A 43450-nucleotide genomic window follows, 5' to 3' on the forward strand; every position below is an offset into this window, starting at 1 on the left:
AAGACCGTCCCCGAGTCGAAGATCGTCGAGACCCTCATCGAGGAGGCGATGAAGATCGCCGCGCAGACGGAGCACGACTCCCTCGCGGACACGGGGAAACCGGCAGTCACGGTGAGCTGAAAACACGGCACGGACCGAGAGGGGGCCGAGGGTGAGCATGCTGGAGAACATCCGGGGACCACGCGACCTGAAGGCGCTGTCCGAGGCGGAACTGGGCGAACTGTCCGAAGAGATACGCGAGTTCCTGGTGACCGCGGTCACCAGGACCGGCGGCCACCTCGGGCCCAATCTGGGGGTGGTCGAACTCACCATCGCCCTGCACCGGGTCTTCGAGTCGCCCGTCGACCGCATCCTCTGGGACACCGGCCACCAGAGCTATGTGCACAAACTGCTGACAGGCCGTCAGGACTTCTCCAAGCTGCGCGGCAAGGGGGGCCTGTCCGGCTACCCCTCGCGCGAGGAGTCCGAGCACGACGTGATCGAGAACAGCCATGCCTCCACCGCCCTCGGCTGGGCGGACGGGCTCGCCAAGGCACGGCAGGTGCAGGGGGAGAAGGGCCATGTCGTCGCCGTCATCGGCGACGGCGCCCTCACCGGCGGCATGGCCTGGGAAGCGCTGAACAACATCGCGGCGGCCAAGAACCGGCCGCTGATCATCGTCGTCAACGACAACGAGCGCTCCTATTCCCCCACCATCGGCGGCCTCGCGAACCACCTGGCCACCCTGCGCACCACCGACAGCTACGAGAAGGTGCTCGCCTGGGGCAAGGACGTGCTGCTGCGTACCCCGGTCGTCGGCAACACCCTCTACGAGTCCCTGCACGGCGCGAAGAAGGGCTTCAAGGACGCCTTCGCCCCGCAGGGCATGTTCGAGGACCTGGGACTGAAGTACGTCGGCCCGATCGACGGCCACGACATCAAGGCCGTCGAGTCGGCGCTCAGGCGCGCCAAGCGCTTCCACGGGCCCGTGCTCGTGCACTGCCTCACCGTGAAGGGGCGCGGCTACGAACCGGCCCTCGCCCACGAGGAGGACCACTTCCACACCGTCGGCGTGATGGACCCGCGCACCTGCGAGCCGCTCACCCCGGCCGCCGGCCCGTCCTGGACGTCGGTCTTCGGCGAGGAGATGCTGCGCATCGGCGAGGAACGGGACGACGTGGTCGCCATCACGGCCGCCATGCTGCACCCGGTCGGCCTAGGCAAGTTCGCCGCACGCTTCCCGGACCGGGTGTGGGACGTGGGCATCGCCGAGCAGCACGCCGCCGTCTCCGCCGCCGGCCTGGCGACCGGCGGCCTCCACCCGGTCGTCGCGGTCTACGCCACCTTCCTCAACCGTGCCTTCGACCAGCTGCTGATGGACGTCTCCCTGCACCGGTGCGGTGTCACCTTCGTGCTGGACCGTGCCGGTGTCACCGGCGCCGACGGTCCCTCCCACAACGGCATGTGGGACATGTCGATCCTCCAGGTCGTCCCCGGCCTGAGGATCGCCGCGCCGCGCGACGCCGACCAACTGCGTGCCCAGTTGCGCGAGGCGGTCGCCGTGGACGACGCGCCGACGCTGGTCCGCTTCCCGAAGGAGTCCGTGGGACCGCGGATCCCGGCCGTGGACCGCGTGGGCGGCCTGGACGTGCTGCACCGCGACGAACACCCCGAGGTGCTGCTCGTCGCCGTCGGCGTGATGGCGCCGGTCTGCCTCCGGGCAGCCGAGCTGCTCCGGGCCAGGGGCATCCGGAGCACCGTCGTCGACCCCCGCTGGGTCAAGCCCGTCGATCCGGCGCTGCCCCGCCTCGCCGCCGGACACCGCCTGGTCGCCGTCGTCGAGGACAACAGCCGCGCGGCCGGGGTCGGCGGCGCGGTGGCGCTGGCACTGGGCGACGCCGACGTGGACGTGCCGGTGCGGCGGTTCGGCATCCCCGACCAGTTCCTCGCGCACGCCAAGCGGGGCGAGGTGCTGGCCGACATCGGGCTGACCCCCGTCGAGGTGGCGGGCCGGATCAGCGCGAGCCTGGCCGTGCGGGACACCGGCCCGGCCGACGAGGAACAGTTGCCCGAGGAGAGACAGCAATGACCACCGCGGAATCCGCGTCGTCGCAGGCCGCCCCCTTCGACCTGGGTGCGCTGCTGGCCGCGCGCGGCGCCGAGCGTTACGAGCTGCACAGCAGGTATCTGAACCATCAGCTGCCGCGGATGCTGCACACCATCGGCTTCGACAAGGTGTACGAGCGGGCCGAGGGCGCGCACTTCTGGGATGCGGGGGGCAACGACTACCTGGACATGCTGGCGGGGTTCGGGGTGATGGGGCTCGGCCGGCACCATCCCGTGGTAAGGCAGGCGCTGCACGACGTGCTGGACCTGCAGTTGGCGGACCTGACGCGCTTCGACTGCCCTCCCCTGCCGGGGCTGCTGGCGGAGCGGCTGCTGGTGCACAGTCCGCATCTGGATCGGGTCTTCTTCGGTAACAGCGGGACCGAGGCGGTGGAGGGGGCGCTGAAGTTCGCCCGGTGCGCCACCGGCCGGTCGCGGGTGCTGTACTGCGAGCATGCGTTCCACGGGCTGACGGTGGGGTCGTTGTCGGTCAACGGCGAGGCGTCGTTCCGGGACGGGTTCGGGCCGCTGCTGCCGGACGGGGCGGTGGCGCTGGGCGACCTCGACGCCCTGGAGCGAGAGCTGCGGCGGGGAGACGTGGCGGCGCTGATCGTGGAGCCCGTCCAGGGCAAGGGCGTGCACGAGGCGCCGCCGGGCTATCTCCGGGGGGCGCAGGAGCTCCTGCGGAAGTACGGGGCGCTGCTGATCGCCGACGAGGTGCAGACGGGTCTGGGCCGCACGGGTGACTTCTACGCCTACCAGCACGATGAGGGCGTGGAGCCGGATCTGGTGTGCGTGGCGAAGGCGCTGTCCGGCGGTTACGTGCCGGTCGGGGCGACGCTGGGACGGGACTGGATCTTCAAGAAGGTCTTCTCGTCGATGGACCGGGTGCTGGTGCACTCGGCGAGCTTCGGGTCGAACGCCCAGGCCATGGCGGCCGGGCTGGCGGTGCTCTGGGTGATGGAGAACGAGGGCATCGTCGCGCGTGCGCGCGCGACGGGCGAGCTGCTGAAGTCGCGGCTGGCGCAGCTGGTGGGGGAGTACGAGCTGCTGGCGGACGTGCGGGGGCGGGGCTTGATGATCGGCGTGGAGTTCGGGCGGCCGAGGTCGTTGCGGCTGCGGAGCCGGTGGGCGATGCTGCAGGCGGCGCGCAAGGGGCTGTTCGCGCAGATGGTCGTGGTGCCCCTGCTCCAGCGGCACCGGATCCTCACGCAGGTCTCGGGTGACCACCTGGAGGTGATCAAGCTGATCCCGCCGTTGGTGATCGACGAGGGGGACGTGGACCGCTTCGTGGGCGCGTTCAGGGCCGTGATGGACGACGCACACAACGGTGGCGGCCTCGTCTGGGACTTCGGCAAGACCCTCGCCAAACAGGCGGTCTCGGGACGTTGACCGGGCCCCTTTGCCTCTGAGGCAAGAAATTTGCCGCAGGGGCAAGCCTCGGGCTGAATGGAGGCATGAGTTCCCCCGAAGCCCTGAGCGTGGTGGCGCCGCAGCTGCGGGCCCTGCGGCGCCGGGCCGGTCTCACCCTGGAGGCCGCGGCCCGCGCCGCAGGCCTGTCGCCCGCCCACCTCTCCCGGCTGGAGACGGGACAGCGCCAGCCCTCGCTGCCGATGCTGCTCGCGCTGGCCCGCATCTACGGCACGACCGTGTCGGAGTTGCTCGGCGAGACGGTCGCCGACCGCGACGCCGTCGTGCGCCACGCCGGCATGGAGCCGACGGCGGCCGGCGGCTGGACCTACTGGCAGGCCGGCGCCCCCGGCCGCGGCATGCAGGCCCTGCGCGTCCACGTCCCCCACGGCTCCCAGGGCGACATCGTGCGGGTGCACCCCGGTGAGGAGTGGCTGTACGTCCTCACCGGGCGGCTCGTGCTGCGCCTGGGCGACACCACGCACCGGCTCGCACCCGGCGACAGCGCGCACTTCGACTCGCTGACCCCGCACCGCCTCGCCGCGCAGGACGCGGACGGGGTGGAGCTGCTGTTCGTCCACACACTGTTGCAGAGCCCGACGGCCGCACTGTGCCTCGGCCCCACCCCTGGAGAGACGCCATGAGCGAGCGCGAGGAGAGGTTCCCCCGCAGCCTGTGGATCCGGCTGATCATCTACATCGCGGTGGGACACGTCCTGGCCGCGTTCATCTGGCTGCTGTTCGAGGTGGGCGCCGGGCAGTAGCGCCCCCGCCGGTCATGCTCAGTCCAGTAGGCGGTCCCGCAGCCGTTCTCGGGTCTCGGCGGTGACTCCCAGCCCCAGGGAGAGGTAGGTCTCCACGCCGCCCCACGTCTCCTCGATGGTCTCGACCGCAGCCGTCAGGTACTCGGCGCGCGCGTCGAACAGCGGGCTGAGCAACTCCATGACCTCGGGGGAGTAGGCGTCGCCGGATCCGTTGCTGCGGTGCACCTTGTAGCGGCGGTGCTTGGCGTTGGACTCCAGGTAGTCGGCGAGGATCGCGTCCGGTTCCACGCCGACCGCGAGGAGCGTGACGGCTATGGACAGCCCCGCACGGTCCTTGCCCGCCGCACAGTGCATCAGGGCGGGGACGCTGTCCTCGGCCAGCGCGTGCAGGACCCGGGAGTGCTCGGCGGTGCGCTCCCGGATGATCATCCGGTAGGAGGTGACCATCCGGCCGGCGGCCTTGCCGTCGCCGAGGATGGCGCGGAGCTGGCCGATGTCGCCGTCGCGCACCATCTTCCAGAACTCGGCGCCGTCCGCCGGGTCGCTCAGCGGCAGGTTCACGTTCCGCACGCCGGGCAGGTCGACGTCCGGGCCCTCCAGCTTCTGGTCGGCCGCATTGCGGAAATCGAAGATCGTGTGCAGGCCCAGCGAGGACAGGAACGAGGCGTCCTCCTGCGTGGCGTGCGCGAGGTGACCGCTGCGGAACAGCACTCCGTGGCGGATGCGCCGCCCGTCCGCGGTGGGCAGCCCGCCCACGTCGCGGAAGTTGCGCACTCCGGCCAGCTCCGGTTCGGTCGACGGCACCTGCTGCGTCACGAAGGGCTCCTCCCACTCGGCCCGCCGGCGCGGCTCGGCGGGGATGCCTCTCGACCATACGACACGGATACCTGGGGCAACGGGTTGCCCACAGGGGCACGCAGGGGGCGTGCGGGGTGGTGCGGCGGGTTTTCCACAGGCGTTGCCGAGCCGGTGCGTGCCTGGCGATGATGGCGGTGCGTGATCGTACGGTTCGTGTGCGTAGGGGGCGTGATGCTTCAGGGGGCTGCGGCGGGACGCCCGTGGCCGCCACCGGAACCCACGGGCGCGCCCGTGCCGTCCGTCTCGCTGCCGACGGCGAGCCGTGCGAAGTTCACCGAAGGGACGGTTTGCCGCGCCGTGGACCTCCGATCGGCGTGAGATGTGACCCGGGCGCGAGACTTCTCCGCCATCGTCCCATCTGGCTCTTCTGTCCGAATTGCTGACTTCGTTCCAACTCGGCCCGGAATAAGGGGGCATGGCGGGCGGCTGCGTGAGGAGCGTCATAATCGTGACCGTCCGTCGCGCGGCATGTTCACGTAATTCGTGCCTCTTTCCTGGTGAATTGGTCAAGGTGCGCGGCGCGGAATTCACGCAGGGTGACCGGTAATTCTGTCCGCCGATCATGCGAAATGGGTACCCGTGGAACCCCGCGCTTGTCCCTGTGCGTCTTGCTCGCTTACGTTCCACACCGATCCGGGCGGAACGCCGAATCCTGCCGCCGCCCGGGGCCCGCACACACTCACCCGTGCCCGGCAGGAGCGGGGGACCCACAGGTTCGACCGCCTGTTCCGGTCTCCGGAACGGCTAGGGGTCAAGTCGCGCCGAGCGCGCGGCCGGACATCTCCAGTCCGCACCCGACAGCTCACCTCGCAGGCGCCGGAGAGGAATTCGCCATGCCCGCGAAGGGTAAGCACCGCCGTCCCAAGGCTCTGCGTTTCACCCGTTCCATCGCCGTCGCCAGCACCGGCGGCGCCGCACTCGCCCTCCCGCTGCTGGGAGCCACCGGCGCCCACGCCGCCACGCCGCAGTCGGCTCCGGAAAAGGCCGTCTCCCAGGTCGTCCAGAAGAAGGCGACCGTGAAGAGCACCGCTGTGCGGCACTACACGGTCAAGGCCGGCGACTACCTGTCGAAGATCGCCCACGACCAGCACGTCAACGGCGGCTGGAAGAAGCTCTACGCGGACAACCGCGCGGCCATCGGCAGTGATCCGTCCCTGATCCACCCCGGTCTGAAGCTCGTGCTCGGCAAGAAGGCGGCGACGGGCAAGAGTTCCGCGCCGTCCGCCGCGAAGCCGTCCACGAAGACCTCGGCGGCCAAGTCCTCCGCGGCCAAGCCCGCCGCAAAGACCGTCACCGCCGCCAAGCCCGCCGTGGCCACCGGCTACAGCCTCCCGGTCGCCGGCGCCTCCGTGGGTACCGGCTACCACGTGGCCGGCAGCATGTGGTCCAGCGGCTACCACACCGGCGTCGACTTCGTCGTCCCCACCGGCACCTCCCTCAAGGCCGTCGCGTCGGGCACCGTCGTCTCCGCGGGCTGGGGCGGCGCCTACGGCAACCAGGTCGTCATCAAGCTGCACGACGGCTACTACGCCCAGTACGCCCACCTGTCGCAGCTGTCGGTCTCGGCCGGCCAGACCGTCGGCGCGGGCCAGCAGATCGGGCTGTCCGGCGCCACCGGCAACGTGACCGGCCCGCACCTGCACTTCGAGATCCGCACCACGCCGAACTACGGTTCCGACGTGGACCCCGTGGCCTACCTGCGCTCGCACGGCCTGGCCGTCGGCTGACGCAACCCACACCCACGCACCGCCGCAGGCCGGACCTCATCCCCGGGTCCGGCCTGCCGGCATGCCCGGGGCGACGATCTATTCCCCGTCCGGCCCAGCTTGCAGAGTGGCTTATCTCACCGTCCGTCAACCCCTGCCTACGGTCGCGTAGGTCACATTGGAGGGTGAATCATGGACGGCTGTGGCAGACGATTCGAAGAGTGACAGCAGGGCAGTGATCGGGTCGTACGTGGCGGTGGGGGACAGCTTCACCGAGGGCGTCGGCGACCCCGGCCCCGACGGGCAGTTCGTCGGCTGGGCCGACCGGTTCGCCGTACTTCTCGCGGACCGGCAGCCGGAGGGCGACTTCACCTACACGAACCTCGCCGTGCGCGGGAAGCTACTCGACCAGATCGCGGCCGACCAGCTTCCCCGGGCCGCGGAACTCGCGCCGGACCTGGTGTCGTTCTGCGCGGGCGGCAACGACATCATCCGCCCCGGCACGGACCCCGACGAGGTCGCCGAGCGCTTCGAGCGGGCCATCGCGCTGCTCACCGAGGCGGCCGGCACGGTCATGGTGACGACCGGGTTCGACACCCGCGGCGTCCCGCTCCTGAAGCACCTGCGCGGGAAGATCGCCACCTACAACGGACATGTGCGGGCCATCGCCGACCGTTACGGCTGCCCGGTGCTCGACCTGTGGTCGCTGAAGTCCGTGCAGGACCGCCGGGCCTGGGACGACGACCGGCTGCACCTCTCGCCCGAGGGGCACACGCGGGTGGCGCTGCGCGCCGGGCAGGCACTCGGCCTCCCGGTGCCGGCCGACCCGGAGCAGTCGTGGCCGCCGCTGCCGCCGCGCGGCACCCTGGACGTGCGGCGTGATGACGTCCATTGGGCGCGCGAGTACCTGGTGCCCTGGATCGGGCGCCGGCTGCGCGGGGAGTCCTCCGGCGACCACGTCACCGCCAAGGGGACCCTGTCCCCGGACGACATCAGGACGCGGATCGCCTCCGTGGCCTGACGACGGTGCGGGGCGTGCGGGACGGCCGGGCGCCGGAGCCGTGGTCCCCGGGCGCGCCGCCGCCGGGCCGGTGTCGCGCGGTTCCCCGGCACGGGGGAATCCCCTCCGTCGATCCTTTCCGGCGGGCCCGACACCGTCCGCCGGGCCCGGCGCCCAAGTGGCCGGACCACCCGACCGCGCCCACCGCGCCCGCCCTTCCGGCGCCCACCGCGGCCAGCCCGGCACCCGCACCCGCGGTCGGAGCTCCGCCGTACCGGCCACGCCGGTGACGGATGCCCCGCGGTGCCCTCCACGCATCCTCCGGCCGGCGTCCTGGGGTGACCGTCCCACGTCAGCGCGGCGGTGCCGGGGTCCCCGGCTCCAAGCCCAGTTCGCGTGCCAGGGCCTCGTCCACCCAACTCTGCGCGCGGGACCGGGACACGGCGCCCGGATAGGCGGTCATCTGCACGGCGAGGCCGACGAGCAGGGCGGTCAGGCGCAGTGCCGTCTGCGCCGGGTCGGGGCAGGTGAACTCGCCCGCCGCGACACCCTCGGCGACCACCTCGGCGATCGAGGCCTTCCACCGCCGGTCGAGGTCGCGTGTGACCTCCCGAAGGGCGGGCTCGCGCAGCGAGACGGACCAGCCCTCGATCCACAGCCGCCAGCCCTTGGCCTGTCCGGTCGGCGCGTACCAGCGCACAGCGGAACGCAGCCTGCGCAGCGCGGTGGTCCGGCGCCCGAGCAGACGGCGCAGCCGGGCCAGATCGTCCTGGGCGGCGTGGGCGAACGCCGCGGCGACGAGCCTCTCCTTCGTGGAGAAGTGGTAGAGCACGAGGGCGTTGCTCACCCCGAGCGCCGCGGCCACATCGGCGATCCTCACCGCCGCCACGCCCCGTGCCTCGATCTGCTCGACGGTGGCCCGGAGCAGTTCCTCCCGCCGCTCGGCCACACTCAACCGCACTCTCGCCACGGCCCTCAGCCTAGTGCCGCGGCGGGCGCCGCGACGGGGCGAACATTGCCTGCTGCGGTACCAGTGGGCCGGGGAGTCCCGGTTCGTGCCCCGGCGCCGAAGCGGCGGCCTGGGGGACCACGCGGGCTCCGGCGGCATCCGCGCCACGGTCACGAGGGCCGCGCAGGGTGCGTCGCGCATCGGTGACGGGGAGCAGCGGCGCGCCGTGCCCGGCCGGCCGACGGGTGGACACGGGGCGGTGCCCGCTGCCGCTACCGGTTCCGCCGTGTGGCTCCGGTGTACGCATGGGGGTGCGTCCGTGGACGGTCGGGGAGGTCAGGGCACGTGGACGGTGGTCGAGTAGAAGTTCTTGATGCCCTTGGGCGCCGCGAGCTTGACGATGGGGGACCCCGGCTGCGGCGCGGGTGGTGTCAGCTGGTTCTGGGGGAGCTTGGGCGGCGTGGTCTCCTGGAAGTTGACCTGGTCGAAGTTGACCAGGCCGGTCTTCTCCATCGACGCGATGTGGTCGAGGACCACCTCGTTGGCCTGGTCGGCGAGCTGGCGTACCAGTGTGTTCTGGGTCGTGGCACGGATCTTGGCGATGGCCGGGAAGATCTGGCCGTGGGTCACGCGCATGATGTTGGCGGCGGTGGAGTCGAACTCCATGCCGGACTTGGACTCCACGGTGGCCACGAACTGCTGCTGCTGCGCGGTGGCCTCGTTGGGCAGGGTGATGTTCAGTACCGGAGCGATCTTTCGGCAGCTTTCGTCGAGCAGAGCGTGTCCGACGACCAGATGCTCCCCCGCCTCCCGCATGGGCTTGGTCGCGCCCTGCTTGATCGCGTCCTCCCCGAGCCGGTACTCCCAGAGTCCGGCGGAGCGCACCTTGACCACGAAGTCTCGGTCGGCCTCGGTCAGCGGGCCGTACTCGGTGTTGGCGATGATGCGGCTCTGGTTGTTACTGGCGTTCTGCACGCCGAGCATGGACGGGTACGCGAGGGCGCTGAGAGTCAGAACCAGCGCGCCGCCGACGACGACGGTGCCGATCGTTTGGCGGGAGATGGGCATGGCGCCTCCTGACGTGAGCAGCCCGGTCATCAGAACGTACGGAGGGGATGCGCAGATCAATCAGTGCGCGCAGCGAAAAGTCCGCCCCCTGCTGTGGCCTTCGTCACACGCGGTCGGGATCGTCGGAGGCGGCGGGGTTCTGCCCCGGTTCGTCCTGCCCGGGCGCACTACTTCCGCCGCTGGCCCTTGGGCCGCCGCGGGTACGGGAACAGCCGGGGACGGCGTTTGGCGGCGACGTCCTCGACCCAGCCGAAGAGCAGCAGCGACAGCACCATCAGCGGGACGGCGACCATCAGCGGGAACCACTGGCTGGTGAGCAGCCAGTGCAGATGCGTGTAGAAGAACGTGTTGTCCCAGAGCGGCTCGATCAGCGGCTCGGTCAGCACCAGGGCCACGGAGTGCCACAGATAGACGGTGACCGCGCGGGAGTTGAGCAGGCTCACGAGTCCGTTGAACCGTTCCAGCCGCGGCGGCCACTTCTCCCAGGACGGGCTCAGGTGCAGGAGCAGGAGCACGCTGCCGAAGGACCAGATCGCCTGCGCGAGCGGCACCGTCTCGATGTCGGGGCCGATACGGGGCTGGTCGACCGGGGCCTGCTGGAGCCACCAGTAGCCGACGGCGAGCAGCAGCGGCGCGATCGACGGTGCGACATAGGCGGGTATGCGGCGGAACACGCCCTCGTGGTAGGCCATGCCGAGGATCCAGCAGGCACCGAAGGTGGTGAAGTCGGTGGCCGTCTCCATGATCCGGCCGGACTGGTCGACCAGGCCGGAGTTGAGCACGGCCGACAGAGCCAGCGGCAGCACCATGGTGACCCAGGGCGTCCGGCGTACGGCCTTGAGCATGAGCGGCGACAGCACCATGAACCACAGGTAGGCGCGCAGGTACCACAGCGGCACCACGATCTGCTCCGCCCACGTGGCCGGCAGGTGCCCGCCGAAACCCCCCAGATGGTCGGCGAACGGAGGGGTGCTCACCGGCAGGATCCAGAACGCGAGGTGGCCCCACCACCAGTTCGGATGCCCGTCGTAGTCCGGGCCCCAGCCGTCGAGGATCATCGCGGGTACGACGATGGCGCCGAACATCCACATGGGGGGAAGCAGACGGCGCAGGCGCGACCGGATGACGCCGAGAGCCGGCCGGCTCAGGGACCGGGCCATGAGCGACCCGGCGAGCGCGAACATCACGCCCATGGACGGGAAGACCAGCGGCAGCCAGGTCCACGAGAAGTTGTGGTAGATCACGACCCGGACCAGCGCCATCGCCCGCAGCAGGTCGAGGTAGCGGTCGCGGCCCGGCTTCCGGGTCACGGGTTCGGCCGGGGCGGGATCCGGCTCGGCCGGTAGCACGAGTCCGGAGGGCGTGATCAGGGTGCCGGGCAACGCCCTCAGGGCCATGGTGTCGGAGTCGACCGTGAATCCGGCCCGGACTGGTTCCGTGGTGCTCATGACGGCATCTCCCCCATGGTGACGTCGAGGCCGACCTCGCCGGTGCGGCGCAGCTTCTGCCAGCGCAGCCGGCCACCGGTCAGGGCGGTGATCCAGGACTGCAGCAGGACCATGTACATCAGGACCCGGTAGACCACCTGCTGCACGGGCAGCGTGATCAGGTGCCAGTACTTCTCGCCGTCCAGGTGGAACGACCACGCGGCGAACACGGCCTGGAGGGCCATCACGCCGAACCAGGCGGCCAGTGTCGTGTACGGGTCGACGAAGATCACCCCGTAGAGCATGGCGACGTCGATCGCCGGCGCGAGCAGCGGCGTGAGCACCATGAACACCGCGACGAACGGCAGCCCCACCCGGCCGAAGTGCCCTGCCGCGCCCCGCTCCAGCACCGCGTGCCGGTGCTTCCACATCGCCTGCATGGTGCCGTAGCTCCAGCGGTAGCGCTGGGACCACAGCTGGCGCAGGCTGCCGGGCGCCTCGGTCCAGGCGCGGGCCTTCTCGGCGTAGACGATCTTCCAGCCGCCGCGGTGCAGGGCCATCGTCACGTCGGTGTCCTCGGCGAGCGTGTCGTCGCTCATCCCGCCCACCTGCTCCAGCGCGGAGCGGCGGAAGCCGCCGACGGCGCCGGGGATGGTCGGCATGCACCCGAGCACGTCGTACATCCGGCGGTCGAGGTTGAAGCCCATGACGTACTCGATGTGCTGCCAGGCGCCGATCAGCGTGTCGCGGTTGCCGACCTTGGCGTTGCCCGCCACGGCTCCGATCCGCGGATCGGCGAACGGCTGCACCAGTTCGCCCACGGTCGAGGGCTCGAAGACGGTGTCGCCGTCCATCATGACGACCAGGTCGTAGGAGGCCGCGGCCACACCGGTGTTGAGGGCGGCCGGCTTGCCGCTGTTGGGCTGCCGGATGAGCCGGACCATGGGCAGGTCCAGCTCCTCGACGATGGCGGCGGTATCGTCGGTCGACCCGTCGTCGACGACGATCACCTCGATCGGATGCTCGCTCCTGGCCAGGGAGAGCAGGGTGTTGGTGATGCACTCCTGCTCGTTGTAGGCGGGCACGACCACGGTGACCGGTTCGGTCACCGGATCACCCCAGGTGAAGCCCCGCTTCCGGGTGCGCCGGACATGCATGACCGACAGCACCAGCATCAGGGCGAAGCGCAGGAACACCAGGGTCCCGACCACCGCGAGCAGGACGACCAGCCACGGCATCAGGCGCACTGCGAAGGACGTGCACCACAGGAACGCCTTGCCGGCCCACAGGTCGTATCCGTCGACCCGGGTGTTGGCGGGGCCGGTGCCGAGCGCTTCGCCGATGGTCTTGAAGGTGTAGCCCTCGGCCTTGAGCTTCCTGATGATGAGGGGGAGCGCGGCCAGGGTCTGCGACCGGTTGCCGCCCGCGTCGTGCATCAGCACCATCTCGCCCTGGCCGGGCAGGTCCGGCATGGCCGCCTTGACGATGGCGTCGACACCGGGCCGCTTCCAGTCGTCGGTGTCCTTGTCGATGAAGCTGACCAGGTACCCGTCGGCGCCGACTTCCTTGGTCACCGGCCAGCTCCAGTCGTCGAGGGCGTCGACGGTGGAGGAGTAGGGCGGGCGGAACAGGGTGGTGTGGATGCCCGCCACGCCCGCCAGGGCGAGCTGGGTCTCGCCGAGCTCCCAGGTGAGCCGGGTGCTGGTCTGCAGTGCGAGGTCGGGGTGGGTGAAGGTGTGCAGCCCGATCTCGTGTCCGCCGGCCACGATCCGGCGGATCAACTCGGGGTTGCGGGTCGCCATCGAGCCGGTCACGAAGAAGTCGGCCCGCACGTCCTCGTCGGCCAGCACCGTGAGGATCTTGGGCGTCCACTGCGCGGAGGGGCCGTCGTCGAAACTCAGGACCACCGTCTTCTCGGGGATCGTGTAGCTGACCGGATGGTCGTTCCTGTCACCGCGCGCGTCGACGACCGGCCCGCCCTGCAGCACACCGGGCGGCACCGTGCCCTTGTCCACCGAGACCGCGGTGCGTTCGTCGTGGAAGACCTCGTTGTTCGCCATGCCGCGGAGCACCATCAGCGCCATCAGCGTCATCAGCACGGTGAGCGGCAGGAAGAAGCGCAAGGGGGGCGCTGCGAGTCGGCGTGAGCGCAGAGGGGAACGCCGGGAGCGTTGGTGGCGGGACATGCACTTCCAGGTGGTGGTCTTCGCGGGGCGGGGGAGTGTCGGTCGTGGCCGGTGCCGGTCGGGGTCAGGGGAGCGCTGCCGCCGGGTCGGCGGCCCCGGAGTCGGCACCCGCAGTGGTGCCGGAGGTGCCGCCACCGGTGTCCGTGGTGCCGGCGCCGCCGTCCGTACCGCCGGTGCCGGTGCTGCCGGTGCTGCCGGTCGTGCCCGCCGTGCCGGTGCTTCCGGTCCCGGTCCCGGCGCCTTCGGTCCCCGCGGTGCTGCCGGCGCCACCGGTTCCGGTGTCCCCGCCGGTGCCGGTGGAGGTTCCGGACCCCGTGGCCGTTCCGGTTCCGGTACCCGCGTCACCGTTCGGCGTGCCCGTGCCCGTGCCCGTGCCCGTGCCCGTGCCCGAGGGGGCCCCGGTGCCACTGCCGGTGGTGGTGCCGCCCGTGCCGGAGGCGGCGTCGGTGCCGGAGGTGACGTCGGTGGCGGAGGTGACGTCGGTGGCGGAGGGGCTCGGGGCGGCTGACGCCTCGGCCGTGTGCCCGGCCGTGCGCGAGGAGTTCGGGGGTGCCGGCAGCGGCGCGTTCACGAACTGACTGGGCGGCGTGGTGTCGGCCGTGCCCGGGACGGCGAACGGCGGGGCCTGCGACTGGGTGCCCACCAGGCCGGAGATCATGGCCAGAAAGCATCCGACGCACACCACGCCGAACACCCAGCCGGCTCCACGCAGAAACCGGCCGCGCCGCCCCGTCCGGTCCACGAAGACGGGAGACGGGTCGGGCTGCGGGGATGGGCTGGTCACCGAGGACCTCGGCTTTCAATGATCGCGTCGCCGCGGACTCCAGAGCGCGTTGAAAGTACTGGAGCTAACTATGTACAAGGGCCCGGATGTTCGAATTGTCATGCTCTGACGGGCGGCCTGTGATCATATCGAGACAAGATATGGAAAACATGGGGAGGCCTCGTAGAATCCGGGCCCCCGACCCCGTCCACCTGCCGATCGGATGCCCCACGCATGGCCAGACGTCCTCGCCCCGGCTACCTCCTGGCCGCAGTGGCCCTCGCCATCGCCGGCCTCGTCGCCGCCTATGTGCTCGGCGGCCAGGGCGCTGCCGGGGACACCCGGGAGACGGGCAGGGCGTCCGCCTCCCCCGCGACCGCCCCCTTCGACGTGTCGTCGATGCTCCGCCCGTCGGGCAGGATGCTGGGCGTCGTCGACAACAAGACGCCCTGGCAGTACGGCATCGTGAAGACGTTCACGGAACAGGCGGGGCGCGCCCCCGACATACGTGAGTACTACACCTCCTGGGGAGAGGACTTCGACCCGGAGGGCAACGCCTTCCTCTGGAAGCACGGCCAGCTTCCGATGCTCGCCCTCGTGCCCGTCGACACCTCGCTGGCCCGGGTCGCCGAGGGCGCCGAGGACGCCTACATCCGCAGGCTGGCCCGCCAGGTCGCCGCCTACCGGGGGCCGCTGGCCCTCTCCTTCGCCGGCGAGATGAACAGCCCGTGGAACGGCTGGGGCCCCGGCCACCAGGAGCCCTCCGACTTCGTCGGGGCCTGGCGGCACCTCCACGACGTCTTCCACCGACTCGGCGTCACCAACGTGATCTGGGTGTGGAACCCCCACGTCGTCGACACGGCCAGCAAGGGCGAACTGCACACCTACTTCCCCGGGAACGACTACGTCGACTGGGTCGGCGTCGTCGGCTACTACGGCCCCGTGGACGGTGTCGCCTTCTCCACGCTGTTCACCCCGACCCTGAAGGAGATCGCCCGCTTCTGCGACAAGCCGGTACTGATCACCGAGACCGGGGTCGCGCAGGGCAGCAGCAAGCAGGCGCAGATCCGGGACCTGTTCAAGGGCGCCCACGACGCGGGCGTCATCGGCCTGGTCTGGTACGACCAGCGCAAGACCTGGCCGGGGAGTTCCCAACCGACGGACTGGCGCATCGACACCTCACTCGGCGCCCAGGCCGCCTTCCGCGTGGAATCCGCGCGGGCGGGCTTCGGCCACCCGTTCACAGGCGACTGAATCCGCGGGCCGGCGCCGTCCGGCCGCAGGGACGGCCGGGCGGCGGGCCCGGCCGGCACGAATCGACGATGGGGCGTCAGCGGTGTCTTCCGCTCAGGCGCGGACGACCGAGCGGAGTTGGAAGGACGAGATGACGGAACAACGGTCGGCAGGGCAGGGCTCCCAGGATCCGGAACCCGGCTGGGCATTCCGCCCGCGTACGCCGGTCACGGCGGAACCGGTCCGCCGGGTACAGCCCGACCGGCCGCGCTCCGACCGGCCGGGAGCGTTTCCCGGCCGTGAGCAGGCCGCGGCACCGGTCCCCACGCCCGCGGCCGCCCCGCACACCGGGGCGCCCGCTCCGTTCGCCGAGCCGGCCCCCCCGGCCCCTCCGACCGGAAGCATGCCGGCCTCCCCGGCCTCCGGCTCCGGGACCGTGTCCTCGCCTGCCGCCGTGACCGGGGCCGCGGACGCCCCGCCTGCGCAGCGGCGCGGCCGGGGCCGGGGTGCGATGAAGGTCGTCCTGGCCCTCGCCGTCCTCGCGGCAGCGAGCGGCACCGCGGTGGCACTGCGGGACGCGGACACCGTCCCCGTGGCGACGCAGCAGGCCACGCAGGCCTGGCGGGTGCCCGCGCCCGCTTCGGACGACGAACTGGTCGGCAGCTGGAACACCGGCACGCTGCTGGTCCGGGCCTCCACCCGCGGCGGCGTCAGCGCCTACCGCCTGTCCGACGGCAAGCAGATGTGGCGGACCACCCCCACGGTCCAGGGCACCGTGCCGTGCGCCATGTCCCCGCGCCCCGCCGACCAGGGCATCGGCACGGTCGCCTTCGGCGAGGACGGCCACTCCTGCACCTCGCTGGCCGGCGTCGACACCGCCACCGGCAGGATCCTGTGGAGCGTGCCCCTGGTCGACGGCAAGCACCCCACCGCGACGGCCACGCAGACCTTCGTCCAGGGCGACGTCGCCACCGTCGTCAGCGAGAACTTCCTGGGCGGCCTGAACATCCGCACCGGCCACCGGGTCTGGGGCTACCGGGCCCGCGGCGCCTACTGCAACGCCCTCGACTGGGGCGCGGAGGGCGTCGTCCTGGTCAACGACTACTGCGCCGACCAGCAGAAGAAGTACACCTTCAGCGCGTACGACGGCGAGACCGGGAAGGTGCTGTGGACCCGGACCGGCAGCACCCGGACCGTGGTGAAGCAGATCCTGACCGGCTCACCGCTGATCGCCTCGCTGCACACCCCCACGGAGGACAGCGTCCGCGTCTTCACCTCCTCCGGGGGCACCCGCAAGCTCGCCGTCGGCAACACCGCCGTGCTGTCCGGCAACGAGTCGGACGCCGACCGCTCCGCACGCCTCGTCGGCGACGTCCTGGTCACCCCGGCCGAGGACTCCGCCGGTGACGGGATCGGCGGATACGACGTCACCACCGGTGTCAAGCTGTGGAGCCGCCCCGGTGCCGCGCTCGCCCGGTCCGCCGGGAAGGACGGCACGGTGTACGCCGTCTCCACCTCCGGACCGGCCCAGCTCCTCCGGATCGACCCGCGCACCGGCGCCGTCACCCCGGTCACCCGCCTGCCGGACGGCACCGGGCACCACAGGTTCACCGCGGGGACGGTGTACGTGACCCCGGACGGCGGTGTGCTGGAACTCGACGCCCAGGGGACCGCCGACGCCGTGCGCTTCTACCGCTAGTGCCGTGACGCCCCGCACGGGTTCGTCACCCGGGGGCGCCCCGGCGACGCAGCCCCGGCGGCACGGAGGGCGCGCCGCCGGGGCCGGCCGGGGCACCCCCGGGTCCGTCACCAGGCGTCCCGGTTGCCGGACGGACGGGGCAGCGGGCGATCCATGCCGTCCGAGCCACCGGCCCCGTCGCCCCCCGCCGTCCAGCGCCGCCACCCGGGATCGAAGTGCTGGCACCGTGGCACCGCGACGGTCACGGGCAGGACGGGGAAGTAGTCGTCGAGCCGGATGCCGCGCAGTATGCGGGCGGTACGGCTGTGCAGGCAGGCCAGCCAGAGGCGTCTGCTCTGCACGTGCAGGATCTGGTCGGCCTCGACGAGCGGACGGGCACCACTGTGGTCCATGAAGTCGACACCGCACAGATCGGCGACGACATAGCGGTGTTCGGCCCGGCGCAGGGCGGTGCCGAACGCCTGGCGCAGGAGGGGCGCGGTGAGCACGTCCGCGTCACCGTGCAGGGACACCAGGACGTGGTCGGGATGGACGGTGCATACGGTGTGGAGGTGCACGAGTGCTCCTGGCCGAGGCAAAGCCTTGGTCCTGCGTCCGCCGGGGTCTGGAGCGGCACCTGACATGAAGCCCGTCACCTGGGTGAAGGCCCGTTCACCAGCCACGTTAGCTCCGTATCGGCCGTCGGCGCGGGGGAACGGGGCACTTGGCCGGTCTGTTCGATTCTCAGTCCTCCGGGTGATGCGGGGCCGAAACCCCGGCGGCGCCGGTTCGTGTGAACCGGCGCCGCTGTCAGCTCTCTTCGGCCGCGGGGTCTGCTACGGGACGTCTCGGGACGACGGACTCGGGAGTGGTGACCACCTGGAGTGCCACGTCGACCAGCTTGCGGTTGCCGTTGCGAGCCACCGTGCGCAGGGCGTGGAACGCGTCGTCCAGCGAGACCTGGAGCCGGTGCGCCAGGAATCCCTTCGCCTGCTCGATGATGACGCGGCTGTCCAGGGCGTGCTGGAGCTGCTGGGCCAGCACCTCGCGCTGCCGCGACGCCCTCTCCTGCAGGATGCCGATCGTGGCTATGTCGGCCAGTGCCTGACCGAGCATCGCGTTGCGTTCGTCGAGGATGCCGGGCTCGATGCGGAAGAGATTCAGCGCGCCTATGACCTGTCCGTTGTGCCTCATCGGCAGGGCGCACACACTGTGGAACCCCTCCTGCCGGGCCGCCTTGGCGAACCGGGACCAGGGCAGGTCCGTGACGGGCGCCTTCGGGTCGGCGTCGTTGTAGTCGATCCGGCGCCGTTCCGTGTAGCAGGCCACGCACGGACCTTGGTAGCCCTGCAGTTGCATGAGTTCCAGCAGCCGGGCCTTCTCGCTGGAGGCGGCGATCAGATGCAGGCGGCCCTGGGGGTTGGTCAGCAGGATGCCCGCTGCCTCGACGTCCAGCAGGGAGACACAGTGCCCCGCGAGACGGTTGAGGAACTCGATCACGTCGAATTCCTCGACGAGAGTGTCAGCCAGATCGACAAATGCCGTGATCAGTGCTTCTTCGCGTGCCATGGCGGACGCTCCTCACCTGTCCTCGTCGTGTTCGGCGGAGGGCGGGGAACCGTGGTTGCCTTCCTCTGCGGCCGTGAACGCCTCGGTTCCGTCCAGGACCCCGCCCGCGACGTGGGACAGGGGCCTGCCCTCGCTGAAGGCGCGGCCGCGCAGCCGCGCGAACGCCTCCTCGACGCCGACACCGAGCTGTGCCGCGACCATCCCCGTGGCCTGATAGATCTTCAGGCTGTCCTCGCCCACACCGATCTCCTGGGGGCCGGACGTGCCGGCTTCCTCCGACAGGGCCAGCAACTGGTCCACGGCGATGCCGGAGAGCAGGAGCGCGTCCCGCGTCTCGTCCTGGCCGAGACCACCCGGCTGCCCGCGGTAGAGCGAGAGGGTGCCCAGGCGGACGGCGCCCACCTGGAGGGGGAACGCGAAGACGGCGCGTACCCCGGCGATCCGCGCCAGCGAGGCGAATCCCGGCCAGCGGTCCGCCGCCTCGGGCTCGTCCAGATCGGGAGTGAGCACCGGTCCGCGGGTCTCCCACGCGTCCACGCAGGGACCCTCGCCCACCGTGATCTGCAGGTCCTCCATCGACGCCGCGGTCCGGTCGGTGGTGTGCAGGGCTCCCCGGCTCTCGCCGCGTCCGATGAGAACGGCGGAGCAGTCCACCTTGCACACCTCCACGGCGATCTCGCACACCGCGTCGGTCCCGGGGCCGTGTGAGGCGGCCAGGTCGTTCACCATCTGACGCAGGTGTGCCGCGCGCATGGTCAGCTCTTCCTGTTCCACACCGGCGGTATCGGCCAGGGTGCCGCCCAACTTTCCGCTGACGCCCGAAGTGCCGAACTCTGTCACGTCGACGAAGGGTGTTTCGTTCGGGCTGATACGAGGGTTCATGGTTCGACCTCCTCCCCCTACCGTGGCCGCGACGGGACCCGTGACGATTGGGCCGGAAGGACCTGGACGACTGAGCCGTGCGGCACTTGTCAGGGGCACCGAACGGATCGAACGCATGACGGACCGTCTGTTCGATCGGTGGGCGGCGTGGTTGCCGCGCCGCGCCTGGCTGTGCTGGATCACGCGGAGCGTGCGGTGCCACGTGGGGTCGCGCACGGGCGTGTGGAGTCGTGCAGAGGCGCATGGGGTCGGGCGGTGTCGTGCGGGGACGCTGTCATTCCCGGGGTCTGGAGGTCTGACAGCGTGTGGTCGTGAGCGGTGTGAGCGAGGAGTGCCTTGAGCGGGACGTGAACCGTGTCCGGCTCCGGGCGCAGGGGGAGTGTTCGCCCGCGGCAGCACTCACCGCGTCACAGCGAGGTCCGGATGATCGCGTCGAGTTCGTCGTCGAGGTGCTCCTGGAAGCACGGGTGCAGATCCTCGCGGCCGACCGGCACCACCATGCCGGTACGGTCGAGGAACGCCAGCAGGGGCGGCACGGAGGTGCGGAACAGCGCCTCTTCCTCGCAGACGCGGACGTGGATCAGCACGGCGTCCGGGTGCCGGCTCTGTGCCGGGAGAACGCGGACGTCCCCCTCGCCGGCCGGCCGCAGCAGTCCCTCCAGCAGCAGTTCGCGGGCCACGTACCAGGTGACGGGCGTGTCCCCGGGCAGGGCGAAGGTGAGTCGGACCGCCAGCGGATCACATCCGTGGTACAGCATCCGCACCGGAATGGGGTATTCGAGATCGTCTCCGGCCAGGAAGTCCATGAGGATCTCGGCGTCGACCAGGTGTTCCATGGGGTTCTCTCTCGTCGCGTGCCTTCGGAACACCGCCGGCCACGCGCCGGCCGCGGGCTCGTCGCACTGCCGAGGGGTCCCGGACGTCCGGGCAGTGGGAGGGATGCCATGGGTGAGCCTTCGCTTTCGGACCGGCGGTGGCGACGAGGCGGGACGGGGCCGGGGCGGGGGTGCCGTGCAGGGGGCAGCACGCGGCTCTGCCCGCCCGGTCCGTCCGGCGCTCGTCGCGTTCGTCGGACTCAACGAGGCGGGGCCCGCACTGTCACACATCCCTGTCGGACGGACCGGCCCCGGACAGGACCCCCGTCGGACCGCCCGCCCGCCCGGGGCGCGGGCGCGGGCGACCACGCGGCCCGGGGTGTTGTCCACTGCACGGGTCCGGCAGCGTGGACACCGTCCCGGGAGGGCGGACGCACCGGCGGGGAGCGGTTCCCGACGTGGTGTTGTCAGCCGTCAGCCGTCAGCCGTCAGCCGTCGTCGGTTGCCGGTTGGCGGTTGGCGGCCGCCCGTCGGCGCAATCGGGGGACGGTGGGCGGCCCGCAGCGAGCCGTGCGAGCAGGCCGGTGCCGATCAGCCTCCGTCGCCGGTGTGCGGTTCGGTGGCGGGCCGGCGGGCGTCGAGGTTGCGTGCGGCCTGTTCGAGCATGCGCCCGTTCATCCGGATGGACAGGGCCCGGGGGGTGAGCCGGGTCGCGGCGCGCAGCCTCCGGTCCGGGATGACGGTGGTGCGTCGTCGGCGCAGGGCCTCGAAGGCCTGACGGACGGCGGTCTCCACGGGCAGGGGGCGCAGGGGCAGGCGCCCGCGGTCCAGGCCGAGGGCGTCGATGATCGGTGTGTCCACGTTGCCCGGCAGCATGACGGTGACGGCGACCCCGGCCGGGGCGAGTTCGTGGTGCAGTGCCTCGCCGAGGTGCAGTACGTAGGCCTTGGAGGCGCTTTCGTGCGCCATGTGCGGCAGGCCGTGGAGGGCTCCGAGGGCGGAGACGAGCAGCATGGCACCCCTGCCGCGGGCGGCGAACCGGTGTCCGAACGCGTGGGCGAGTTCCAGGTGCGTGGTGGTGTTGAGGGTGAGGCGGGCTCGGAGGTCGTCGAGTTCCTGGTCGAGGAACCGGCCGGGGCGGCCCGCGCCGGCGTTGGACACGAGCAGGCCGACGTCGAGATCACCGACGGTCTGCAGCAGGGTGGCGGCGCCGTCGGTCCGGCTCAGGTCGACGGTGACCACCCGGTGCCGGACGCCGTGCTCCCGGGTGAGACGGCGGCCCAGTTCCTCCAGGCGTCCGGTGGACCGGGCGGCGAGGACGAGGTGCACCCCCTCGGCGGCGAGATGCTCGGCGACGGCCCTGCCGATCCCGGACGATGCTCCGGTGACGACGGCCCAGGGACCGTACTCGGAAACGGTGTTCATCGTGGAACTTCCTTCCGCAGGTGGGACGGGGTGTGCCGGCACCGGGGGCCGGCGGATCGGGTGCGCGGGGCGAGGGCGCGGTGCAGTCGGGGGGAGGGCTCCGCGGTTGCCGCCGGGTGCCGGCGTGGCGTGGCCCGTCCCGGCACGTCGGCGCCCTCCTCGCGAGTTAGTTGGATGACTAACTTAAACCGAGGTGAGGGCGGCTGCGCAAGAGGTATCGTTCGGTTTGATGACCGACTCACAGCGGACCAGGGCCGGAGGCAAGCGGGAGCGGCTTGTCGGGGCGGCGTCCGAGCTTCTGCACCAGAACGGCGTGGCGCGCACCTCGCTGGCGAAGGTGGCCGCCGCGGCGGACGTCCCGCTGGGCAACGTCTACTACTACTTCAAGACCAAGGACGAACTCGTCCGGGCGGTGATCGCCGCCCACGCCGAGGCGATCCGGACCGAACTGGCCTCACTGGAGCGTCAGTACCCGTTCCCCCTGGACCGGCTGAAGGCGTTCGCCCGGTCCCTGGCGCGTTCCGGGGCGGACGTGTCCCGCCACGGCTGCCCCCACGGCACGCTCTGCTCGGAACTCGGCAAGCACGAGGACGGCCTCGACACGGCCGCCGCAGCACTGATGGGCGAGTACGTGGACTGGGCGGGGGAGCAGTTCCGACTCCTGGGCAAGCAGGAGGAGGCGCGCGATCTGGCGCTCACCCTCGTCTCCGTCTTCCAGGGCGCGTCCTTGCTCACCCACACCTTCCGCGACCCCGACGTCATGCGGGGGCAGGCGGAGCAGTTGGAGCGGTGGCTGGTCACGGTCGCGCAGCCGCTGTGACGAGGCGTCGCCGCGCCGCCGTGCGCCGGGTCCCGGGGCCGGCGCACGGCGCCACCCGGAGGCTCGTGCGCGGCGTGGCGTCGCACGTCGTTCGCCCGCTGTGACGCCGGGGGGAGGGGAGGATTCCCGCTGCCCCGTCTCGTGGAACGACGGGACGCCGGATGCGGTCGGTGCGTGCCCTCACCGTGCGTGACCCTGGTGTCCGCGGCGCCCGCCGGGTGCCGCCGGCGGTCGCCGATGATCTTCACGCCGGTACGGTGCCGGTGCCACCCGGCGCGAGAACCATGTCGACCAGGTGGTCGAGGGCGGCGGCGGAGCCGGGGCCCTGGAGCTGCGCTTCGGGGGCCGAGTCGGGTGCCGTCCTGCGGAGTTCGAGCCAGCCCAGGTAGGCGGCGTACGCGGCGAGGGCCCGATGGCGGGCGTCCCGTGGTCCGAAGCCGAGGCCGGCGCACACCTCTTCGAGGAAGGAGAGCCGGGCCCGGGTGACGCGCGCGACGACCTCGGCGACTGCGGGATGGCCGGTCTGCGCGGCGAGGGCCGGCTCCAGTCCGGCGATCTTCTCGTCCCCCAGCGCCTCGGCGAACAGGGTCCGGGCGCGCGCCAGGGGGTCGGCCTCCTCCCGCACGGTCGCGATGACCTCCGCCGTACCGTGCCGCTCCCAGGTTTCGAGGGCGGCCACGAGGAGGGCCTCCCGGTTTTCGAAGTGCCAGTAGAAGCTGCCACGGGTGACGCCGAGTTCCCTGGCGAGTACGTCCACCGCCACTGCGGCGACCCCGCCGCGGGCGAGCGCCCGCAGTGCCGCCATCGTCCAGTCGTCCTTGCTGACCTTGCCCTTCGCCATGCCCCATACAGTACTGTACGGAATATCCATACAGTGGTGCATGGAACTGCCCCGGTGCCGGTGGCAGACCTGTGGAGTGAGGAAGGGCGGCAGCATGAAGGCCATGGAGTGGCTGCTCGGTTCGGCGGGCGGCGCGGGCGGCAGTACGGGAAACCACTCGGGAAGCGGCACGGGGGCCGGCGCGGGCGGCGGCGCCCGCGCCGCGGCCGGAGTCGCAGCCGTCGGCCTGGCGGCGGCGGGCGCCCTGCACGCGGTGTGGACCGTCTCCCCCTGGCCGCTGGCCACCCGCGCCGAGTTCGCGGCCGTCGTGGTCGGCGTCGATGAGAGCGGGCTGCCGTCGACCCCCGCGACACTGGCGGTCGCCGGACTGCTCGGCGCGGGCGCGTGGCTCGTGGTCACGGCCGCCCGGCCGGCACACCGACTCGCCCCCTCGCGGCTGGTGCGGACGGGTCTGTGGACGCTCTCCGGCGTGCTGGCCGCCCGTGGACTGGGCGGCCTGCTGGTGTCCGGCCTCGACCTGCGGGACGTTCCCGCCGGGTTCCGGCACTGGGACCTCGCGCTGTACTCGCCGCTGTGCATCGTGCTGGGTGGCCTGACCGGCTACCTGGCGGTCCGCACCCGCCCCGGGCGACGTCCTGACCTGCGGAGCGGCAGGGCCGGGTGAGACGCCGAGGTCCCGCGTCCCGGTCGGGGCCGTCTGCCGGACGCTGGTGAGGCCGACGACCGCAGCGCGGCAACGCAGTGGCCCGCGCTGCCCGTACGAGGTCACCGGCTTCCTGTCACGCGAAAGGAAGCCGGGACCGGGTGTACGTCACGAACAGGCCCGGTCCGGGGCGGCTGCCGTGACGAGCTGGCGGAGCGCGCCGTGGTAGACCTCGTGGTCGACCACCGCGGGCAGGATCGCCGCCAGGTGCCCGGTCAGCGCCGGGAACTCCTCCGGGTCCAGCGCGGCCAGCGCCCTGCGGGTGGCGGCTTGGGCGGACTTCGGGTCGCGGTGGTCGACGAAGCTCGCGCTGCCCAGGGTCAGCAGGTACAGCCGCCGATAGGTGACGATCGCGTCCTCGGGGGGCATGCCGGCGGCGATCGAGTCGGCGAGCTGCGGTTCCACCAGGCGCTTGAGCAGGTGAGGGCCGAGCCACGGGCGTCCGCCGCGCAGGGCGACCAGGCCCGGATGGGCGGTCAGCAGCTCGTACAGCGCGGTGAACCGCCGCTCGGTGGCCGTGGCCCAGTCGGTGCCGGGCGGGATCTCGGGGAGGCGAGCGGCGAGGTGGTCGGTGACCAGGTCGAGCAGCCCGGCCAGGTCGGTGCACCGGCGTTGGAGCGAGGCCACCGAGATGTCCAGCGCGGCGGCCAGGGTTCGGAAGGTGAGCGCGGTGTGCCCGTCCTGATCCACGATCGACAGGGCTTGCTCGGCGATCCGTTCGGGAGTCACGAGGTCCAGGGAAGTGGATTGCCTTGGCATGCGAGTCAGCGTACGGTACGGCGTATCGCCACGCCAGGCTACTCTCCTCACGGAGGCGGCATGCCACGCACCACGGCGCTCGACCCGACGTTCAGCGCGGCGGACGGCGCGGCCTTCACCAAGCGGCACCCTCGCGGCCGTCCGCGTCGCCGGCCTCCCCGTCCCGGACAGCACCGCGAGGCGTACGGCTGCCGTTCCGAGGCGGTCGAGCGGTGCCGGCGGGTGAGCCCGCCCCCGCAGCTGGGCGACGGGCTGCTGTCCAGCCCCGCGGACCTCCATGCGATCGAACCGAACCCGGGCGGCCGGAGGACCGTGTCCGCCCTCTTCCCGGGCCCGACCCCCACCGGCCGGCTCATCGCCCGGTCGTGACCAACCATCAGCAGGAGCGACGAAGTGGACCAGCTCACCTACGGCGACATCAAGACCGCCACCGACCGGATCGCCGGACGCGTCCGCCCCGTCACCCTGACCCCGGTCGACTCCGGCGCCATCCGCACCGTCCGCCGCGACCCCCTGGACGACCGGCCCGCCGGGACCTGCGAGGTGTGGCTGGCGCTGGAGTTCATGCAACACACCGGCAGCTTCAAGGCCCGCGGCGCGCAGAACTTCCTCCAAGCCCACCGCGCCGCCGGCACCCTGCCCGACGCCGGGGTGACCATCGCCTCCGGGGGCAACGCCGGTCTCGCGTGCGCGTGGGCCGCCCAGCAGCAGGGTGTGCGCGCCACGGTCTTCCTGCCCACCACCGCCCCGGAGGTGAAGGTGGCCCGGCTGCGCGGCCACGGCGCCGAGGTACGGCTGGTCGGCTCCGAGTACGCCGAGGCCCTGGCCGCCTGCGAGGAGTTCGTCGCGACCACCGGCGCGCTCGCCTCACACGCCTACGACCACCCGCTGATCGCCGCCGGGGCCGGCACGCTGCTGGAGGAGATCCACGCTCGGATCCCCGGCCTGGACACGGTGGTGGTCGCGGTCGGCGGCGGCGGCCTCTTCGCCGGCGTCGCCACCGCTGCCCAGCACCACGGCATCCGCACCGTGGCCGTGGAACCCGAGAACTGCCGCGCTCTGAACGCCGCGATCGAGGCCGGCCACCCGGTCGACGTCACCGTGGACTCGATCGCCGCCGACTCCCTCGGCGCCCGCCGCACCTCCGCCATGGCGCTGCACGCCGCACGGCAGGACCGAGTCCACTCCGTCCTCGTGCCGGACGGCGAGATCGTCCGAGCCCGCCAGGCGCTGTGGGACCACCGCCGCGTCGCCGTCGAGCACGGCGCAGCCACCGCCCTGGCCGCGCTCGCCTCCCCCGACCGGCACGTCACCGACCAGGACCCGCCCACCCGCCCCACCGCACCGAGTCGCGGCTACCGGCCCGGCAGCGGCGAGAGGATCTGCGTGGTGCTGTGTGGCGCCAACACCGACGTCAGCACGCTCGTCCGGCCCGAGAACTGACCGCACCGCCCGGAGGGGGCGGTCGGGCGCCCATCCGCCCGGCTGCCCCCTCCGGCGTTCAGCGGGTGCCGTCGGGCCGAACCCAGCCGTACCTGCCTGACAACCCGCCCGTATCTGTCGGACACGGGCTGCTGGGGCACCTTCCCGCACCTGCCCCACACTCGATGTCCGCCCGGGACGACGCGCGAAGGAGGCGAGGCGGTCCGCCCGCTGCGGTCAGGCGGGGGTGCGCCGCCCGAAGTCGCCGAACAGCTGGAGCAGGTGCGGATCGACCGCACGAGGGTGAACGTGATCGTGGCCGATGACGCGTACCGGCAGCCGATCGGGCGGCCGTATCCGGCCGGGGATCGCCACGGCCAGCCGCAGTGTGGCGGGCCTGGTGGTGACGCCGGAGGCGCCGTCCGCGGCCTCGGCCGGGCTGCGCCGGGCGCACAGGGTGACGGTGTTCGTCCAGTGCGGCGGGACCACGGTGCCCGCCCGCCTCCCACCGGAACGGCAGCCCGGTCTGCCGGTGGTGCTGCGTCTTCTTCCCTATGGGGCGCGCCCAGCCGACGGCAGTCTGCTGCAAAACACGGCTGGGAGGCTCACAGTGACAACAGGCCCGGCCCCTGACGGGGCACCGAACGACGTGGACGTGCGCACCGCATCCTTCGCGCAGCGCCGGCTGTGGTTCCTGGACCAGCTGGCCGGTTCCTCCACCGGATCGATGCTCCCGCTGGCGCTGCGGCTACGTGGCCGCCTGGACACCGCCCGCCTGGAACGGTCGCTGTCCGCGATCGTGGCCCGGCACGAGGTCCTGCGCACCCGGTTCACGGCCGTCGACGGCGAGCCGGTACCGGTCGTGGACCCACCGGCACCGGTGATGCTCGAACACACCGACGTGACCGGCCCCGCCGACCTGTTCGAGCGCTGCCTGGGCCGCCCCGTGGACCTGTCCGCGCAGCATCCGATCCGGGCGACACTGGCCCGGGTGGCGCCCGACGAGCACGTCCTCCTCGTCGAGGTGCACCACATCGCGGTGGACGGCTGGTCGTGGGGAGTCCTGCTGGACGAACTCGCCGCGGGCTACCGCGGCGAACCGGTCGCCCCACCCGCCGTGCAGTACGCCGACCTCGCCCGCGCGCAGAGCGAACGCCTCTCGGGCGAGCGCCTGGAGCGCCTGCTCGCCCACTGGCGGGACCGGCTCGACGGGCTCGGCCCGCTCGACCTGCCCACCGACCGGCCGCGTCCCCGCCTCTGGGACGGATCGGGCGACGTCCTCCGCTTCGATCTGCCCGCCGACCTGGTCGCCGCCGTCGACACCCTGGCCCGTTCCCGGCGCGCCACCCGCTACATGGTGCTGCTCACCGCCTACCAGGCGCTCCTCGCCCACTGGTCCGGCCGTACCGACGTCGCCGTGTGCAGCACGCTCGCCGACCGCGTCCAGCGCGGATCCGACGCGCTGATCGGCCCGCTCGTCAACACCGTCGTGCTGCGCACGGACCTGTCCGGCGGGCCCGGCTTCGCCACGCTGCTGGACCGGGTCCGTGGCCGGGTCCCGGCCGACCTCGCGCACGCGGAGGCCCCCTTCGACCTCGTCGTCGGGGCGCTCGGCGGCTCCCGCGACCTGTCCCGGCATCCCCTCGCCCAGGCGTCGTTCACCCTGCTCAACACCCCGATCCGGCCGATCCGGATGACCGGCCTGGACGTGACCCTCGTCGAGCCGCCGCTCACCGAGACCCCGCTGGACGTCTTCCTGGACCTGACCCTGCGCACCGACGGCAGCATCGCCGCAGTCCTGCAGTACGCCACCGCCCTGTTCGACCCGGGCACGATGCGCGCGTTCGCCCGGGCCTACCCGGCACTGCTGCACGCCGTCCTGGCGGACCCCGACACACCCGTGCAGGAACTGGCCCGTGCGCTGCCCACCGGACCCGGGGCGCCGGCCCGCCCCCGCCCGGAGTGGCACCGGGCAGCCGACCGGCCCTCCGGGCCGCCGCCCCCGGTCGTCTACTCCGGGCCGCCCGACGCGACCGCCCTGCGCTGCGGCGGGCAGAGCGTCACCTACGGCGAACTCGATGCCCTGACCGGGGGTCTCGCAGTGGCGCTCGGGACGGCCGGAGTCACCACGGGCAGCCCGGTGGGCGTCCTGCTGCGCCGCGGCACCTGGTCGGTCGCCGCCATCGAGGGAGTCTGGCGGGCCGGCGGCTCCTACGTTCCGCTTGATCCCGAACTGCCCGCCGAGCGGCTGAGGTTCATGGCGGAGGAGGCCCGGCTCGCCTGCGTGGTCACCGAACCGGCGACCGCCGCCACCGCGACCGGCCTCGCCCCCGTCACGGTCGACGTCACCGGTGTCACCCCGGACGCGGACGGCCCCCGCCACCGGCCCCACCCCCGCGAACTCGCCCACGTCATCTTCACCTCCGGGTCCACCGGCCGGCCCAAGGCGGTGGGCGTGGAACACGCCGCGCTCGCCTCCCACGTGGCCGCCGTCCGGCAGCGGCTCGGCATCACCGCCGCCGACCGGGTGCTCGCCTTCGCCTCCTTCTCCTTCGACGCCTCCCTGGACCAGGTGCTGCCCGCCCTCACCACCGGCGCCACCGTCGTCCTGCGCCCCGACGAGCCCTGGCTGCCCACCCGGGTCCCCGAGATCGTCCGGCGGCACGAACTGACCGTCGTCAATGTGCCGCCCACCTACTGGTCGGAACTGACGCTCTCCCTCGACCGGAGGCAGGCCGCGGCCCTCGCCTCGCTGCGGCTGCTGGTCCTGGGCGGCGAGGCCGTGCCGCCCGACACCCTCGCCGCCTGGCGCGCCGCGGTGCCCTGGGCGCGGGTGTGCAACGCCTACGGCCCGACCGAGACCACCGTCACCGCCACCACCTACGACGCCGACGAGCCCCCCGCGGGCAGCGTGCCCATCGGCCGGCCCCTGGGGGACCGGCGGGTGTACGTGGCCGACGCCGACGGCGAACCGGTCCCGGTCGGGGTCTGCGGCGAACTCCTCATCGGCGGCACGGAAGTGGCCCGCGGCTACCTGAACCGGCCGGCGCTGACCGCCGAACGCTTCGTGCCCGACCCCTACGGGCCGCCCGGCGCCCGCCTGTACCGCACCGGGGACCTCGTGCGCTGGCAGCCCGGCGGCGACCTGGAGTTCGTGGGCCGCCACGACGACCAGGTGAAGATCCGCGGCTTCCGGATCGAACTCGGCGAGATCGAGACCGTGCTGCGCGCCTGCCCGCTCGTCGCCGCCGCGGCCTGCCGCCCCGACCACGCCACCGGACGCAGCCTGGTCGGCTACGTCGTACCGGCGGCGGACGCGCCCGGCGCGCCGGACCCGGCACAGCTGCGCGCCTGGTGCGCGCGCCATCTGCCGCACTACGCCGTGCCCTCCGACTTCGCCGTCCTGGACGCGCTGCCGGTCGGCGTCTCCGGCAAGCTCGACCGATCCGCCCTGCCCGACCCGGTCCGCACCCGCCCCGCGGGCGTCGCCGGCGACGCCGCCCCGCGCGACGAGACGGAGCGGATCGTCGCCGAGGTGTGGGCCGACGTCCTGGGCCTGGACCGGATCGGCATCGACGACAGCTTCTTCGACCTCGGCGGGCACTCGCTGCTCGCCACCATGGCGGTCTCCAGGATCGCCCAGCGGCTGGGCCGGGACATCGAACTGCGCACCGTGTTCGAGCACCCCACCGTCCGGGGCTTCGCCCCCCGTGTGAGCGCCGCTCGCTCCTTCGGGGCCACCGAGGTGCTGCCCGTCGACCGCGACCGGCCGCTGCCGCTGTCGTTCGCCCAGGAACGCCTGTGGTTCCTGGACCGCACCTCCGACCGGGGCGACTCCTACCTGCTGTGGTACTGCTGGCGGGCACGCGGAGGCCTGGACCGCACCGCCTGGCAGCAGGCACTGGACGACCTGGTGGAGCGGCACGAGGTGCTGCGCACGGCGCTGGTGGAGTCCGACGGCCGCCCCGTGCAGCAGGTGTGCGACCCGATGACGGTCCCGCTCCACTGGGCGCCCGCCCCCGGCGCCCCGGACGGTGAGTCCCGCCTGGAGGCGGTCCGCAGGGCCGCCGCCGCCCATGCCACGCGCCGCTTCGACCTCGCCCGGCCACCCCTGCTGCGGGCCGGTGTGTGGGAGCTGGCCGACGACGACCACGTCGTCCTCCTCGCCCTCCACCACGCCGTGACCGACGGCTGGTCCAAGGGCGTCCTGCTGGACGAACTCGCCCGGCACTACGCGGCGCGCAGGACCGGCCGGAGCGCGCAGCTGTCCCCGTTGCCCGTCCAGTACGCCGACTACGCCGTCTGGCAACGCGACCGCGCCGACAGCGGGGCTCTCGAACCCCAACTGGCCTACTGGGAGCAGACCCTGGACGGCGCCCCCGTGCTGGAGCTGCCCACGGACCGGCCGCGCCCGGCCGTGTTCACCGGCCGGGGCGGCGCCGTCGAGGTCGACCTGCCCACGCACCTCGTGGAACGCGTGGACGCCTGCGCCCGCGAACACGGCGCCAGCCGCTTCATGGTGCTGCTGGCCGCCGCCCAGGCGGTCCTCGCCCGCTGGACGGGACAGCACGACGTGTCGGTGGGTACGCCCGTCGCCGGGCGCGGCCGACTCGAACTGGAGCCGCTCGTGGGCTTCTTCGTCAACACGGTGGTGCTGCGCACGGACCTGTCCGGACGCCCGACCTTCGCCGCCCTCGTGGACCGGGTCCGGGAGACCGTCCTGGGCGCGTTCGACCACCAGGAGGTGCCGTTCGAGCGGGTGGTGGAGCGACTGCGCCCGGAACGCGACCTGTCCCGCAACCCCCTGTTCCAGGTCATGGTCGACGTCCAGGACGCCTCGACGGGCGGCACCGGCCTGCCGGGACCGGACGCGGGGGACTTCACGCTGCCCTGGGGGTCGGCCAAGTTCGACCTCACCGCCACGTACGTGGTCCGCCCGGACCGGTTCGCCCTCAACGTCGAGTACGCCGCCGACCTGTTCGACCCGGCCACCGCCACGCGCTTCGCCCACCACGTCGGCCGGATGCTGGAGGCCCTCCTCGCCGGCCCCGGAACCCCCGTCGACACGGCCTCCCTGCTCACGGCCGACGAGCGTGAGCGGCTTGTGGCCGCGGCCGGGACGGACGCCGCACCCGCGCCGCGGTTCCGCGTCGCGGGCGACGCGGACGCACCCGCCGTCGTCTGCGAGGGCACCACCCTCGACCACGGGCGCCTGGACGCCCTGGCCGGCGGGCTCGCCGCGGCCCTGGCCGCCGCGGGCGTGCGCGCGGACGACGCCGTGGGGGTGTGCGTGGGCCGGGGCGTGTGGTCCGTCGCCGCGATGCTCGCCGTGTGGCGGTCGGGCGGCGTGTACGTGCCGCTCGATCCCCGGCTGCCCGCCGAACGGCTGCGCCACATGCTGCGGGAGGCCGGAGTACGGCACGTGGTGTCCGACGCGGGCACCCGGGACACCGTGACGGCGCTCGGAGTCGCCTCGACCGACGTCCGCGACGTCCGGCCCGACCACGACGGCCCCCGCCACACGCCCGACCCCGACTCCCTCGCCTACGTCATCTTCACCTCCGGCTCCACCGGCCTGCCCAAGGCGGTCGGTGTCGAGCACCACGCGCTGGACGCCCATGTGGCCACCGCCCGCGAGAAGTTCGCGCTCACCGTGCACGACCGGGTGCTCACCTTCGCCTCGACCTCGTTCGACGCCTCCCTGGAGCAGATCCTCCCGGCGCTCGCCACCGGGGCGACGGTCGTGGTCCGCCCGGACGAGATATGGACCCCCGAACAGCTCGCCGCCCGCGTCGCCGAGGAGCGGGTGACCGTCATGGAACTCACCCCCTCCTACTGGGCGGAACTCGTCGCTCGCCTGGACGTCCTGGCGCCCCACCTCGCCTCCTTGCGGCTGCTGGTCACGGGAGGGGAGGCACTGCCCGCCGACCCGCTGGAGCGCTGGTTCGCCCACCTGCCCTCGGTCCCCGTGATCAACACCTATGGGCCGACCGAGGCCGTGATCTCCGCCACCGCGCACACCGTCGACACCCTCCCGCGCGGCCGGGTACCCATCGGCCGTGCGCTCGGCAGCCGCCGCTCCTACGTCGTCGACGCCCTGGGCGAGCCGGTACCGGACGGACTGCCCGGTGAACTCCTCGTCGGCGGTGCCGAGCTGGCGCGCGGATACCTGGGACGCCCCGCGCTGACCGCCGAGCGGTTCGTGCCCGACGGCTTCGGCCGACCCGGCGGGCGCCTCTACCGCACCGGTGACGTCGTACGCCGACTTCCCTCGGGCGAGCTGGAGTTCCTCGGCCGCAACGACGACCAGGTCAAGATCCGCGGATTCCGCGTCGAACCCGCCGAGGCCGAGGCGGTGCTGCGCCGCCACCCCGGTGTCACGGGCGCGGCCGTGGTCGTCCGTACCCTGCACGGCGAAGCCGCCCTGGTGGGATACACCGCGGGCAGCGGACTGTCGGAGGAGTCCCTGGACACGCACTGCCGGGCGCACCTGCCGCACTACCTGGTCCCCTCGGCGTTCGTCCTGCTCGACTCCCTGCCGCTGACCGTGCAGGGCAAGCTGGACACCGCTGCCCTGCCCGAGCCCGCCGCCCGCGCCCCGCACGCCTTCGTGGCGCCGCGCACCCCCGCCGAGACGGTCGTCGCGCAGATCTGGTGCGAGGTGCTCGACCTGCCCCGGGCGGGCGTCCACGACGACTTCTTCGCCCTGGGCGGTCACTCCCTGCGCGCGGTGGCGGTCGCCTCCCGCCTGCGCACCGCGTTCGACTGCCCGCTCGCGGTCCGCGACCTCTTCGAGCACCCCACCGTGGAGCGGCTGGCCGCCGAGGTGGAGCGCAGGCTGCTGGAGCTGATCTCCCGGATGAGCGACGACGACATCGACCTGTCGCTCACCGCCGACCTCTGAGGGCGCCACCACCCCCGCCCCGCCCCCTCACCCCCGTTCTGAGATCGGAGTGCCCTCATGACCACATCCGACGTGCGACCCGGCTCCCCGGCCCCGAAGGCCGCCCTGTCCCCGGCCGCCCGGCGGCTGCTGGAGCAGCGGCTGCGCGGCCAGGGCGCCGCACGGGACGACGGGCCGGGCCGGGTCCGGCCCCGTCCCGACCGGATCCCGCTGTCCGCGGCCCAGCAGCGCCTGTACTTCCTCGACCGGCTCGACCCCGGTACCCCCACCTACCTCCTGCCGGCGGCGTGGCGCTTCACCGGCCCCCTGGACCTGGCGGCCCTGCGTGCCGCCGTCGCGGACCTCGTCGCCCGGCACGAGCAACTGCGCGTCGTCTTCCCCGAGCACGAGGGCATCCCGTACCAGCGGGTCCTGTCCGCCGACGGGACGGAACCGGACGTGGTGGAGGTGACCGGACCGCCCGGCGAGGACCGCGAGCGGCGCGTGGCCGCCGCCGTGCACGCCGCCGCCGTCCGGCCCTTCGACCTCGCCCGCGAACCCGCCTTCCGGGCCACCGTGGTCCGCGCCGCCGCCGACGACCACGTCCTCGTCCTCGGCATGCACCACATCGTCTCCGACGGCTGGTCCCTCTCATTGATCGTCCGCGACCTCACCGAGCTGTACCGGGCCCGCATCGGCGGCGTTGCCGCGCACCTGCCCGAACTGCCCCTCGACTACACCGACTACGCGATCTGGCAGCGCGAGCGCGACCAGTCCGCCTCCCTCGACCACTGGCGCTCCCGGCTCGCCGGCCTCACCCCGCTGGACCTGCCCACCGACCACCCGCGCCCCGACACCCCCGGCGGTCTCGGCGCCGCGCACACCCTCACCCTGCCGCCCGAGCTGACCGGCGCGCTCGCCGACCTCGGCCGGCGGGCCGGCACGACGCCGTACATGACGGTGCTGGCCGCCTTCCAGGCCGCGCTGGCCTTCCACAGCGGACAGCGCGACATCGCCGTCGGCACAATCGTCGCCAACCGCGAGCGGGCCGAGACCGAACAGCTCGTCGGCTTCTTCGTCAACACCCTGGTGCTCCGCGGCGACTTCTCCGACGATCCGACCCCGGCCACGCTGCTCACCCGCACCCGGGACCGCGTCCTGGAAGCCTTCTCCCACCAGTCGCTGCCGTTCGAGCAGGTCGTCGAAGCCCTCAGCCCGCAGCGCGACCTGGCCCGCAACCCGCTCGTCCAGGTCCTGTACACCCACACCGACACAGGCGGCACCGACCTCGTCCTGGGCGGGGCGACCGGGACGCCCTACCGGATCGACCTCACCACCGCCAAGTTCGACCTCACCCTCGACCTCCGCGAGGGCGACGGGCGCACCGACCTCGTCCTCGTCTACCGGCCCGACCTGTTCTCCGACGCCTCCGTCGCCGCCCTGGCCCGGCACACCCTCGCCCTGCTGGAGGCGTTCCACGCCACCCCCGACCTCCCGCTCAGCGCGATCGACCCCCTCACCCCGGCCGAACGGGCCCACCTCCTCGGCCCCGACGGTCCCGCGAACGCCGGCCACCGGCTCACCACCGCCCCGCGCACGGCCCCGGAACGCGTCGCCGAGCACATCCGCCGCACCCCGCACGCCGCCGCCGTCGGCGCGGGGCGGCGCAGCCTGACCTACGCCCGGCTCGACGCCGCCGCCAGCGGCCTGGCACGACGGCTGCGCGCCGCCGGGGTCACCCCCGGCTCACTCGTCGGCGTCTGCCTCGACCGCACCCCCGACCTCGCCGTCGCCCTGCTCGCCGTGTGGCGCGCCGGTGCCGCCTACCTGCCGCTCGACCCCTCCCACCCCGCGGCACGCCGCGCCTTCACCGTCACCGACTCCGGCATCGACCTGATCGTCACCGACACCGCCACCCGCCGCGCCGTGGAGGACCTGCCCGCCCGCCTGGTCGTCCTCGACGCCGAGCCCGCGGGCCCGCCGGCACCGGCCGACGACGTCCTCCCGGACCCCGGCGACCTCGCCTACGTCATCTACACCTCCGGCTCCACCGGCCGCCCCAAGGGCGTCGAGATCACCCACGCCAACCTGGCCTGGCTGCTCGACGCGGCCGACCGGCACTTCGGCTTCGGGCCCGCCGACGTGTGGACCCTGATGCACTCGCCCGCCTTCGACTTCTCCGTCTGGGAACTGTGGGCACCGCTCACCAGCGGCGGACGCGTCGTCGTCCTCACCGGCGACGAGGTACGCGACCCGGGCACCGTGCACCGGGTGCTGCGCGAGGAGCGCGTCACCGTCCTCAACCAGACGCCGGCCGCCTTCAAGGGGCTGCGCGCCCACCTCGCGGACGTCGGCGCCTCCTTCGCCGACCTGCCCCTGCGCACGGTCGTCTTCGGCGGCGACGCCTTCGACGTCCGCGACTACCGCGACTGGTTCACCACCCCCGGACACAAGCCCGCGCTGGTGAACATGTACGGCATCACCGAGACCACCGTCCACGTCACCCTCCGCACGATCACCGAGGACGACGTCGACGGGACCGTCCGCTCGCCCATCGGCCGCCCGCTCGCCGGACAGCACGGCTACGTCCTCGACTCCTTCGGCCGGCTCGTGCCTCCCGGCAGCGTCGGTGAGCTGTACGTCGCGGGCGGCGGCGTGGCACGCGGCTACCGCAACCGCCCCGAGCTGACCGCCGAACGCTTCCTCGACGACCCGTTCGGCCCGCCCGGCGCCCGCATGTACCGCACCGGGGACCTGGTCCGGGTCCTGCCGGACGGTCAACTCGCCTACGTCGGACGCGCCGACCACCAGGTCAAGATCCGCGGCTACCGCATCGAACCCGGGGAGATCGAGACGGCCCTGCGCGCCCTGCCCGGCGTCGCCGACGTCGCGGTGGTGGCCCGCCGCGACGGTGACACCGCCCGCCTGGTCGCCCACGTCGTCACCCCGGAGGGCCGCCCCCTCGACCCGCCCGCCCTGCGCGCGGGCCTCGGACTGACCCTGCCCGCGTACATGGTGCCGGCGCTGTTCGTCCGCCACGAGCGGCTGCCGCTGACCGCCAACGGCAAGGTGGACCGGGCCGCGCTGACCGCCGTCGCGCCCATCGCGTCCGCCTCGACAGGCCGACGCGCCCACGTGCCGCCCGAGGGCCCGGTGGAGGAGGCCCTGGCCGGGGTGTGGAGCCGGGTACTCGGGGCCGAGCACGTCAGCCGCACCGACAACTTCTTCGACCTGGGCGGCGACTCCATCCTCGCGCTGCGCCTGGTCGGCCTCGGCCGCCCCGCCGGACTCGGCCTCACCGTCGCCGACGTGTTCCGCGCCCGCACGCTCGCCGACCTGGCCGCCCTCGTCACCGACGTCACCGACGCCCCCGACCCGGTCGCCCCCTTCTCCCAGCTCGACCCCGCCGACGCCGGCCGCCTGCCCGACGGGCTCGCGGACGCCTACCCGCTCACCATGCTCCAGGCGGGGATGCTGCACGAGATGCTCGCCGACCCCCGCCGCGGCGCCTACCACAACGTCACCGACCTGAAGATCACCGTCCCCGAGGGCTTCGACCTCGGCGCCTTCCAGGCCGCCGTGGACGCGGTCGTCGCCGCGCATCCCATCCTGCGCACCTCCGTGGACCTCGTCACCTATCGCGAGCCCCTCCAACTCGTCCACCGCACCGCCCACCTGCCCGTCGGCTACACCGACCTGCGCGCGCTGCCCCGCGAGGAGCAGCGTGAGCGGCTGCGCCGGTTCGTCGACGCGGAGTTCGAGCACCGCTTCGACCTCGCCACCGCGCCCCTGGTCCGCATCCACCTGCACCACATCACCGACCACGACCTGCGGCTCGTCCTCACCGACTGCCATGTCGTCCTGGACGGCTGGAGCCTGACCTCCCTCGTCGCCGACCTGCTCGCCCTGCACCGCGAGGCCGTCGCCCACCGCACCACCCCGCAACCCCCGCACGCCCCGGCCTTCGCCGAGTACGTCGCCCTCGAACGCGCGGCCGTGACCAGCGAGGAGTCCCTCGGCTACTGGCGCGAACGGCTCGCCGCACTGCGGCCCGTGACCTTCCGCCGGCGCCCGGCGGGCGAGGCCACCGACCAGCCGCCCGTGCACGAGGTCCGCCGCTCCTACGCCCATCTCGCCGAACGCATCGGATCCCTGGCCAGAAGGGCCGGAGTGCCCCGCCGCACCGTCCTGATCGCGGCGTTCCACCACACCATGAGCCTGTTCGCCGAGCGCGACGACAGCGTGTCCGGCCACAGCATCGGCCTGGTCACCAACGGGCGGCCCGAACTGCCCGGCGCCGACCGGATGCGCGGGCTGTTCCTGAACACCGTGCCGTTCGGCGTGGCACGGCCGCGCGGCAGCTGGCTCGCCCTCCTGCGGGACGTCTTCGCCGCCGAGCAGGAGATGCTCCCGCACCGCAGGGTCCCGCTCGTCCGCATCGCCCGGCTCCGGCCCACCGAGCCCGGCCTGACCGACGCCGTCTTCAACTACGTCAACTTCCACCGCCTTTCACACGAGTCCTGGGACGACTCCCTGGAGATCGCCCGGACCATGTTCCCCCTGCTGGTGAACGCGAGCGTCAACGCCTTCACCCTGGACGCCGACCCCGCGTTCGTCGCACCCGCCACCGCCGAACAGCTGGCCGACGTGTACTGCGCCCAGCTGGAGGCCATGGTCGCCGACCCGCACGCCCGCGTCACCCGCCCGGCGCTCACCGGCGACGCCCGCGCCACCGCCCTCGACGTGTGGGCACGCGGACCGCGGATCCCGGCCTCCCCCCTGCTGTTCCACGAGCACGTCGCCGCCCACGCCACCCGGACCCCGCACGCGGTAGCCGTCGAGCACCGGGGACAGCACCTGACCTACGGCGAACTGCACGAGCAGGCGGAGCAACTGGCGCGCCGGCTGCGGCGGCTCGGGGTCGGTCCGGAGACCGTCGTCGGCATCTGCGCCGAACGCGGCCCCGACCTGGTGCGCGCCGCCCTGGGCGTGCTCCGCTCGGGCGGCGCGTTCCTGCCCCTCGACCCCCAGCACCCCACCGAACGGCTCGCGTTCATGGCCGGCGACAGCGGAATGCGGGCGCTGCTGACCCAGCGGGAGCTGGACGGCCGGGTGCCGTTCGCCGGACCGGTGATCCACCTGGACGCCCCCGCGGAGCCGGTGGACCCGGTCCCCGGCGGGGAACCCGACGCCGACACCCTCGCCTACGTCATCTACACCTCCGGTTCCACCGGCGTCCCCAAGGGCGTCGCGCTCCCGCACCGGGGCCTGTCCAACATGATCGAGGGCCAGCGCGACCTGGTACGCCCCACCACCGGCGACCGGGTGCTGCAGTTCGCGTCCTTCGGCTTCGACGCCTCGATCCTGGAAATGACCTGGTCCCTGGCGAACGGCGGCAGGCTGGTCACCGCGCCCCCGGAGGAGCTGCGCCCCGGCCCCGATCTCGCCCGCACCCTGCGCGACGCCCACGTCACCTGCGCCATGCTGCCGCCCAGCGCCCTCGCCGTCCTCGGGGACGACGACTTCCCCGAGCTGCGGGTCCTCCAGGTCGCCGGCGAGGCCTGCCCGGCCGAACTGGCCGACGTCTGGGCCCGCGGCCGGCGCTTCCACAACGTCTACGGCCTCACCGAGACCTCCGTGTGGTCCGTCGCCGCCGAACTGAGCCCCGGCCGGGGCACCCCGCCCATCGGCACGCCGATCCGCAACACGCGCATCCACGTCCTGGACGACGACCTCCAGCCGGTCCCGGCCGGCGTCCCCGGAGAGATCCACCTCGGCGGGCACGCCGTGGGCCGCGGCTACCTCGGCCGGCCCGCGCTCACCGCCGCCACCTACGTCCCCGACCCCTACGGCCCGCCCGGCGCACGGCTGTGCCGCACCGGCGACCTCGGCACCCACCGGCCCGACGGCTCGGTGGAGTGGCTCGGACGCCGCGACGCGCAGGTGAAGCTGCGCGGCTTCCGCATCGAACTCGGCGAGATCGAGCACGCGCTGCGGCAGCTGCCCGAGGTCCGCCAGGCGGTGGTCCTGCACCGCACCGACCTGCCCGGCGAACCGGCCCTCGTCGCCTACCTCGTCGTGCACGGCCCGGACCAGCCCGCCCCCGGGGACCTGGGCCGCGCCCTGCGGTCCACGCTGCCCGCCTACATGGTGCCCGCCCGGTTCGTCGTCCTCGGCGAGATGCCGGTCAACCGCAGCGGAAAGATCGACAAGCGGGCCCTGCCGCTCCCACCGGCCGAACTCGCCCGGAACGACACCGAGTACGTCGCTCCCGCCACCCCGGTGGAGAAGATCCTCGCCGAGATTTGGCGCGAGGTCCTCGGGCTGTCCCGCATCGGCGTCCACGACGACTTCTTCCGCATCGGCGGCAGCTCGCTGTCCACCGTCCGCGTCTCCCTGATGGCCGCCGGACGCGGGCTCACCGTCTCCGTCGGCGACCTGATCGAGCATCCGACCGTCGCCCGGCTCGCCGCGCACGCCACCCGCACCGCGGAGGCGGAACTGCCCTCCGCCGTCACCTCCGAGGTGCGGCTGCGTGACGGCGCGGGGAAGCCCCTGTGGTGCGTGCACCCCACCGGCGGCAGCGCCGCCTGGTTCGTGCCGCTCGCCCGCGCCCTGCCGCCCGGCAGGCCCGTGCACGCCTTCCAGGCGCGCGGACTGCTCGGCGGGGTGGACCCGAGCACGGTGACGGGCATCGCCGCCAACTACGTCGCCGAGATCACCGACCGCGAGGCCGAGGGCCCGCACGCGCTGCTCGGCTGGTCCATGGGCGCCAACATCGCCCTGGAGATGGCCACTCAGCTGCACCGGGCGGGGCACGCGACCGCGCCCCTGGTCCTGATCGAGCCGTACCTGCCCAACGGTGCCGCCCGCGCCCGGCTGAACGGCGTCACCCAGGACCTGCGCGCGGCCCTGCGGCTGCGCGACCGCCTGCGCGAGCTGCCCCCGTCCCCGCAACGCGACCGGACGACTGCCGAACTGACCGCCACTCTGCTGGGCGCCGGCATGAGCCCCGCCGAGGCCGCCCTGGTCGAGGGCGCGCCGATCGAGGTCTGGCACTCGCTGCTGGCCGCGCTCGCCGCCTACGAGGTCCGCCCGTACCCCGGCCACATCCACCTCGTGGTCGGCAGCGAGGCCGCCGGGCTCCCGCGCGGCCGCACGATGCCGGGTCTCGACGTCGACTACGACACCTACGTCGAGCGCTGGCGCGCGACGGCCGCCGGCGGCCTCACCCTGCACATCAGCGACGGCGACCACATGTCGATGATGGCCGAGCCGAGGGTGGCCGGGATCGCCGAACTGCTCACCGCCCTCGAGACGGAGAACGCCCGATGACCACTGCCGCCCCCACGACCACCGCCGGACGCGTCCCCTCCACCGCACCGCGGCCGTCCACCGCACGGGACCCCCGCGCCGCCGCCCCGGACCCCGCCGCCCCGGCCTTCACCGAGCGGTACCTGCTCTCGCCGGACATGGTCGCCGACCCCTACGGGCACCTCGACGCCCTGCGCGCGCACGCGCCGGTGCACTGGAGCCCCATGCACCACGCGTGGCTCGTCACCGGATACGACCAGGTGATGCGGTGCCTGCGCGACCCGGCGGTCTCCGCCGACCGGGTGCGGCCCCTGATGGACGCCGTACCGCAGGGCGCCCGCGCGGACGCCGAACGGGCCTTCGGGATCCTGTCCCGCTGGATGGTCTTCAACGACCCGCCACAGCACCGCAGACTGCGCCAGGTCTTCCAGGAGGCGTTCGCCGCACGGGCGGTGGCCCGCTACCGCACCTTCACGCAGAAGGCCACCCGCGCGGTCCTGGCCCGCTCGGCGGCCCCCGGCCGCACCGGCGACCTCATGGCCGACGTGGCCAAGCCCCTGCCCGCGCTGGTCTTCGCCCGCTGGCTCGGCATCCCGCGCACCGACGCCCCCTCCTTCTGGTACTGGAACGCCCGCGTCGCCGACCTCGTCCTCGGCACCGCCCAGGAGGAGAGCGAGTACCGGGCCTCCCTGCAGGCACTCGTGAGCCTGGAGGACTACCTCGCCGACCTCGTCGGCCGGCGCCGGGCCGAGCCCGCCGACGACCTGATCAGCCAGGTCCTCGGCGAGGGCCGGGTGGGGGAGTCGGTCACCGCCGAGGAGTTCGTCGGCATGCTCACCCAGATGGCGTTCGCCGGCGGAGAGACCACCAGCAACCTCATCGCCAACACCGTCCTGGCCCTGCACACCCGCCCCGACGCGCTCGCCGCCGTCCGCGAGGACCCGGAACTGGCCCAGGGTGCGGTGGAGGAGACGCTGCGCCTGGACGGCCCGTCGAAGATGTCGATCCGCACCGCCGCCCGCGACCTCGACCTGGACGGCCGCACCGTGCGCGCCGGAGACCGGATCTTCCTGGTCACCGCCGCCGCCAACCGCGACCCCGCCCGCTTCCCGGACCCCGGCCGGTTCGACGTCCGCCGCACCGGCGCCACCCACCTCGGCTTCGGCTTCGGCGCCCACTTCTGCATCGGCGCCGCCCTGGCCCGCCTGGTCGCCGTGGCGGCCGTCAGGACCCTGGTCCGCGACCACCCGGACCTCGCCCTGGCCGACGGCGCCCGGCTCACCTGGCAGCCCTCGCTCCTCAACCGCAGCCTCACCGCCCTGCCCGTCCGCTACTGACCGGACCTCCGCGCACGTCCGCACGACGAAAGGCACACCATGGCCACCACCCTCGCCGGAGCCGGTCCGCGGCTGTGGGCACCCGCCCGGCACCGGCCCTTCCAGCTCCTGTGGCTGGGCCAGTCGCTGTCCCTGCTCGGCGACGGCTTCAGCGTCGTCGCCTTCTCCTGGATCACCCTCGGCCTGACCGGTTCGACCCTCACCCTCGGCTACGTCCTCGCCTTCCAGGCCGTGCCCCGCGCACTGCTGACCCTGGTCGGCGGCAGCCTCGGCGACTCGCTGTCCACCCGCACCCTGATGATCGCCTCCAGCTGGACCCGGGCAGCGCTGATGACCGGGGTCGGCGTGGCCGGGCTGACGGGGCAGCTGACGGTGTGGATGCTGTGCGCGGCAGCCGCCGCGTTCGGTGCCGTCGACGCCTTCTTCCAGCCGGCGCGCGTGTCCATCCTGCCGTCCGTGGTCGACGAGAGCCTGCTGACCCCGGCCAACGCGCTGCTGGGCGCCGGCTCACGGATCGCGGCCGTGGCCGGGCCGGCCGTCGGAGGCCTGGTCATCGCCGTGACGCGGGCTCCGGTGGCGTTCCTGGTCGACGCCGTCTGCTTCGCCCTGTGCGGCTGGTGCGTGGCGAGCATCCGCACCCGGTCCCGGACGGCCGGCCGGGCGGCGGACAACGGTGCGGGGGCCGCCGGGACGGAACCGCGGACGTCCCTGGCCGACCGGATCCGCGAGGGCGTGACCTTCACCCTGCGCGACCCGCGACTGCGCACGATCGTCGCCCTCGACACCGCGGTCAACTTCTGCTACGCCGGACCCTTCACGGTCGGTTTCGCCACCCTCGCCGACCAGGTGCTGCGCGGTGGCTCCGCCACCCTGGGCGTGCTGAACGGCTCCCTCGCCGGCGGTGCCATGCTCGGCACGCTCGCCGGCGGCGCCCTCGGCGGCCGGCCCCGGGTCGGCCTGCTCGTGGCCGGTCTGGCCGGCTGGCTGGGCGCCGGGATGGCCGTGCTCGGCCTCGTCCACAGCACCCCGGCCGTCGTGGCGACGGTGCTCGCCATGGGCTTCGCGATCGGGTTCCAGGGCGTGTTCGGGCTCAGCTGGATCCAGCGGAACATCCCCCAGGACGTGCTCAGCCGGGTCGTGTCGGTCGACATGGTCCTCGGCTACGCCGCCGCCCCGCTGTCCCTGATCGCGTGCGGCGCGCTGGCCCGCGTCGACACGCTCGCCCTGTTCGGGGCGGTGGCCGCGGTGCTCGCGCTCACCGGTCTGGCCGTACTCGGGTCCCGTCCGGTGCGCGAGATGCGCTAGAAGTCTCGTGATCTTCAAGAGACTTCAAGTGCCGCGGCACTCACCCCGCGCCGGGCGGCATGCGCCCCGGAGGCCGCCGCCCGGCGCGGCACCGGTGGGGCGACCGGGAAGCCCACCTGCCACCGAACGCGGTGAGTCTCCCGGTGAACCGTCCCGGTGCGTCTCCCCGGCGGCAACCGGTTCTAGGGAGCGTATTGCGTCGTGATCAATCTGCGAGATCTGCCTGCGCGGCAGGGTTTGGACCGGTAG

Annotated in this window: 30 protein-coding genes, 1 pseudogene and 1 riboswitch; of the genes and pseudogenes, 17 read left to right on the plus strand and 14 right to left on the minus strand. The window is 73.1% G+C overall.

Annotation, left to right across the window (positions count from 1 at the left end):
- The 5 genes and pseudogenes from I3F54_RS28430 to I3F54_RS28450 all read left to right on the plus strand — a co-directional run.
- A pseudogene (locus I3F54_RS28430) lies at positions 1-120 on the plus strand (4-hydroxy-3-methylbut-2-en-1-yl diphosphate synthase); the annotation flags it as partial.
- 31 nt (positions 121-151) lie between these two features.
- Positions 152-2068: a 1-deoxy-D-xylulose-5-phosphate synthase gene (gene dxs / locus I3F54_RS28435; RefSeq protein ID WP_240121784.1), complete on the plus strand. Its 1917-nt coding sequence runs from the start codon at positions 152-154 to the stop codon at positions 2066-2068.
- On the plus strand, positions 2065-3477 hold the full coding sequence (locus I3F54_RS28440) for an aspartate aminotransferase family protein (RefSeq protein ID WP_240121785.1): 1413 nt from the start codon (positions 2065-2067) through the stop codon (positions 3475-3477). The genes dxs and I3F54_RS28440 overlap by 4 nt, the downstream gene beginning before the upstream one ends.
- Positions 3478-3542: 65 nt before the next feature.
- A complete protein-coding gene (locus I3F54_RS28445; protein ID WP_240121786.1) occupies positions 3543-4139 on the plus strand; it encodes a helix-turn-helix domain-containing protein in 597 nt (198 codons plus the stop codon).
- A complete protein-coding gene (locus I3F54_RS28450; protein WP_240121787.1) occupies positions 4136-4258 on the plus strand; it encodes a DUF6126 family protein in 123 nt (40 codons plus the stop codon). Before I3F54_RS28445 ends, I3F54_RS28450 begins: the two co-directional genes overlap by 4 nt.
- A gap of 18 nt (positions 4259-4276) precedes the next feature.
- On the opposite strand, the gene I3F54_RS28455 is transcribed toward I3F54_RS28450, so the two are convergent.
- On the minus strand, positions 4277-5074 hold the full coding sequence (locus I3F54_RS28455; protein ID WP_240121788.1) for a tyrosine-protein phosphatase: 798 nt from the start codon (positions 5072-5074) through the stop codon (positions 4277-4279).
- Positions 5075-5786: 712 nt separating this feature from the next.
- Positions 5787-5945: riboswitch (cyclic di-AMP (ydaO/yuaA leader) on the plus strand.
- Positions 5946-5949: 4 nt separating this feature from the next.
- Between I3F54_RS28455 and I3F54_RS28460 the strand changes: the two genes are divergently transcribed.
- A complete protein-coding gene (locus tag I3F54_RS28460) occupies positions 5950-6843 on the plus strand; it encodes a LysM peptidoglycan-binding domain-containing M23 family metallopeptidase (protein ID WP_240121789.1) in 894 nt (297 codons plus the stop codon).
- Positions 6844-7057: 214 nt separating this feature from the next.
- Positions 7058-7843, plus strand: coding sequence for an SGNH/GDSL hydrolase family protein (locus I3F54_RS28465; protein WP_240121812.1), 786 nt, complete (start codon positions 7058-7060; stop codon positions 7841-7843).
- Between the two features lie 331 nt (positions 7844-8174).
- On the opposite strand, the gene I3F54_RS28470 is transcribed toward I3F54_RS28465, so the two are convergent.
- The 5 genes from I3F54_RS28470 to I3F54_RS28490 all read right to left on the minus strand — a co-directional run bounded on the left by I3F54_RS28470 (position 8175) and on the right by I3F54_RS28490 (position 14236).
- Positions 8175-8792, minus strand: coding sequence for a TetR/AcrR family transcriptional regulator (locus I3F54_RS28470; protein WP_240121790.1), 618 nt, complete (start codon positions 8790-8792; stop codon positions 8175-8177).
- Between the two features lie 315 nt (positions 8793-9107).
- A complete protein-coding gene (locus I3F54_RS28475; RefSeq protein WP_240121791.1) occupies positions 9108-9839 on the minus strand; it encodes a DUF4142 domain-containing protein in 732 nt (243 codons plus the stop codon).
- Between the two features lie 167 nt (positions 9840-10006).
- Complete coding sequence (locus I3F54_RS28480) at positions 10007-11287, minus strand: acyltransferase (RefSeq protein ID WP_240121792.1); 1281 nt, start codon at positions 11285-11287, stop codon at positions 10007-10009.
- Positions 11284-13452, minus strand: coding sequence for a bifunctional polysaccharide deacetylase/glycosyltransferase family 2 protein (locus tag I3F54_RS28485; RefSeq protein WP_240121793.1), 2169 nt, complete (start codon positions 13450-13452; stop codon positions 11284-11286). Before I3F54_RS28485 ends, I3F54_RS28480 begins: the two co-directional genes overlap by 4 nt.
- 64 nt (positions 13453-13516) lie before the next feature.
- Positions 13517-14236: a hypothetical protein gene (locus I3F54_RS28490; RefSeq protein WP_240121794.1), complete on the minus strand. Its 720-nt coding sequence runs from the start codon at positions 14234-14236 to the stop codon at positions 13517-13519.
- 213 nt (positions 14237-14449) lie between these two features.
- On the opposite strand from I3F54_RS28490, the gene I3F54_RS28495 reads away from it, so the two are divergent.
- Positions 14450-15469 (plus strand): glycoside hydrolase family 26 protein, encoded by a 1020-nt coding sequence (locus I3F54_RS28495; RefSeq protein WP_240121795.1) that lies wholly within the window; start codon positions 14450-14452, stop codon positions 15467-15469.
- 433 nt (positions 15470-15902) lie between these two features.
- A complete protein-coding gene (locus tag I3F54_RS28500) occupies positions 15903-17147 on the plus strand; it encodes a PQQ-binding-like beta-propeller repeat protein (RefSeq protein ID WP_240121796.1) in 1245 nt (414 codons plus the stop codon).
- A gap of 107 nt (positions 17148-17254) precedes the next feature.
- On the opposite strand, the gene I3F54_RS28505 is transcribed toward I3F54_RS28500, so the two are convergent.
- The 5 genes from I3F54_RS28505 to I3F54_RS28525 all read right to left on the minus strand — a co-directional run bounded on the left by I3F54_RS28505 (position 17255) and on the right by I3F54_RS28525 (position 21817).
- The gene (locus I3F54_RS28505; RefSeq protein WP_240121797.1) at positions 17255-17704 is read right to left on the minus strand and encodes an STAS domain-containing protein; all 450 of its coding nucleotides are present in this window, start codon (positions 17702-17704) and stop codon (positions 17255-17257) included.
- 232 nt (positions 17705-17936) lie between these two features.
- Complete coding sequence (locus tag I3F54_RS28510; protein ID WP_240121798.1) at positions 17937-18695, minus strand: GAF and ANTAR domain-containing protein; 759 nt, start codon at positions 18693-18695, stop codon at positions 17937-17939.
- A 12-nt stretch (positions 18696-18707) separates the two neighbouring features.
- Complete coding sequence (locus I3F54_RS28515; RefSeq protein WP_240121799.1) at positions 18708-19577, minus strand: GAF and ANTAR domain-containing protein; 870 nt, start codon at positions 19575-19577, stop codon at positions 18708-18710.
- 407 nt (positions 19578-19984) lie between these two features.
- Positions 19985-20413, minus strand: a complete 429-nt coding sequence (locus I3F54_RS28520) for an SsgA family sporulation/cell division regulator (RefSeq protein ID WP_240121800.1) — start codon at positions 20411-20413, stop codon at positions 19985-19987.
- Positions 20414-20983: 570 nt separating this feature from the next.
- Positions 20984-21817 carry an SDR family oxidoreductase gene (locus tag I3F54_RS28525; protein WP_240121801.1) on the minus strand — a complete coding sequence of 278 codons (834 nt, stop codon included), beginning with the start codon at positions 21815-21817 and terminating at the stop codon, positions 20984-20986.
- Positions 21818-22046: 229 nt separating this feature from the next.
- Between I3F54_RS28525 and I3F54_RS28530 the strand changes: the two genes are divergently transcribed.
- The gene (locus I3F54_RS28530; protein WP_240121802.1) at positions 22047-22637 is read left to right on the plus strand and encodes a TetR/AcrR family transcriptional regulator; all 591 of its coding nucleotides are present in this window, start codon (positions 22047-22049) and stop codon (positions 22635-22637) included.
- 244 nt (positions 22638-22881) lie between these two features.
- Here the strand turns inward: I3F54_RS28530 and I3F54_RS28535 are convergent, their stop codons facing one another.
- Positions 22882-23478 (minus strand): TetR/AcrR family transcriptional regulator, encoded by a 597-nt coding sequence (locus tag I3F54_RS28535; protein ID WP_240121803.1) that lies wholly within the window; start codon positions 23476-23478, stop codon positions 22882-22884.
- Between the two features lie 94 nt (positions 23479-23572).
- Here I3F54_RS28535 and I3F54_RS28540 point away from each other — a divergent pair, with 94 nt between their 5' ends.
- Positions 23573-24142, plus strand: a complete 570-nt coding sequence (locus I3F54_RS28540) for a DUF3995 domain-containing protein (RefSeq protein ID WP_240121804.1) — start codon at positions 23573-23575, stop codon at positions 24140-24142.
- Positions 24143-24289: 147 nt separating this feature from the next.
- Here I3F54_RS28540 and I3F54_RS28545 read toward each other — a convergent pair whose 3' ends face one another.
- Positions 24290-24940 (minus strand): TetR/AcrR family transcriptional regulator C-terminal domain-containing protein, encoded by a 651-nt coding sequence (locus I3F54_RS28545; protein ID WP_240121805.1) that lies wholly within the window; start codon positions 24938-24940, stop codon positions 24290-24292.
- Positions 24941-25000: 60 nt separating this feature from the next.
- Here I3F54_RS28545 and I3F54_RS28550 point away from each other — a divergent pair, with 60 nt between their 5' ends.
- Positions 25001-25309 (plus strand): hypothetical protein, encoded by a 309-nt coding sequence (locus I3F54_RS28550; RefSeq protein WP_240121806.1) that lies wholly within the window; start codon positions 25001-25003, stop codon positions 25307-25309.
- Between the two features lie 24 nt (positions 25310-25333).
- On the plus strand, positions 25334-26383 hold the full coding sequence (locus I3F54_RS28555) for a threonine/serine dehydratase (RefSeq protein ID WP_240121807.1): 1050 nt from the start codon (positions 25334-25336) through the stop codon (positions 26381-26383).
- A 216-nt stretch (positions 26384-26599) separates the two neighbouring features.
- On the opposite strand, the gene I3F54_RS28560 is transcribed toward I3F54_RS28555, so the two are convergent.
- Positions 26600-26851 carry a hypothetical protein gene (locus I3F54_RS28560; protein ID WP_240121808.1) on the minus strand — a complete coding sequence of 84 codons (252 nt, stop codon included), beginning with the start codon at positions 26849-26851 and terminating at the stop codon, positions 26600-26602.
- A 166-nt stretch (positions 26852-27017) separates the two neighbouring features.
- Here I3F54_RS28560 and I3F54_RS28565 point away from each other — a divergent pair, with 166 nt between their 5' ends.
- The 4 genes from I3F54_RS28565 to I3F54_RS28580 are packed head-to-tail and all read left to right on the plus strand — an operon-like array spanning position 27018 to position 43201.
- Positions 27018-33266, plus strand: coding sequence for a non-ribosomal peptide synthetase (locus I3F54_RS28565; protein WP_240121809.1), 6249 nt, complete (start codon positions 27018-27020; stop codon positions 33264-33266).
- Positions 33267-33323: 57 nt separating this feature from the next.
- Positions 33324-40580, plus strand: a complete 7257-nt coding sequence (locus tag I3F54_RS28570; RefSeq protein WP_240121810.1) for a non-ribosomal peptide synthetase — start codon at positions 33324-33326, stop codon at positions 40578-40580.
- Entirely contained in the window at positions 40577-41896 is a 1320-nt protein-coding gene (locus tag I3F54_RS28575; protein ID WP_275676970.1) for a cytochrome P450, read from the plus strand. The genes I3F54_RS28570 and I3F54_RS28575 overlap by 4 nt, the downstream gene beginning before the upstream one ends.
- A 39-nt stretch (positions 41897-41935) precedes the next feature.
- A complete protein-coding gene (locus I3F54_RS28580) occupies positions 41936-43201 on the plus strand; it encodes an MFS transporter (RefSeq protein WP_240121811.1) in 1266 nt (421 codons plus the stop codon).
- Positions 43202-43450 lie beyond the last annotated feature (249 nt).

Origin of the sequence: Streptomyces sp. MUM 2J (assembly GCF_022414535.1) — a bacterium.
Classification (GTDB): domain Bacteria; phylum Actinomycetota; class Actinomycetes; order Streptomycetales; family Streptomycetaceae; genus Streptomyces.

Excerpts from the sequence above, each read along its gene's own strand:
- I3F54_RS28575 (WP_275676970.1), top strand. The coding sequence starts at position 40,577 with ATGACCACTGCCGCCCCCACGACCACCGCCGGACGCGTCCCCTCCACC.
- I3F54_RS28570 (WP_240121810.1), top strand. The coding sequence starts at position 33,324 with ATGACCACATCCGACGTGCGACCCGGCTCCCCGGCCCCGAAGGCCGCC.
- I3F54_RS28485 (WP_240121793.1), bottom strand. The coding sequence starts at position 13,452 with ATGTCCCGCCACCAACGCTCCCGGCGTTCCCCTCTGCGCTCACGCCGA.
- I3F54_RS28460 (WP_240121789.1), top strand. The coding sequence starts at position 5,950 with ATGCCCGCGAAGGGTAAGCACCGCCGTCCCAAGGCTCTGCGTTTCACC.
- I3F54_RS28535 (WP_240121803.1), bottom strand. The coding sequence starts at position 23,478 with ATGGCGAAGGGCAAGGTCAGCAAGGACGACTGGACGATGGCGGCACTG.
- I3F54_RS28475 (WP_240121791.1), bottom strand. The coding sequence starts at position 9,839 with ATGCCCATCTCCCGCCAAACGATCGGCACCGTCGTCGTCGGCGGCGCG.
- I3F54_RS28550 (WP_240121806.1), top strand. The coding sequence starts at position 25,001 with ATGCCACGCACCACGGCGCTCGACCCGACGTTCAGCGCGGCGGACGGC.
- I3F54_RS28480 (WP_240121792.1), bottom strand. The coding sequence starts at position 11,287 with ATGAGCACCACGGAACCAGTCCGGGCCGGATTCACGGTCGACTCCGAC.
- I3F54_RS28445 (WP_240121786.1), top strand. The coding sequence starts at position 3,543 with ATGAGTTCCCCCGAAGCCCTGAGCGTGGTGGCGCCGCAGCTGCGGGCC.
- I3F54_RS28495 (WP_240121795.1), top strand. The coding sequence starts at position 14,450 with ATGGCCAGACGTCCTCGCCCCGGCTACCTCCTGGCCGCAGTGGCCCTC.
- I3F54_RS28515 (WP_240121799.1), bottom strand. The coding sequence starts at position 19,577 with ATGAACCCTCGTATCAGCCCGAACGAAACACCCTTCGTCGACGTGACA.
- I3F54_RS28540 (WP_240121804.1), top strand. The coding sequence starts at position 23,573 with ATGAAGGCCATGGAGTGGCTGCTCGGTTCGGCGGGCGGCGCGGGCGGC.
- I3F54_RS28450 (WP_240121787.1), top strand. The coding sequence starts at position 4,136 with ATGAGCGAGCGCGAGGAGAGGTTCCCCCGCAGCCTGTGGATCCGGCTG.
- I3F54_RS28440 (WP_240121785.1), top strand. The coding sequence starts at position 2,065 with ATGACCACCGCGGAATCCGCGTCGTCGCAGGCCGCCCCCTTCGACCTG.
- I3F54_RS28530 (WP_240121802.1), top strand. The coding sequence starts at position 22,047 with ATGACCGACTCACAGCGGACCAGGGCCGGAGGCAAGCGGGAGCGGCTT.
- I3F54_RS28510 (WP_240121798.1), bottom strand. The coding sequence starts at position 18,695 with ATGGCACGCGAAGAAGCACTGATCACGGCATTTGTCGATCTGGCTGAC.
- I3F54_RS28545 (WP_240121805.1), bottom strand. The coding sequence starts at position 24,940 with ATGCCAAGGCAATCCACTTCCCTGGACCTCGTGACTCCCGAACGGATC.
- I3F54_RS28525 (WP_240121801.1), bottom strand. The coding sequence starts at position 21,817 with ATGAACACCGTTTCCGAGTACGGTCCCTGGGCCGTCGTCACCGGAGCA.
- I3F54_RS28580 (WP_240121811.1), top strand. The coding sequence starts at position 41,936 with ATGGCCACCACCCTCGCCGGAGCCGGTCCGCGGCTGTGGGCACCCGCC.
- I3F54_RS28520 (WP_240121800.1), bottom strand. The coding sequence starts at position 20,413 with ATGGAACACCTGGTCGACGCCGAGATCCTCATGGACTTCCTGGCCGGA.